Source organism: Mesorhizobium sp. P2_F7 (genome assembly GCF_056403695.1).
Genome location: NZ_JBFUFA010000001.1, coordinates 964,914 through 1,019,856, shown reverse-complemented (window position 1 = coordinate 1,019,856; position 54,943 = coordinate 964,914). Strand labels below are relative to the sequence as shown.

Below are 54,943 nucleotides of genomic sequence, written 5' to 3'. Positions count from 1 at the left end.
ACCTCGCCGAAGCGGGCGATGACGCGCGTGGCGCGCTCGATATCGCCCAGGACCGGGCGGCCGACGCGCAGCGCCTCGCCGCGCATCGTGCCGGCCACCGCCGAGGCGACGGTTTTGGCGAAATCGGCCATGAACTCACGATCGATATAGGGCAGGTCGATCTCCTCTACCGTGTGGCCGCCTTCGCGCGCCAGCGCTATCGCGATGTCGAGCGCAGCGAGCGTCTCGGCCGATATCGGCAGGCCGAGCGGCGATTTCCGGTAGACGGCGAGCTTGAGCTTGCCTGGATCGCGCGCCGCAGCGGCGGCAAAGGTTCCTTTCGGCGCCGGCGCGGCATATGGCGCCAGCGGGTCGGGCCCATGCGTCAGGTCGAGCAGCAGCGCGCAGTCGCGCACCGAGCGGGTGACGGCGTGGTCGACCACCATGCCGTACCAGGCTTCGCTGATCAGCGGTGTCTGCGGCACGCGGCCGCGCGAGGGTTTCAGGCCGACCAGTCCGGTGCAGGCCGAGGGCACCCGGATCGAGCCGCCGCCATCCGAGGCATGCGCCGCAGGCACCACGCCGGCCGCCACCAGTGCTGCCGAACCGCCCGACGAGCCGCCGCTGGTATGGCTCGTGTTCCACGGATTGCGGGTGATGCCGAAGGCGACCGATTCGGTCATCAGACGCAGCCCTTGTTCGGGCGAAGTGCTGGTGGCTATCGGGATGAGTCCGGCAGCGAGATAGCGCTCGGTCATCACCGAGTTGAAGTCGGCGGCGAAAGCCGGAATGCGGCTGCCGGTGTGCGTCGGCACGCCCTTGATGGCGATGCCGAGATCCTTCAGCGCAAACGGCACGCCGGCCAAAGGCAGCTTGCGATCTATCGCTTTCGCCCGCGCCCGCGCCGCATCGTAGAGCGGTTCGGCGATGGCGTTGATATCCGGGCGGGTGGCCTCGGCGCGCGCAATCGCCGCATCGACAAGATCCTGCGGCGAGATCTCGCCCTTGTGCACCAGCTCTGCCAGGCCGGTTGCATCGTTGTCCCACAGCATCCGTTCGACCGACATTGCTGTTCCCCTTTCCGCAGGAGGCTAACGACAGGTGATTTCCTTGGCAACCGACCGACGATTACTGGCGGTTCGGCGGGGACTTCGTTTGCGTGGACAACAACATTTCTGCCTTTGCAAATAAATCGCAATCGCCTAGCTTGTGGGCATGACGCCGCAGGACATCTCCACCCTGATTGTCCGGACCTCGATGAAGGATCGGGCTGCGTTCGATCTGCTCTACCGGCAGACCAGCGCGAAACTTTTCGGCGTGTGCCTTCGTGTATTGAGGGACCGGGGAGATGCGGAAGAAGCGCTGCAAGAGGTCTTCGTCAAAGTGTGGACGAAGGCGGATCGTTTCGCGGTTTCTGATCTCAGCCCAATCTCCTGGCTAGTAGCCATAGCGCGCAATCATGCGATTGATCGCATCCGATCGCGGCGCAAGCCTGCTGCCGATATCGACGCCGCGCTTGACGTGGCTGACCCGGGTCCGGGGCCTGAGGCTATGGTTGTTGCGGGCGGTGAATCCGAGCGCATCTACCAGTGCCTCGAAGAGTTGGAACAAGACCGGGCGCAGGCCGTCCGAGGTGCTTATTTGAACGGCGAAAGTTACGCCGACCTGGCGGAACGTCACAAGGTTCCGCTCAACACGATGCGGACATGGCTGCGGCGCAGCCTGTTGAAACTTAGAGAATGTCTGGAAAGATGACCCTGGCAGAAGAAAATGGACCGGAACGTGGAGGCGACGACCTGCTCGCAGCCGAATACGTTCTCGGCGTTCTGCCAGCGGACGAACGCCAGATAGCCTCCGGACGTATCGACGCGGAGACCGGCTTTGCCCGTCTCGTCGATTCCTGGGAGGTTCACCTTTCGCCGATGGCTGCCGCCTATGCGGAAGTCGAGCCGCCGGCCACCATCAAGCCGGCCATCGATCGCCGGCTGTTCTCCTCCACCGCAGCGTCGACCACTGCGGCTCCGAGCGGCAGCCTGTGGGCGAGCCTCGCCTTCTGGCGCGGCCTCACCGCAGCGGCGCTCGCCGCGCTGGTGCTCTACATCGCCGTGCCTTACGTCCGGACGCCGACCGTCGTGCCGCAGGAGCGCCTGGTCGCTTCGCTGGCTGCCGATGGCAGCGACGTCAAATACCTCGTCGTCTACGACGCCGGACGCCGCGATGTCGGCCTATCGCTGGTTTCGGGCGAACGCGCCGCCGGCAAGGACTTCGAACTGTGGATGATCGAGGGCAAGAATGCGCCGGTCTCGATGGGCGTCATTCCTGCCGGCCAGACCGCCCATATCCCGGTTGCCCCGGCCGTGCAGCAGAAGCTGGCGCAAGGCGCCGTGCTCGCGGTCAGCGTCGAGCCGACGGGCGGTTCGCCGACCGGACAGCCGACCGGACCGGTTGTTGCCGCGGGCGATCTGAAGGGCATCTGATAGACCTCAAGGCCATGACCTGACTACGAAGAACAGCGGAAGTATATCTTCCGCTGTTTTCGTCTTGGCTTTCGGTAGTGAAAATTGAAATTAGATCATCGAAAATTTAATTCGCCGACAAAATAAAGAATAATTTTTCCCGTTTCGCGGAAACTCAAGCAGTTATATCCCGTATCTCCTCATGTTCCCGAAAGAGGAACAATAACCCGAGGAGTCCGAACACTATGCGTAAACTCGCCACCCTTTTGCTCGCCGGCACCATTGCCGTCTCCGCCCTCGCCACCGCTGCCTATGCCGAAAATCCGATGGTTGGCGGCGCCGCCATGTTCGCCAACAAGAACATCGTCGAGAACGCCGTCAATTCGAAGGACCACACGACGCTGGTCGCTGCCGTCAAGGCTGCCGGCCTCGTCGAGACGCTGCAGGGCGCCGGCCCGTTCACCGTCTTTGCGCCGACCAATGAGGCCTTCGCGGCACTTCCGGCCGGCACGGTCGAGATGCTGCTCAAGCCCGAGAACAAGGATAAGCTGACCAAGATCCTGACCTGCCATGTCATCGGCGCCAAGGCGATGGGCGCGGATGTCGCCGCCATGGCCAAGGCCGACGGCGGCACCCACAAGGTCAAGACGGTCGGCGGCTGCGAGCTGTCGCTCAAGGCCGATGGCGGCAAGGTCACGGTCACCGACGAGAACGGCAATGTCGCCAATGTGACGATCGCCGATGTCGAGCAGTCCAACGGCGTCATCCACGTCATCGACAAGGTTCTGCTGCCGAAGATGTAACAAAGCGCCTGCCGCCGACGAACAGTTGGTCAAGGCTCCCTGCAGATTGCGCTGCTCGCGCCCCCGTGGGCCGCGCAAACGACCGAGCGCTCCATCCCGTCCGCAGCAAGCGCGGAGCCGGTGTGGAGCGTTCGTTTGCAGGGCCACCGTCACCGGCTTTTGATTTTCCAGTGGCGGCCAGATTTGGCAAAACAACCTGCAGGAGGATTTCTGTCATGAACCGTCGCGATTTACTTCTCAGCGGCGTCGCCTTTGCGGCCGTTGCCGGCGCGGTGGCAACGCTGCGCATGGGCGGGCCTCAACCCGCCAAGGCTGCCGAAACCTTCGAGGTCACCAAGACCGACGCTGAGTGGCACACCATCCTGTCTGACGAAGCCTTCAACGTGCTGCGCAAGGAAGGCACTGAGTATCCCGGCACCAGCCCGCTGCTCAACGAGCACCGCAAGGGGATTTTCGCCTGCGCCGGCTGCGACCTGCCGGTCTACCCCTCGGAAACGAAGTTCGATTCCGGCACCGGCTGGCCGAGCTTCTGGCAGGAAATCCCAAATGGCATCGGCAAGACCGAGGACCGTTCGCTCGGCATGACCCGCACCGAAGTCCACTGCCGCCGCTGCGGCGGCCATCTCGGCCATGTTTTCGACGACGGCCCGGCGCCGACCGGCCTGCGCCACTGCATCAACGGCGTCGCGCTGACCTTCAAGGCGTCCGCGGCCTGAGCGTCAGCGTCTCCTGGCGATGTCGGGAGTTTGGGGGGCGGCGTGACAACCGCCTCTTACCTATGAAATGGGGCCAAAACTCTTAAAATCAAGAATTGGCAGACGGCTTTTTATGCGTAGATTCCGCAGCCCTTAACGAGAGGGCCAGACTCTATGCAACCAACTGAAGAACGCACTCGCCAAGGCGAGCGCACATCGACCGGTCGTGCTGAGGCAGATCGGTCACAAATCTCCCATCCTGTGGTGATCGTCGGAGGCGGGCCGACCGGGCTGATGTTGGCCGGCGAGCTTTCCTTGGCCGGCATCGATGCCGCCATCGTCGAGCGGCGCGCTGGACAAGAGCTCGATGGGCTGCGCTCCGGCGGCCTGCACGCACGAACAATCGAAGTCTTCGACCAGCGCGGCATTGCCGACCGGTTTCTGGTGCAAGGGCGGACTGCCCAGGTCGCGGGCTTTGCCGGCGTTTCCCTCGATATCAGCGACTTTCCCACCCGCCACAATTACGGGCTCGCTTTGTGGCAGAAGCACATAGAGCGCATCCTGACCGACTGGGTCGAGGAGCTTGGCGTCACGATCTACCGTCGCTGCGAGGTGACGGCTTTCGGGCAGGACGACAGCGGCGTCGATGTCGCGCTCAGCGATGGCCGCTCGCTTCGTGCCGATTACCTCGTCGGCTGCGACGGCGGCAGAAGTCTCGTGCGCAAGGCATCGGGCATCGAATTCCCGGGTTCGGATCCGACGACCAGCAACCTGATTGGCGAGGTCGAGGTCACAGAGGAGCCGAACTGGGGCATCCACCGCGATGCGACAGGCATTCATGGTCTCAGCAAACTGGACGACGGGACCGTGCGGGTGATGGTGACCGAACGCGAGGTCGGGGCTGTCGCGCCGCCGACGTTGCGCGATCTGAGCGACGCGCTCATTTCCGTCTTCGGCACCGATTATGGCGTCCACAATCCGGCATCGCTGTCCCGCTTCACCGATATGACCCGGCAGGCAGCGTCATACCGCAAGGGACGGGTGCTGCTGGCGGGCGACGCCGCCCACGTGCATCCGCCGGACGGCGGACAGGGCATGCAGCTTGGCGTGCAGGACGCGGTCAATCTGGGCTGGAAGCTCGCGCAGGTGATCAGGAAAACAGCGCCGGAAAGCCTGCTCGATACCTACCAGGCAGAGCGTCATCCGGTTGCCGCGCGCGTGTTGAAAAACACCATGGCGGCGGTCGTGCTGCGCCGTGAAGACGAGCGCATAAAGGCGCTGCGAGACATGGTGTCCGGGCTCCTTGCCATGGAGGAACCGCGCAAGTGCTTTGCCGGCATGATGTCCGGTCTGGACATCCACTACGAGCTCGGCGAGGGGCACGAACTGCTGGGGCGTCGCATGCCGGATCTCGACCTCGTCACCGCCGATGGCCCGCAACGGGTCTTTGCGCTGCTGCACCAGGCGCGGCCGTTGTTGCTCAACTTTGGAAAACCCGGCGCTTTCGACATCGGCCCATGGGCGGACCGGGTTCGCTCGGTCGACGCCAGATATGATGGTGGATGGGAGCTTCCGGTGCTGGGCGCCATCGAAGCTCCCGATGCCGTGTTGGTTCGTCCCGATGGCTATGTGGCCTGGGTCGGTGGCCCGACATCGGCGGGCTTGACCGATGCGCTGACCAGATGGTTCGGACCGCGCCTGCGGCCGCACAACGGTCGTGAATCTCGGTAGCGGTTGATGCTTAAGCGTGACCCCGGAAATCGGGGGTTGATTTCCGGGGTCACACATGAGGGCGCCAGGCGGGGGAACCGGCGCGCTCAATGGCCTCCGCCGCCACCGCCCGCGGGCGGCGCCGGCTTGGAAATGACCATGGTGAAAACAGCCATGATCGCGAACAGGGCGGTCAGCATGGTGAACACGTCCATGAACGACAGCAGCGACGCCTGCTGGTGGGCCATGCCAGACAGTTTGGAGATCGCCGCCTTGGTGGCGTCGAGCCCGGGTGTCTGCTGGAAGTCGAGCGTCATGTTCTGCAGCTTCTGCTGGGCTGCGGCACTGCCCCATTCCACATGCTCGGCCAGCCTTGCGTAGTGGAAGGCGCTGCGATCGATCAGCACGGTGTTGATGACGGCAAGACCGACGGCGCCGCCGAGGTTGCGGGTCAGGTTGAACAGGCCCGACGCGTTCTTCAGCCGGTCCGGCGGCAGGGTGCCGAGCGCGATGTTGTTGATCGGCACCATGCACAGCATCATCGAACAGCCGCGCAGGATCTGCGGGATGAGCAGCTCATAGAAATCCCAGTCGGCCGTCAGATGCGTCATCCACCAGGTGCCGGCGGCAAAGCCGAGCAGCCCGATCATCATCATGACGCGCAAATCCATCTTGCTCGACAGGATGCCGGAAATCGGCGCGGTGACGAACATCGCCAGGCCGCTGACGAACAGCGCCTCGCCGATCATCAGCGAGTCGTAGCCGCGGATGCGCCCGAGGAACACTGGATAGAGATAGGTCAGGCCATAGAGGCCGATGCCGATGACGAAGGAGAACATCGAGCCGAAGGCGAAATTGATGTTGGTGAAGGCCGTGAGATCGACGATCGGCTCCTCGGCGGTAAAGGCGCGCCAGAAGAACAGCACTGCGCCGACAACCATGATAATGGCGCAGATGAACACCGCCTGTTCCTGCAGCCAGTCATGGTTCGGACCTTCCTCGAGCACATACTCCATACAGCCGAGGAAAGCCGCCATGCCGGCAAGGCCCCACCAGTCGAACTTGCTGAACAGGCCGAGATTGGGCTTGTCGAAGTCGATCAGCGTCCAGGTCGTGGCCGTCACCAGAATGCCGGGGATAACATTGATCAGGAACAGCCAGTGCCACGACAGGGCATGGCTGATATAGCCGCCCACGGTCGGGCCGATGGTCGGCGCCAGCGTCGCCACCAGGCCGATCATCGGCGACACCATGGCGCGGCGCGACGGCGGGAAGATGGTGAAGGCAGCGGCGAAGACGCTCGGGATCATGCCGCCGCCGATAAAGCCCTGGATGGCGCGGTAGACGATCATCTGGTCGATGTTGGTGGCGGTTGCGGCCAGCGCGCTCGCCGCCGTGAAACCGGCCGCCGCACCCGCAAACAGCACCCGCGTCGACAGCATCCGGCTAAGGAAGCCCGACAGCGGGATCATCACCACTTCGGCGATCAGATAGGCGGTCTGCACCCACGGGATTTCATCGGAACTGGCAGAGAGGCCCGCCTGGATCTCGGCCAGCGAGGCCGAGACGATCTGGATGTCGAGGATCGCCATGAACATGCCGAACACCATCGCCAGGAAGGCGATGAGGCGGCGCGTCGAGATCGTGGTCGGCACCGCCGGCATGGCAGGCGCCGGCGCCGCCCCTGCTGTTATGGTTGCGGTTGCCATGGCGTTATCCCCTTGCGCCCGCTCAGTTCGTCGCGGCCGGAGCCGTGCGGCTGTCGACGGCGACGACGACGGAGAGGCCCGCGCGCAGCCTGCCGGCCTTCAGCACATCTGCAGGCACTTCGATGCGAACCGGAACGCGCTGCACCACCTTGGTGAAGTTGCCGGTGGCGTTTTCCGGCGGCAGCAGCGAGAACACCGCACCCGAAGCCGGCGCCAGCGACGACACCGTGCCTTCGAAATCATGGCCGTCCGTGGCGTCGACCGAGACCCGGACCTTCTCGCCGGGCACCAGCTTGGCCAGCTGCGTCTCCTTGAAATTGGCAACGATGTAGAGCTTGTCCATCGGCACCACGACGGCGAGCTTCTGGCCGGGACTGACGAGGTCGCCCTGCTCGACCGAGCGGTTGCCGACGACGCCGTCATACGGCGCCTTGAGCACGGTGAAGGACAGATCGCGCGCGGCCTTGTCGCGGCTCAGCTGCAGCGAGGCCAGCGTGCTGGCGGATTCGGCGCGCTGCGCCTCGAACACGCCGATATTGGCCTGTGCGGCGGCGATCTGCGCATCGGCGCCGACAAGCGCTGCATTGGCCTGGTCGAGAGCGGTCTGGGCGTCGTCGAGCTGTGCCTGCGTGCCGACACGCGTCTTGACCAGTTGCGCGGCACGCTGCTGGGCACGCACCGCGTTATCGGCGGCTGCCTGGTCGGCGACCTTCTGCGCCTGCGCCTGTTGCAGCGAGGCCTGCGCCGCCTTGGTCTGCGCATCGATGCGGTCGAGCGTCTTGGACAGCGTGGCGATCTGCGCCTCGGCCTGGGCGACGGCAATCTTGTAGTCGCCGGCGTCGATGGTCACCAGCGGGTCGCCGGCCTTGACCTGCTGGTTCTCCGAGACATTGATCTGCTCGACATAGCCGGAAATCTTCGGCGAAACGAATGACATGTCGGCCTGGACATAGGCGTCGTCGGTCGAGATCAGGAACCGGCCGTCGGTCCAGTAGTTATAGCCATACCAGGCGCCGGCGCTGAGCAGTGCGAGCCCGATGATCGGCAGCATCAGCGAGCGCGCCGACCGCTTCTTCTTGGCCGGCGCTTCGGCCAGAACTTCGGCGGCAGGCTTGGGAGGCGCTTCCGGAGCTTCGATGACCGGCGACACCTTGGCGTTTGGAAAAGGCCGGACTTCCGCAGTCGTGGTTGGCGTGTTCGAGGACATGATATCTCGCTACTATCGCTATATGAGGAAATCGTGTTATACTGAACCGTTCGGTTCGATGCGGACGTTGACATAGCGTTAAAGTGGGCCCATATCAAGGGCAATCGAACCGAGCGGTTCGAATTATTTTGCGAGGTGTGACTTTTATGGCCGACACGTTAGCCGACGCCGAAAACGATTCGTGCGATGTGCTGGACAGCGCGCGTCGCGGCCGCCCGGCAGCGGGCCAGGATCCGATCAAGCGCAGCCAGATCATCGAGGGCGCGCGTCGCGTGTTCATCGACAAGGGCTTCGAAGCGGCGTCGATGAACGACATCACCCGCGAGGCCGGCGTCTCCAAGGGCACGATCTATGTCTACTTTGCCAACAAGGAAGAGCTGTTCGAGGCGCTGATCGAGGAAGAGCGCGGCACCATCTTCAAGAACATGTACGACATGCTCGACCGCGCCGACGACCTGCGCCAGACGCTGGTGAAGTTCGGCAAGGTGCTGTCGCTCAAGATCACCTCGGCCAAGGTCATCCAGGCGCAGCGCACGGTCATCGGCGCCTGCGACAGGATACCCGACATGGGCGCGCGGTTTTACGAGCGCGGCCCCAAACGCGGTCACGACAAGGTGGCGCAGTTCCTCTATGCCGCTGTCGATCGCGGCCTGCTCAAGATCGACGATGTCGATCTTGCCGCCTATCAGTTCACCGAACTGTGCCTGGCCGGTCTGTTTCGCCAGTGCATCTTCGCCTACCGCACTAAGGCGCCGAGCCAGGATGAAATCGAACACATCGTGCGGTCGGGCGTCGGCATGTTCCTGAAGTTCTACGGCACCGAAAAGCTTGCCGAGGAAGAAAGCCACCAGCTGATCGCCCTGGAGGCAAAGGCCAAGGCTTAGCTGGCTCGCTCAGCCGCCATTGGCGGCCAGCACGATCGCCGCCCGCAGCTCCTCGAGACCCTCGCCCTTTTCCGACGACGTGGCGAGAACGAACGGAAACGCCGCCGGCCGCTTCTTGATCTTCGCAAGCGTCTCTTCGATCAGCCGCGGCACGCCCGCCGCCTTGATCTTGTCGGTCTTGGTCAGCACGATCTGGTAGGACACCGCCGCCTTGTCGAGCAGCGACAGCACCTCATCGTCCTTGGCCTTGATGCCGTGGCGGGCATCGATCAGCACGTACACCCGCTTCAGCGTCACGCGGCCCTTGAGATAGTCGAAGACCAGCTTGGTCCAGTCGTCGACTTTTTCCTTCGGCGCGCTGGCATAGCCGTAGCCCGGCATGTCGACCAGCGCCATCGGCGGCAGGTCGGTGCCTTCGCCGGAAAACCCGCCCGGCACGAAATAATTGAGCTCCTGCGTGCGCCCCGGCGTGTTTGAGGTGCGCGCCAGCCCGTTATGGCCGACCAGCGCATTGATCAGCGATGACTTGCCGACATTGGAGCGGCCGGCGAAAGCAATTTCCGGCGGCCCTTCCGGCGGCAGGAATTTCATCGCCGGCACGCCGCGGATGAAGATCCACCCTTTGGTGAAAAGCTCGACGCCGATAACCGTATTGCCCAACGCGTTCAAACCGCTGCCTCCAGCCTGGAAATATCGGCGCCCCTGATGGCGTTGAGGTTGCGGCCGATCTTGTCCACCGGCCAGTTCCACCACGCCACCGAAAGCAGTCGCCGCACGGTCCTGTCATCGAAGCGCATCTTCACCACCTTTGCCGCATTGCCGGCGACGATCGCATAGGCCGGCACGTCATGTGTCACCACCGATTTCGCCGCCACGATGGCGCCATGGCCGATCGACACGCCGGGCATGATCACCGCATCCATGCCGATCCATACATCATTGCCGACCATCGTGTCGCCGCGCACTTCCTGCGACCACGTATTCGGATCGAAGCCCTGTTCCCAGCCATGGCCGAAAATGTTGAACGGATAGGTCGAGAAGCCGGACATCGCATGGTTGGCGCCGTTCATGATGAAGCGCGCGCCCTCGGCGATGGCGCAGAACTTGCCGATGATGAGCTTGTCGCCGATGAACGGGTAATGATGCAGCACGCACCGCTCGGCGAATTTGTCCGGTCCGTCCGGATCGTCATAATAGGTGAAGTCGCCGATCTCGATGTTGGGTGCGGTGACCAGCGGCTTCAGGAAGCCGACCCGGTTGTGCATCGGGATCGGGTGCTTGATGTCTGGGTTGGGTCCGTCCATGGCGAGGTCCGTCGAAGAGTGGTAGCCGGGCGCGGGCGCAATGCGCAGGCGCCGTTCAAAATAGCGTGATCCGCCCTATAGCACCAATCGCCCGATGAGCGAGCCCTGCGGGGCTGCGACGGTCACTTCGTGCCGCGGCAGATGACGATCGGATCGGACATCGACCGGTCGAAACCGGCACCCTGATAGACCTGGACGTTGGCGGCCCCGGGCGGCAGCAGGAAGCTGCCTTCGACGATCTTCTGGTCGCCGGTCGCCATGTGCAAGGCCCAGCTGAAGCTGCAGAATTGCGGCGGCGCCTTGGGTTCGACATGGCTGCAGTTCAATTGCGCGCCACCCAGCATGGCGGCGCCGCCGCAGCTGACAGCCTCCTTGGCGGCGGCCGGAAATGCGCATCCCGAAAGCACGGCCACAGCGGAGATCCGAAGCCAAGTCATCGTCATTTCCAAACCGACGCGTGCCGGTCCTCCTGTTGCGCCAGCGCAATGGGACATTTGCTCCAGGCGGCCTAAGCCATCTTGCACACGGCGTCCAGCAGGATTATGTGCATGATGATAATAAGCATGCTCACGAAAAGTTGCTCGCCGACTCCGATATCCTGCCATGTCCTCCTCAACCACCATCAGCTTCGTGCTGCACGATGTCGCGCGCCTGCCTCGCAGGCGGTTTGAGCAGCGTTCGCCCGCATCCACTGTGACCCTCATCAAACCCAATCTGTTCGAGGCTCGGCTCAAGTCAGCCGTCGACCGGGAGAAAATCCATGGCTGAATCGACATCACCCAAGAAGCCGGCGGAAGACATCGCGGATCGGCCGCGCGAGGTCATCCGGCTGGACAGCGAGCGCGAACAGCGTCGCGCCGGCACCGTCATCGACGATGGCGAGCTGGAAACGCCGGTCGCGCTCGAGCCGGCAGCACTCGAGGCGCCAACCAGGGAGCCGCAGCCGCAGCCTGCCCCGGTCATTGCCGCGCCGCCGGCGCCGGTCAAGCCGAAGCGCAGCCTGACGCGGCCGGTCCTGTTTGCCCTGCTGCCGATCGCGCTGATCGTCGGCGGCTACTACTACGTCATCGGCGGCCAGGTCATGACCACCGACAATGCCTACATCCAGGCGCAGTCGCTCGGCGTCTCCACCGACGTCTCCGGTACCGTTGATGAGATCGACGTGCATGAGAACCAGGCGGTGAAGAAGGGCGACGTGCTGTTCCGCCTGCGGCCCGCCTCGTTCGAGACTGCACTTGCCGCCGCCCAGGCGCAGCTCGGCACGGTGCGCAACCAAGTGCTGACCTTGCAGGCGAGCTACCAGCAGTCGCTGTCGCAGATCGACCAAGCCGAGGCCGACATTCCCTATTACGAGGCCGCCTTCCAGCGTCAGCAGGATCTGCTCAAGACCTCGACCGCCTCCAAGGCAAGTTTCGACAGCGCCCAGCACGACCTCGTCGCCGCCCGCCAGAAGGTGTCTGTCGCCAAGGCGACGGCGCAGGCGACGCTCGCCCAGCTCGGCGGCGACGCCGACCAGCCGGTGGAGAAGAACCCCTTCTACCTGCAGGCGCAGTCCGCGGTCGACGACGCCGAGCGCAACCTCGGCGATGCAACCGTCAAGGCGCCGTTCGACGGCATCGTCACCAATGTCGATGCGCTGCAGGTCGGCAAGTATCTGCCGGCATCGCAGCCGGCCTTCAGCCTGGTTTCGGCGACCGATCTTTGGATCGAGGCCGAGCCGAAGGAAACCGAATTGACCTATGTCAGGCCGGGACAGACGGCGACGATCAGCGTCGACACCTATCCGGGCGCTGTCTGGCACGGCACCCTCGCCTCGATCAGCCCGGCCTCGTCGTCGAGCTTCTCGCTGCTGCCGGCGCAGAACACCACCGGCAACTGGGTCAAGGTCGTGCAGCGCATCCCGATGCGGGTGACGGTCGACGATCTCGCCGGCAAGCCGCCGCTGCGCGGCGGCATGAGCGTCGTCGTCGATGTCGACACCGGCCACGCGCGCGGCCTGCCCGACTTCATCACCAACCTCACCCGCGGGTTCGGACAAAAATCATGACCCGCGCGGCCGCGACAGGTGCCGTGATCGCCAATCGCGGCGCCATCACCGCTTGCGTGATCCTGGCCGTCATCATGCAGGCGCTGGACACCACCATCGCCAATGTCGCGCTGCCCTACATACAGGGCAGCGTCTCGGCCAGCGCCGACCAGATCAACTGGGTGCTGACCTCCTACATCGTCGCCGCCGCCGTGATGACGCCGCCTTCCGGTTATCTCGCCAACCGCTTCGGCCGCAAGCGCATCCTTCTGACCTCGATCACCGGTTTCGTCGTCGCCTCCGTGCTGTGCGGCTTTGCCCAATCACTGCCGCAGATCGTCGGCTTCCGCCTGCTGCAAGGCTTGTTCGGAGCTGCCCTTGTGCCGCTGTCGCAGAGCATCCTGCTCGACATCTACAGCATCGAGGAGCGCGGCTCGGCGATGGCGCTGTTTGGCGTTTCCGTCATGGTCGGCCCGGTGCTAGGCCCCGTCATCGGCGGCTGGCTGACCGAAAATGTCAGCTGGCGCTGGGTGTTCTACATCAACGTGCCGATCGGTGCGCTCGCCTTCGCCGGCGTGTCGATGTTCGTCATGGAAACCAAAATGGACCTCAAGGCCAGGCTCGACTGGCTAGGCTTCGGCATGCTCAGCGTCACCATTGCGGCGCTGCAGATGTTTCTCGACCGCGGCGAGCAGCTCAACTGGTTCTCCTCATCCGAGATCATCGTCGAGGCGCTGATCTGCGCTTCGGCCTTCTACATCTTCCTCGTCCACACCTTCACCGCCCGCAACAGCTTCGTGAACCCGCGCCTGTTCCTCGATCGCAACTTTGCCGTCGGCATGGTTTTCATCTTCATCATCGGCATCACCTATCTCGCCTCGCTGGCGTTGATGACCCCCTATTTGCAGACGCTGATAGGCTATCCCGTGGTGACGGCGGGCATCGTCATGGGGCCGCGCGGCCTCGGCACCATGGCCTGCATGTTCCTGGTCGGCAGGCTGGTTGGCAAGGTCGACACGCGCTGGCTGTTGTTCATTGGTCTCGCGATCACCGCCTGGGCAATGTACGACATGACCGGCTGGACCCCCGATGTCTCGCAATGGACGATCATCAGCACCGGCTTCATCCAGGGTGCGGGCCTCGGCTTCCTGTTCGTGCCGCTGACCACCATCACCTTCGCCACGCTGGCGCCGGAGCGGCGCGCCGAGGGCACCGGGCTCTACAATCTGTCGCGCAACATCGGCTCCAGCGTCGGCATCTCGGTCGTCACTGCGTTATTGACGCAGAATGTGCAGATCAACCACGCCAACATCGCCACCTATGTGACACCCTTCAACCAGGCGTTCAGCGATCCCGCGATCTACCAGGCGATGAACCCTTACACCGCCGCCGGCCGTGCCGCGCTCGACGGCGTCGTCACGCTGCAGGCAACGATCATCAGCTACATGAACGACTTCAAGCTGATGATGATCCTGTCGCTGGCGGCCATCCCGCTGGTGCTCTTGCTGCGCAAGCCGGCGACACCTGCCAAGGTCGACCACAGCGCCGTCATGGAGTGAAACGAAGACAAACCGGGGCCCTGCGAAGGACAAGCAGGACCCCGGTCGTGTCGAAGGCGGCTTCCGCAACACATGGCGGGATGGCAAGCCGGGAAAAGCCGTAGCGACTTGCCGTGATCCCTTTGCCGGAAGCCGTTACTTCGGCAACAGCACCTTGTTGACGACGTGGATGACGCCGTTCGACTGGTTGACGTCGGCGATTGTCACCTTGGCGGCGCCGCCGGACTCGTCGACGATGTAGAGCGATCCACCCTTGACCTCGGCGGTCAGCGTGTCACCGGAAACGGTCTTCATTTCATATTTGCCGCCCATCGCCTTGGCCTTCGTCATCATATCCTTGGCCGAAATCTTGCCGGCAACGACATGCGCGGTCAGGATCTTGGTCAGCTTGTCCTTGTTCTCGGGCTTCACCAGCGTGGCGACGGTGCCGGCCGGCAGCTTCTTGAAGGCGGAATCCGTCGGTGCGAACACGGTGAACGGACCGGCGCTCTGCAGCGTGTCGACAAGACCGGCGGCCTTCACGGCTGCCACCAGCGTCTTGTGGATCGGCGAGTTGACGGCGTTTTCGACGATGTTCTTCGTGGTCGACATCGCGGCGCCGCCGACGGCGGGATTGGCGAATGTGTAGACGGTCGTGGCGGTAAGGCCGGAAGCCGCGAGGACGGCCGAGATGCAGAGAGCTTTGAGGATGGACTGTGCCATTGGAGAACCCTTCCATTGCGACAATTGTTGATTCGATTGTCGGGGAGAGTTACGCGGTGGTCGAGGGAAAGTTTCGAAAACAAGCGTAAAAAATATAATATAAACAAATACTTATTGGAAAATGGGACTACCCAGCACCGATGCCCCCGCGACCTAAGTCACGAGGATGCGGCTCCAGCGAAGCAATTTTCGAATGAAGGGTGATCCGTCCTGAACGTCCTGGGGGATACAGGATGAGACACGCCGTTCACGTGCTTCTAGTTTCGCCCTTCACGGGAACGTGATGAACGTATCACCCAACAAAAAAGCCCCGGTCAGACCGGGGCTTTTTGGATTTTAGGGGGCACGCCAGCTACTCAGCCGGTGATGGTTTCTTTCGAAACAGCGCCGCCAGATTGTCCCACAATTCGATCTTGGCGCCCTGGCGCTTCATGATCACGCCCTGCTGCAGGATAGACAGCGTGTTGTTCCAGGCCCAGTAGATGACGAGACCGGCCGGGAAGCTGCCCATCATGAATGTGAAGATGACCGGCATCCAGGTGAAGATCTGCGCCTGCGTCGGATCCGGCGGCGTCGGGTTCATGCGCATCTGCAGGAACATGGTGATGCCCATGACCACCGCCCAGGCGCCCATATGCGGCAGGAATGCCGGCGGCGCGAAAGGCAGCAGGCCGAACAGGTTGAAGATCGAGGTCGGATCGGGCGCGGCCAAATCCTGGATCCAGCCGAAGAACGGCGCGTGCCGCATCTCGATGGTGATGTAGAGCACCTTGTAGAGCGAGAAGAACACCGGAATCTGCAGCGCCACCGGCCAGCAGCCGGCGAGCGGATTGATCTTCTCGGTCTTGTACAGCTCCATCATCGCCTGTTGCTGCTTCATCTTGTCGTCCGCGTATTTCTCGCGGATCTCGAGCATCTTGGGCTGCACCTTCTTCATGTTCGCCATCGACGAATAGGATTTGTTGGCGAGCGGGAAAAAGATGGCCTTGACCACGACGGTGGTGGCGAGGATCGCCAGGCCGAAATTGCCGAAGAATTTGTAGAGCGTGTCGATCAGCCAGAACATCGGCTTGGTGATGAAATGGAACCATCCCCAGTCGATCAGGAGGTCGAACCGCTTGATATGGCGATCCTCGGCATAGGCGTTGATCTTGCCGACTTCCTTGGCGCCGGCGAAGATTTCCGACTCCACCGTCGTCGATTGTCCGGGTGCAACCGTGATCGCATCGGACAGGAAATCGGCCTGATAGCTGTGCGCGTGAGGCCCGGTAGGGAATTCGAAATAGGAGTAGTTGGGCTGGAATGGCTGCTTTTCGGTCGGCACCAGGGTCACAGCCCAGTATTTGTCGGTGATGCCGAGCCAGCCGTCGGTCGACTTGCCTGGCTTGACCTGCCTGTCCTTCTCGATCGCCGCGTATTTGTGTTCCTGCAGGCCCTCGGTGCCGGTGAAGCCGATAAGGCCCTCGTGCAGCACGTAGGTGCTGGCAACCGCCGGCTTGTCGAAGCGAGTGACGCGGCCGTAATTGTAGAGGGAAACGGTCGCCGCGCCGGAGTTCTTCACGGTGTCGGAGACGGTGAAAAGGTAGTCATTGTCGACCGAGAAGGTGCGCTCGAAGGTCAGGCCCTTGTCGTTGACATAAGTCAGCGTCACCGGGGTTGCCGGTGTCAGCGTCGGATTGCCAGCCACGGTCCAAACGGTGTCCGCTCCTGGCACGGAGCCGGTCTGCTCGACACTGGCGCTATAGCCGATTTCGGCAAAGTAGCCGTTGGGCAAGGCCGACGGATTGAGCAGGCTGATCTCAGGCGAGTCCTTGTCGACCGTCTCGGTGTAATGCTTGAGCTTGAGGTCATCGAGACGCGCGCCGGTCAGGTTGATCGAGCCCGACAGGCTCGGCGTGTCGATCTTGACGCGGGCTGTCGCCGCAAGGGCCTGTTCGCGGCTGGCCGCCGTTACCACGCCGCCGGGCGCGTTCGGAATGGCGCCGGGCGCCGCGGGCGCCGTCGTGCCGCCGGGATTAGCGGCCTCGGCCGCCTTCTTCTGCTCTGCCGCCCGCTGCTCTTCGATGCGCGTGGCCTCGGCTTGCCGCTCGCTGCGCGGCAGCACGTAGAAATATTGCCACAGCCCGAGGATCAGCACCGACAAGACGATGGTGATGTAGAAGTTCCGGTTGTTTTCCATCGAAAGCCCTTGGCCTATCGTGTTCCGCTGAGACGGCGGGAGAGCTCGGCCTTCAATTGGCCGAACGGAATGGTAAGCACGTCTTCACGCCCGACGATGACATAGTCATTGCCAGGCGCCATGTCACTTGCGGCATGGGTGCGCACGGCTTCTTTCAGTCGCCGCCTGATGCGGTTGCGCACGACTGCATTGCCGACTTTCTTGGTGACGGTGAAGCCGACGCGCGGCGACAGACCGTCATTGCGGTCTAGAACTTCAACGAGAAAAAGCCGCCCGCGCCGCTTTTCACCGCGGCGGACGGCCAGGAATTCCGCACGTTTCAGAAGCCGCTTGGGGTTTGGTCCCACTGGCTTGCCGGTTGCGGGCAACGATCTCGTCTTCCGTTCAGGCGCTGAGCCGCTTGCGGCCGCGGTTGCGGCGAGCTGCGACGACGCCGCGACCACCCTTGGTGGCCATGCGAGCACGGAAACCGTGCCGGCGCTTGCGGACGAGTTTGGACGGTTGGTAGGTACGCTTCATTTGTTTTAATACCGCGGGGTGCGGCCCTTCTTGATTCTGTCACTGTGTAACAGGAGCTTTGCCGGGCCGGTATTGGCGCGATCGAAACCGCGCCGGGACGAATGGCCCGAGCGTGAGCGGCTTATAGAAAGAAGGGTTTTGCGAGTCAATCCGGCGCGAACGAGCAGTTCGTCCTAGCGCGAACGACAGTTCGTCGCGGCGCGAACGAGCAGTTCGATGCGGTTTTATTGCTGGTACCATCGTCCAACCAAGGATGAAATTGGCAAAAAAGCCGCAATCGCCTAATCTCAACCGATCAAGCGTTTGTGAAGACAGGCCTTAATGAGCGAAGTTGCCTCAGCGGATGAAGGGACCGGCCCGGTGAAAGCCGACGCCAGCCCGGCGTCCGCTCGTCCGGCTCCAAGCCGTTCGGTGCCCTTGGCGCGCGGCCTGTCGACCAAGCTGCTGTTGCTCACCATCGTCTTCGTGCTCCTGGCCGAAGTGCTCATTTTCCTGCCCTGGATCGCCAGTTACCGTCTGGCCTGGCTGAAAGAACGGCTGAGCACCGCTGCCGCAGTGTCGATCGTGCTGGTGCAGGGCGAACCCAATTCGCTCTCCCGCGCCGCCCAGAACGACGTGCTGATGGCAATCGGCGCCAAGGCGATCGCGGTGCGCGACGGTGGTGTCTCGCGCCTGCTGGTGGTGGCCGAAATGCCGCCGCAGGTCGACGAGCATATCGACATCGCCAATGTCGGCATGATCAAGGGCATGACCGGGGCGCTCGACACGCTGTTCTTCGGCGGCAAGCGCATGCTCAGGGTTTTTGGCCCGGTCGGCGAAAGCGACAAGGAATTCGAGCTGATCATGCCCGATTATTCCCTGCGCAACGCCATGCTGCGCTATTCGCGCAATGTCGCCTTCGTCTCGCTGCTGATCTCGCTGTTCACCGCCATGCTGGTCTACGCCGCGATCGACCTGATCATGATCGGCCCGATCCGCACCATGACGCGCTCGATGCTGTCTTTTTCCGAGGCGCCGGACGATCCCGGGCGCATCATCCATCCGGCGGCCCGCGCCGACGAGATCGGCGTTGCCGAACGCGAACTGTCGCAGATGCAGGAACGGCTGCAAAAGATGCTGTCGGAGCAGAAGCATCTTGCCGATCTCGGCCTCGCCGTCTCCAAGATCAACCATGACATGCGCAACATCCTGGCCTCGGCGCAGCTGATTTCGGACCGCCTGCGCCTGGTCAAGGACCCGACCGTGCAGGCCTTCGCGCCAAAACTGCTGCGCGCGCTCGACCGCGCCGTGTCCTATTCCGAAGGCGTGCTGGCCTATGGCCGCACCCAGGAGCCGGCGCCCTCGCGCCGCCGGTTGCGGCTGCGCCAGCTGGTCGACGACGTCCACGGCCTGCTCGACATCGAGGACGGCATCGAATTCGTCAACGCCGTCGAACTCGCTTTCGAGGTCGATGCCGATTCCGACCAGTTGTTTCGCGTGCTTACCAATCTGTGCCGCAACGCCGTGCAGGCGATGGCGGCCGACGCCGAGAGCGCGCTGGTGCGCCGGCTCGCCGTGTCGGCCGAGCGCATGGGCAGCGTCAGCCGCATCATCGTCACCGACACCGGCCCCGGCCTGCCGCCCAAGGCGCGCGAAAACCTGTTTGCGGCGTTTCGTGGTTCGGCCCGCAGCGGCGGCACCGGCCTTGGCCTGGCGATTGCGCATGAACTGATCCGCGCCCATGGCGGCACGGTGGAGCTGGTCGAATCGATCGGCGGCCGCACCACCTTTGCCGTCACCATCCCCGACCAGCCGGTCCGCCTCGACCAGGCCCGCAACGGCCTGCGCCGCCCGGCCTGAGGTGTGTCGATATTCAGCTGAGGCCGGCCTGCAAATGGCCGATACCTGCGCTTCCAGTGCTCACGTACCAAAAGTACGCTCCGCTCCGGTTCTCGGTATCAGCCATTTTCGACTCGGCCTGATCTGAATCTCAACACACCTCTGCGCTGGCAAAAGCGCCTGCGACAAAACTTTTGCCGGATCGGCTTGCTTTTCGGAAATTCAGTCGTTAGGGAACACGTCTCGTCGCGGCCGGTCGCCAGGACCGGATCGCGGGGCTATGCAAGTCATGGCCTGTTGCGCGCCCGTAGCTCAGCTGGATAGAGCACCAGACTACGAATCTGGGGGTCAGGAGTTCGAATCTCTTCGGGCGCGCCAAATTTCATCGCCGATAGCTCGGAAGTCGTAGTTCCCCCAAGGCAACCAAGCCGCCGTCGCCTCCCGCAATGAGGCGCCGGCTCAGTAGCTTGACGGTCCGTCGGTTGCTCCGCCAAGCAGCCTGACGTTGAGCCGGCCGCCGGTGAACAGCATGTCGTCCAGAGCCTCGGCGAGATCCTTGGAGGTCACGACCTCTCCGTCGCCCCGCATGATGCTCGTTTGCGCGCAACGACGCATAAGCTCCTTGATGAAGGCCGCGCTGACGCCTTTCGTCCGCGCCACGGCCTCGGCCACGATCTTGTTGGACAGTTTCAGCCCGCCGCCATAAAGGCGCACCAGCTTTTCGCGGCAGTCGTCGTCCGGCAACGGCACCTCGATGGCCTGGTCGATACGGCCCGGCCGCCCTGTCAGCGCAACTTCGAGCTGTTCCGGTCGGTTGGTGGTCAGGACGAACAGGATGTCGGCATTGTCCTTAAGTCCGTCCATTTCGTTGAGCAGCGTGTTGAGGAGGGATTCTTCGCACGGACCACCCATGTTCTCGCGGTCGCGGGCAATCAGGTCCACGTCCTCGATCACCACGGTGGCCGGCTGCAGCAGGCGTGCCAAGGTCATGTATTGCGACAATATACCCATCTGACCGGCCGTTATGATGAGCGTGGTGTGGCCGGGGAGGTTGGCGGCGAGGTAGCGAATGGTGTGCGTCTTGCCGGTGCCCGGCGGGCCGTAGAGCAGGATGCCCTTGCGCGTCGATTGTCCGAGCCGCCTCAGCGCGTCCCGGCTCTCGATGAACCGGATCACGTTGCGGTCGAGAAGCTTCAGGGTCAGTTCCGGCAGAATGATCGCTTCGCGCGCCACGGGCGGCAAGCGATGAACCATCACGCCTTTGGACCGGCCCTGATAATCCCCTTCCGTTTCGAGGGAAAGAACCTTGCCGCGGTAGGATCGTGCGGCATTGATGGCCGCCTCCAATTGTGAGAAGCAACGGTCCACAAGGGCAACGCCATCCTCGCCGGCCGGCACGGCGATCTCCACGCAGGTTCCGGACTCGCGACCGTACTCGCGGTGGAAGGACAGCACGACCGCATAGTGCAGGCCGCTGTCCCGGTTGAGCCACAAACCGTTGTTGAGGCACTTTATCGGCTCGCTTTCGCCGATATCGACATCCTGATATTGCGCAGCCGAGATGGTAACGGCGAACTGTCCTTCCTTCGTCAGCGCGGCATAAGTCAGCGTCTCGTAGCGATGCTGCTCGTAGAGGCCGAAGAAGCGAATGGGTGCGGCTGAGAACAGCTTGTTGAGCGCCACTTGCACGTCGGCGCGCATGTGGCCGGGAAACTGGCGGGAGGTCGCGATTATCTCGTCATGTGCCAGTCCGCCAAAATGCCAGCCGATCGCCTCATGAGCATACTTGAACTTCTTGTCGCGCGGAGACTTCTTGTCGCGCGGAGCTTGTGTGGAATGGCCGGCTATGGCCGCGCTTTCTGTTTCACTGGGAGCGGCCGTGATGCGAAGCGGGTGGCCAGCCGCCTTGATGCGCTGCTGCGCCGTGTCCAGCATCGCCTTCGCCACCGCGAATGGGTAGCTGCCGCACACGGCCTTTCCCTCATGCGACACCGTTGCGGCGAAGGTCTCGGCCTCCGCAGCCGATCGATCGAAGACCGAACGGACGAGATCGACGACAAACTCCCACGGGGTCTGATCGTCATTGTGAACGACAAGCTGCAAGTTGATTGCTTCGGCGGGTGTATTGCGCAATGGAACGGCTCGCTTTCGGATTGCTGCACAGCCACTCTATCTACGCCACGTTGCATGAATTGTTAACGACCCGCTGCCCGTCCTGATGGGCTCGACACAGGTCTCTCCGCCGTTGCAAAGCCGGCTCCCGACGTGAAGGATCGTGATGCGGTAGATGGTCAGCTTCGGGCTCGCTGCCGTTCAGGGCTTGCCGCGAAGCTGGTTCGATATAGGCGCCGAGCTATTCTACCCGGGCCTTGGGCCTGCTGAACCCCACGCAAGATCTTTCAATCCATTGGAACAGATGCGGCCGACTGCCGTTTGACTTCTTTCGCCCATCTGAAAGGAAGTCCAAATGCCCACCCCTGCCGAGCTCGAAGCCAAGTTCTGGAAGTCGTTGAAGTCTGACATGACAATGATGATCGGCCTCGATGGATCGAAGGTCATCCCGCGTCCAATGACCGCCCAGATTGAGGATGGAAAAAGGCCGATCTGGTTTTTCACGGCGACAGACACCGAACTTGTTGAGGGCCTGAAGGATGGCGCGGGCGCAACGGCTACCTTCACATCAAAGGGGCACGACCTGTTCGCCACGGTCCAAGGGAAGCTCTCGCTGGACAACAACCGCGCGGTGATTGATCGGCTTTGGAATCGCTTTGTCGCGGCCTGGTTCGAAGGCGGAAAGGACGACCCGAAGCTGGCACTGCTTAAGTTCGACCCGCAGGAAGCTGAGATCTGGCTCGACAGCTCAAGCGTGACTGCAGGCATCAAAATGCTGCTCGGGTTCGATCCGAAAGAGGAATACAAGGACAAGGTCGCCAAAGTGTCCCTGTGAGGAACTGCAATTTTATGGCGATGCGGAGTGGGGCTGTTGAGCGATGGACACCAAGTCCTCGTTGATCGATAACGAAGCGGCCAATCGTGCGTTGGCCATGTCGGAAACCAGCAAGGCCGCCATAAGGGCAGAGGATGGGGGCCGTGGTCGCGATGCGGCCTGGCCATCACAAATTCCGGCGCTCGGCTGGAAGGATATCTTCTGGCGGCTCTGGGAAGAGTTCAACAAGGACCGGGTTTTGCTGGTCGCGGCCGGTGCTACCTTCTATCTGCTGCTGGCGCTGTTTCCGGCGCTGGCCGCGTTCATCTCGATCTACGGTTTTGTCGCCGATCCTGTGACAGTGGCGGACCATGTCGCGTACCTCGGCGGATTGTTGCCGTCAGGCGGACTGGATCTCATTCGCGGGCAGTTGCAGGCTTTGGCCAGTCAGAAGCCGGGAGCGCTCGGGACAGGTTTCTTCGTCGGCCTTGCGATCGCGCTGTGGAGCGCCAACAGCGGCATGAAGGCGCTCTTCGATGCGATGAACATCGCCTATGAGGAAAGCGAGAAGCGCAGTTTCATCACGCTCAATCTGATGTCGATCCTGTTCACGATGGGAGCCTTGGTGATCGGGATAGCCCTGTTGCTGACGGTTGGCGTTGTCCCGGCACTGTTGCGCTTTTTCTACCTCGACGCCTGGACCGAAACCCTTGTTGCCGTCTCTCGATGGCCGATCCTGGTAGGAATCATGCTGACAGGCATTTCCCTGCTCTACCGTTTCGGCCCCAGTCGCGAACGCGCAAAGTGGCGATGGCTGAGTTGGGGCGCCCTGATGGCGACCGCCGTCTGGATCGCCGCATCGTGGCTGTTCTCCTTCTACCTGCAGCATTTTGCCAACTACAACGCCACCTACGGATCGCTGGGCGCTGTCGTCGGCTTGATGATGTGGACATGGATTTCCGTCATCATCCTCATCGCCGGCGCCGCAATCAATGCCGAGATGGAACATCAGACGGCAATCGATTCGACCACGGGTCCCGCTCTGCCGATGGGAGAGCGCGGTGCGGTGGTTGCCGACACGCTGGGCAAAACAGCTGATTAGGTCCTGGATCGCTTATCCGGCAAAGAGCCGACTCGTCGCTTAAGAGCTCTAGGTGTCGGTCTGCCCAATCGGCCGCGCCCCAGCCAGATACCGGTCGTTGTCGAACGGCTCGGCCTGGTTGCTGTCCGGGCTCCACATATGGCGGTGGGTTTCCGTCAGATTGCCGAGATAGACATGCAGTGCGCCGGAGCGGGCGTTGCCGGTGTTGGCGACCGCATGCACCGTATCAGGCGTCATGTGCACCACGGCGGGGGCTGCGATGTCCTGCCGTTCCGGTGTATCGATCTCGCTGCCGTCGACGGGATAAATGAAGTTGGTCTCGCTGCCCTTGTAGATGCCGATCAGCGCATCCATCAAATGGTTGTGCGCGGGATACTGCAGGCCGGGCGAGAGCGTGATGTGGTAGATCGTCAAGTCAGGGCTGGCATGCAGCAGCACCTCATCGTCTTCCTCTTCATGGGCGAGCACGCCCGATGCATGAAAGCGGTCGGTGTGTTCGAGCAGCACCGCCTTGACCCGTTCGAAGGCATCAGGACCTTTGGCTGCGTTGACGATATCGGCGGTTACGGCGTAGAGAGGCGAGTCGGCGGCCAAAGACATTGTCAGTTATCCCTCTTAAGAAGCTTACTACTCATAACTGAGATGCTCAGGCTAGCGAACGCCGGAACCAGCGTCAACTGGATGGCCCGAACGGAAGACCCGACATGATCGCCCCGAAATCCGCGTCCCCGTCGACCGCAGACATTTTGCGCAGCGAGGAGGCTTACGAGCAGCTGAAGAGCGATATCGTCGCCTGCGTGCTGCGCCCCGGCGAAAGCCTGACCGAAAAGCAGATCGGCGACCGCTACCAGATCAGAAAGGCGACGATCCGCTCCGCGCTCGCCCGCCTGACGCAGGAAGGGTTGATCAAGAGCGAGCCGAGGCGCGGCTATGTCATCGCACCGCTCAGCCTGCGCGACGTCAACGAGATTTTCGACGTCCGCAGCCTGATCGAGCCGGAAGTGTTCAGGGTGGCGGCCGCCAACCTCACCGAGCGCGGGCTCGACGACATCAGGCTGGCGGCGGGAAAGGTGCTGAAGCCGGAGACGCTGCGCAGCCATGTCGCCTTCCTCGCCGCCGACCGCGCCTTTCGCCTGGCGCTGGCCGAGCTTTCGGGCAATCTGCGGCTGGCGCGCCTGCTCGACCAGATCCTCGACCAATCGGAGCGCGTTCTCCATCTCGGCTTCAAGTCACGCGACTTCACGCAAGTGATCATCGGCCAGCAGAAGGAGCTCGTCCTTGCCTGCGAAGTGGCCGAGGTCTCGGCCATCGCAAAGCTTGCCCGTTCGCAGTGCCTGTCGCTCAAGAAGCAGGTGCTCGAAGCTTTGCTCGCAGGTTCCAAACTGCAGGACGCCAATCTGCAAAGCTTCGCCTGAGGCGGCGAAGCCGTGCTCTCCGGCCGCCGCTCACCTGTCGATGAAGCGGATTTCCGCGTCGGCAAGGCAATAGGGCGCATAGCGGAAATCTCTGATATGGCTGACCTTTCCGTCCTGCCAGTCGACCAGCATGAAGCCGCGCACGGCGTCATCTGCCGCTCGCGGATCGCGGATCAGGATGGCCGGCCTGCCGTCGACGAAGCCAAGCGAAAGCGCCCAGTCGCTGACGCGGTCGTAATTGCCGAAATAGTTGGAAACCTGCGCCTTGCCGCGCATGCGGGTGCGGTTGACGACTTCGAGCTGGATGTCCTCGGCGATCAGCGCCCGCACGGCGTCGAAGTCGCGCGCGTTGAACAGGTCGACATAGCGGCGCAGGCGCCGTTCGTCATCGGCGTCGAGCTTTGGAACGGGCGCCTGTTCGTCTTGTAGAGCCAACAGCCGCAGCTGCGCCCGCCCGCGATGCAGCGCCGCCTTGGTCGCGGCCAGCGTCGCACCGGAGACCTCGCAGGTTTCGTGCAGGCTGAGGCCAAGCACGTCGACCAGGATCACGGCGCTACGCTGCGCCGTCGCAAGCTGCATGAAGCTGCGCAGGCTGGCGGCGGTGGCGAGCCTGGCATCGGCGCTTGCGGCGGGGTCTTCGATCGTCGTCATGTCGGCCTCGCTCATGCGCGCCTGCTCCCGCTGGCGCCGGCGCAGATGATCCTGCGCGGCATTGTGGGCGATGCGAAACAGCCATTGCTCGGGCCGCTCGACAGAGGCGTCGCCGTCAATGGCCTGCAGCGCCTTGATCAGTGTCTCCTGGACGATGTCCTCGCCATCGATCACCGAGCCGGCCATGCGGGCACAATAGCGGTGCAGCTTCGGCCGTAAGGAGCCGAGCATCGCCTCCAGGGCCACGCGGTCGAGTTTTGCTGTGCTCATCCTGTCCATTCCCAGTATGACGCTCTGGCACGGCGCCAACGCCGTGCCAGTCGTTGCAATCAGGCTGGCACGGCCGCATCGGCACCGGCCAGCATACGATAGTTGCCGACGATCTTAGCCGGCGATCTGGCCAGCGGCGTCGAGCGGCGCGCGGCATGATCGGTGCTGAACGCCTTGAAGGCGGCGAGTCCGGTCAGGCCGTCGCCGTCCTGGCTGACAAGATGGACGAACTCGCCATTCTCCAGTTCCAGCACGAGGTAGCGCACGGATTGCGGCTTGGTTTCGTCGAGCGCCTCGAACACCTTTGCAACCAGCATACGGTTCTCGTCGATGCTTTCATCCTTCACGCCGTAGCGGATGAGATTGTAGCCCATTGTCGTCTCCTGTTTTTCAAGTCTGCACGGAGAAGACGTTTCGCGGTGTCGAAAAGATTCTCCGCCGCCGCGAATCTTTTTGACCGCGCAGATCGTCTTTCCCCCGTGGACGGCTGCGCGGCAGCCAGCAGGAGCAGGAGAGACCCATCATGCACATCCAGTTTGCCGAATTGCCTGTCATCGACCAGGATCGCGCCAAGGCCTTTTATACGGAACACCTTGCCTGCCAGGTCATAGCCGACCAGCCGATGGGCGACAGTGGCTGGCGCTGGGTCGAACTGGCCTTCCCCTTTGCGGTCACCAATTTGCATTTCGTCAGGCGCGCCGATGAGGCGCCGAGCGCCGACCCGGTGATGGTTCTGGTCGACGACAATGTCGAGGCAACGATCGCCGCATTGAAGGCGCGCGGCGTCGAAATCATCACCGAGCCGCAGGAGGCGCCCTGGCAGCCGGGCCGCACGGTCGCCGAGTTCCGCGACAGCGAAGGCAACCGCATGGTTGTCGCCAGCAAATGAGCGGGATCAGCGCACAGCCGAACCTTGACACGAGAGCAACAGGAGAGATGGACATGACCCCTCAATCGTCGACGCTGAAAGTACCGGGCGCCAGCCTCTACTACGAGACACGCGGCTCCGGTCCCGTGCTGCTGATCATCCCTGGCGGGCCGCAGGACGCCGGCGTCTTCGCCGATGTCGCCGACCACGTCGCCGACCGCTACACGGTGGTCGCCTACGACCCGCGCGGCAATTCGCGCAGCACGTTCGATGGCGAACCGCAGGAACAGGACCTCGATGTCCATGGCGACGATGCCGCTCGGCTGATCGACGCGCTCGGCGCCGGGCCGGCCTATGTGTTCGGCACCAGCGGCGGCGCCCAGATCGGGCTCAACCTCGCCGCTCGCCATCCCGGCCGGGTGCGGGCGCTGGTGGCGCATGAGCCGCCCAGCATGATGCTGCTCGAAGACCCGGCGCCGGCGCTGGCCGGCATGCGCGACCTGCACGACACCTATCGCAGCCACGGCGTCGAGGCGGCGATGCAGAAATTCTTCAGCGAGAACGGCCTGTCCGAGGGGCCGGATCATGACGAAGCCGGTCTGCACGACATCGAGGATGCGCCGCCGCAGTTCGAACCATCGCCAGAAGACGCCGAGACCCTTGCACGGGTTAGCGGCAATTTCGAATACTGGCTGGCGCATGGCGTCATGCCGCTGTCGCTCTACCGCCCCGATGTCGAGGCGTTGCGTGGCCGCCCTGTCGTGGTCGGAATCGGCGAAGAGTCCATCGGCCAACCGATCGACGGCATGGGCAAGGCGCTGGCCGACAGGCTCGGCACCAACCGCGCCGCCTTCCCCGGCGACCATATGGGCTTTGCCCATTATCCCGACCGCTTCGCCGAGACCTTGCACCTGGCGCTTAGCGGCGCGTGAGATCGTCAGTTCAATAGGAAAGGGCGTCCGCATGCATGATGCGGACGCCCTTCTGCCATGAAATTAACCGGCTAACATTGCTGTATCAGACAGCCTCCCAGCCGTCCTTGCCGCCGGCGCGGAAGATGGCGTCGATGACCTTCTGGTTGAGCACGGACTCCTCCAGTGTGAAGACACGCTCCTTGCCGCCCGCGGCCGCCTTGGCAAAGGTCTCGACCTCGCGCCGGTATTGCTGCGTGCCGGGAAAGCGGAACACCTGCGCCTCGGTGTGGTTCTGGTTGTGCAGTTCGATGCGGTGATGGTCGTAGAGCCCGGCATTGAACGGCGAGAACACTTCGATGAAACCCTTGTCGCCATGGAACACCATCACCTGCCGCGCCGCCATCTGCGTCGACAGATAGAATGACAGTTCGAAATCGCCGAAATCGGCGCGGATCGAGGAGTAGATGTCGGTGCCGAATGTCTTGTCGCGCTCGATCGTCGCCTGCACCCGCAACGGTTCCTTGTCGGTGCAAAAGCGTGTCGACACGGTCGGGTAGACGCCGATATCGGGCAGCGCGCCGCCGCCGAGATCGAGCTGGTTGCGCATATTGGTGGGGTCGACATTGTAATAGGAGAACGCGCCCTGCACATGGCGCAGCCGGCCGATGGCGCCGTCTGCGATGAGGTCGCGCACCTTGATCCATTGCGGGTGGTAGATGACCATGAAGGCTTCGCAGACCAGCACCTTCTTCTGGTCGCGCAGCTTGATCAGCGGTGCGATATCCTTGGCATCGAGCGCCAGCGGCTTTTCCACCAGCACGTGTTTTCCCGCTTCGATGGCTTTGGCCGCCCATTCGACATGCTGCGAGGTCGGCAGCGGGATGTAGACGCCGTCGACCTCTTTCGACGCCAGCAGTTCCTCATAGGAGCCAAAGGCATGCTTGGCGCCGAACCGCTCGCCCAAGGCCTTGGCCTTCGACAGGTCGCGGCTGGCAATGGCCGACAAAACGCCATTCTCGGCCTCGACGATTGCCGGCAGCAACTGCTCGCGGCCGATCTTGGCCGTCGACAAAACACCCCATCGGAACATCAGGCTTCTCCTATAGATTTACAGGCGAGGAGGTTTGCCCGAATTTGGGCGAAAAGCCAATGCGGCGGTAGCCAGTTCCTCGCCCCACGCAGTGGGGAGAGGTGGCCCGGCGTAGCCGGGACGGAGAGGGGCCTTCGTAGAGAGCCGGAGCTCGCTAACAGGTGCACGTGGCTTCGCTCCCAAGCCTCGCCCTGAGAGGGCTCTGGCTTCGCGACCGTCGTCCCCCTCTCCGTCTCGGGCTTCGCCCGAGCCACCTCTCCCCCGCTTTGCGGGGGCGAGGAAAGAGGCTCAGCCCTTCTTCCCCGTCAGCGTCATGTCGAAATCGACGATGTTGGAATAGATCGGCGTGCCGACATCCATGCCGTAGCGGGAGCGCAGCACCTTGCCGGTGACGTGGAATTTGATCGTGCCGCTTTTCAGCCCGCCGAGCTCGGCGGTGAACTTTTCCGCAAAGGTCTTGCCGCGCGCCGTCAACCGGCCGCTGACCAGCGCGGTGGTGTCGCTGGTGCGGGTGACGCTGGTCGAGCGGAACTGGATTTCCGGATTGTTGGCGGCATCGAACACCGCGTCGGAGCGCAGGAAGGCGTCGATGCGGCCCTGGCCGGTGCCGACGCTGTCGGGATAGATGGTGAAATTGACCTGTGAACGCCCGACATCGCTGTTGTCGATGCGGATCGATCCCTTGAAGCGGCCGAAGGCGCCGTTGAGCCCGCCGCCGCCGACCTTGCCGATGGAGAAGCGGATGCTGGAGCTGGCCGGGTTGACCGTGTAGCTGCCGGCGGCGTCGTTAAGATCCACCGCCGCCAACACAGGCATGGCAAGGCAAGCGGCGACAGCCGCCAATCCTAGGATACGCGCATACATGGGTTTTGTCCTTCTGGGGCAGGCAAAGTCCTGCGTCTTTCCTCCATGAACGAGTACGCGGTGCGCCCTATTCCATGTCGGGCGCTGACGAAGGCGTGATCATGCGTGTGAGCACCGTGTCCTTCAGCTGGAAATGATGGCGCAGCGCCGCCAGCGCATGCAGCGCCACCAGCGCAATGCCGGCATAAGCGAGATACCAGTGGACTGCTGCCCAGAAGTTCTCCGCCGTGTCGGACAGGCCGAGCGGCAGGTTCGGCATCACGAACAGGTTGAACGGCATCGAGGGGATCTCCAGCATCGACACCGAAACCAGCGCCCAGCCGGACAGCGGCAGCGCGAGCTGGAAGGCATAGAGCGCCAGATGCGCCAGCGGCGCTGTGCGACGCTCCAGGCCTCCGACCGAGGCCGGCAAAGCCGGCGCCGCATTGCCGAGCCGCCAGGCGATGCGCAGGACGATGAGGCCGAGCAGTAGGAAGCCGAAGGATTTGTGCAGCTGGATGAGCTCGAAGGCGGTGCGCTGGCTGGTCAATCGCACCATGACGAAGCCGAGAATAAACTGGCCAATGAAGATTATGCCGATCAGCCAGTGCAGGATGATTGCCACCCAGCCGTAGCGGGTTGTGGTGTTGGTGATGGGCTGCATGGCAAGAAAACGCTTCCGAATGGCGCTTTCTTCCCGACGTCAGCGCTGCCCCTCATTGCCCTGCCGGGCATTTCTCCCCGTAAACGGGGAGAAAGAAGCAGCGGCCCCGCAGCGCCCTTTCTGCGACGCTGGTAATTGGCGAAATCATCGAGGAGAGCATCCTCGCCCCGTTTACGGGGAGAGGATGCCGGCAGGCAGGTGAGGGGCGGCGCCAACCTTGGCCAAATGAATTCAATCGAAGCGACGGCGTTCTTCCACCCTCCCCACAACGGGAAGGGTAACTAGCTGCCCACCTTGAAGAAATCCACAAACGCCCTGAGCGCCGGGCGCATCTGGCGGCGGCTGGGATAGTAGACGAAGAAGCCCTCGAAGGGCGGGCACCAGTCCTCCAGCACGCGGATCAGCCTTCCGTCGGCGAGCGGGCCCCGCACATAAGGCTCGAAGACGAAAGCGAGGCCGGCGCCGTCGATGGCCGCCTGGGCGATCAGATGGTCTTCGTCGAGGATCAGCGGTCCTTGTGCGGCGATCTCGATCTCCTCGCCGTCCTTCTCGAACTCCCAGCGGTAGAGGATGCCGCTGGAGAAGCGGAAGCGGATGCAGCGGTGGTCGGCCAGCTCGCGCGGGTGACGCGGCTTCGGCATTCTTTCGAAATAGGACGGTGCACCGACGACGGCGCCGCGAATGTCCGGCCCGATGCGCACCGCGATCATATCGCGTTGCAGGCTCTCGCCGAGCCGCACGCCGGCGTCGAAGCCGCCCTCCACGACATCGGTGAAGCGGTCCTCGATGATGATCTCCAGCACGATGTCGGGATAGGCCGCGGCAAAGCCGCCGAGCCGCGGCGTCAGCGTCAGATGCGCGGCCGTGCGCGGCACGGTCAGCCGAAGGTTGCCGGCCGGCCGGTCGCGCGCCTCGACCGCCGTTTCCAGCGCCAGATCGATCTCCGACAGCGCCGGTCGCAGCCGCTCGAGAAGCTGGGCGCCTTCCTCCGTCGGGGCGACACTGCGGGTACTGCGCGCCAGCAGCCGCACGCCAAGCCTCGCCTCCAGGCTCGACACGGCGTGGCTGACCGCCGAAGGCGCGATGCCGAGCTCGCGGGCCGCACCGCGGAAGCTGGCGCATTGGGCGACGGTGGCGAGCACGGCGAGCTGGGAGAGGTTCGTTCGGTTCATTGATCTATTTTATAGCACAAGCTGTGCAAAAGACGGATGATTATCGAACGCAAGGCAAGACGCTATCTCCTGTCCATCGCAACAAGGAGATGCGCCATGAAAATCCGCAAACTAGGCACCGAACTCGAAGTCTTCCCCGTCGGTCTCGGCTGCATGGGCATGAGCTTCGGCTATGGCGGCCAGCCGGAAGCCGAAGCGATCGCCACCTTGCGCCGCGCCGTCGAGATCGGAGTGACCTTCTTCGACACGGCGGAAGTCTACGGCCCCTTTGAGAACGAAATCCTGCTCGGCAAGGCTTTGAAGCCGGTGCGTGACAAGGTGACCATCGCCACCAAATTCGGCTTCAAGATTTCCGAGGAAGGTTCAGGCATGGCGCGCATGGTCGGCGTCGACAGCCGCCCCGAACACGTCAAGGCGGTGGCGGAAGCCTCGCTGAAGCGGCTCGATACCGATGTCATCGATCTCTACTACCAACACCGTGTCGACCCCAACGTGCCGATCGAGGACACGGTCGGCGCCATGGCCGAACTGGTGCGCGAAGGCAAGGTGCGGGCGCTGGGACTGTCGGAAGTCAGCGGCGCGACCCTACGCCGGGCGCATGCCGTGCATCCGATCGCTGCCGTGCAGAGCGAATATTCACTGTGGACCCGCGATCCCGAAGACGAGGTGTTGGCCGTCTGCCGCGAACTCGGCATCGGCTTCGTCCCCTACAGCCCGCTCGGCCGCGGGCTGCTCACCGGCACCATCGCCAAGCCGGATGCCCTGGGCGACGACGACTGGCGCCGCACCTTGCCGCGCTTCCAGGCAGACGCCATGGCGGCCAACGCCAAGGTCATTGCCACGCTGGAGAAACTGGCGGCGCAAAAGGGCGTGACCTCGGCCCAGCTGGCGCTCGCCTGGGTGCTGCATCAGGGCGACTTCATCGTGCCGATCCCGGGTGCGCGCAAGATACGCCATCTCGAGCAGAACACGGCGGCGGCCGGGATTGAGCTCAGTGCGGCCGAAGTGGCGGCGATTGGCGATGCGTTGTCACCGGACAAGGTGATGGGCAAGCGCTATACGGAGGAATTGCTGGCGCTGGTGAATGGGTAACCGGTCATCGCGGGGTAAATCGAAAGAGGCGCTTCGGCGCCTCTTTGCGTTGGCGCGTGGCGATGAAGGTTGCGGAGGTTGGCGCGAGGCACCCCCCTCTGGCCTGCCGGCCATCTCCCCCTTAAGGGGGGAGATTAGATGTCATCGGCGCTTTCGCTTTATCGCCAACATTTGCAAGGAAGAGCGCTGACGCTCCAGCTGCCAATCTCCCCCCTTGAGGGGGAGATGCCCGGCAGGGCAGAGGGGGGTGCCTCGCGCCGACGCCCCTACCACGGCACCACCATAATCTCCGGCCAGCACGCCTTCGCCCGCGCCCCCTTGGCCCCATGCGTGCGCTGGTTATCCGTCACCCGGTTCGGCGTAATCCGAAACGAAAACATGTCATCCAGCCCAAACGGCGCTACCAGCTCCAGCTGCCCGTCAGCATCGTATCGAACCCCGACCGCATGCGTCTTCGAAGCAAAGTGGCTGACGGACTCGCTGGAACTCGTATAGCGCGGGCACGGCTGCCCGAACTTCTGCGGATACCAAAGATGCACCCGCGCCTGGTTGCGGACCTCGACCGGCAGCGCAAGCCCTTCGAAATGCTGCGCCGCCCGGCGGATGACCGCATCCTCGGCCTCGTACGACAGGTCGCTGTCATCGAAGTAGAAGAGATCGACATCCTTGATGCCGTAGCCCGACGGCTTGCCGGTCAGATGGTTCCAGACGCTGTTGTAGAGCACCCCTGAAACCACCAGCCAGTCCGGCAGGTTGAGCGCGCGTGCGCGCGCCAGAGCGTCGCTAACCAGCGGGTCGGCCGACACGATGGCGAAAAACGCAGTGCGTTGTGCCTCGAACGGCAGCCCGGAATAGCGCAGATGGTCCATCACCCTTTGGAGGGCGATTCGCCACCTGTCGGCAATCCTCAACGTTTGTACATCACATCCGTGCGGATGACATATTTGCGCCCTGACAACACCTCGTCGCCGCGGTGTTCAATCGGGTGGTAGAAGGCCAACGCCATGCCTTTTCGCGGATTCACAGTTAGGCTGCCGCCCTTGTAGCCCGGGATCGCGCCGCGAAACGATGTGCCGCCGCCCTCAAAGTCATCCGAAAGGTAGATCATGAAGGTGAATTGGCTGTGTTCGTCGGCGGTGCGTACGAACGTGCCGTCATGGTGCCAGTCAAATTTTTGACCGGGGCCGTAGCGATAGAAGCGGAAGCGCTCGTTGAGACCCTTGAGCCGCCATTCGCCGAGGCCGCCATAGAGCACCGGCCGCGCCCGCGCGAAAAGCAGGTCAGCAAGATCCTCGTCGTCGAAAATGACACGGTCATTGTTGCGCAGTTCTTTCATCAACAGCGCATTGCCGCCGCTATTGATGCGCGCCTCCTCAAAACCGCGCCTTTCGCTGTCGGCGATCAGATCGGCGCATTCCTGGTCGTCCAGAAAACCGTCGATCGTGCCGATATGCGTCGCCAGCCAGTTGATGGAAAGCTTGTGGCCCATCGTCGTGTCCATTTGGGAGCATTTGCAACGAGCCCATCCCGACTGTTGTCGGGATGCGGTCCGCCTCACGTCCTCAGCTCGCCGCCCGTCTGCTTGCCGACATTGTCGACGATGCGCTTGGCCAGCGCCTCGAAATCTTCGTCGGTCAGCGTCTTTTCGACCGGCTGGATCGAGACTTCGATGGCGATCGACTTCTTTGCGGCGCCCAGCGACGCCCCTTCGAAGACGTCGAACACCGAGACGCCGGTGACCAGCTTCTTGTCGGCGGCGAGTGCCGCGCGCACCAGGGTGCCAGCCTCGACTCCTCTGTCGACGACGAAGGCAAAGTCGCGCTTCACCGCCTGGAAGGCGGAGAGCTCCAGCTTCGGCTTGGTTTTCGTCGGCTTGACCTTCGGCTCCGGCACGGCATCGATATAGACCTCGAAGCCGCAGATCGGCCCCGAAACGTCGAGCGCCTCCAGCGTCTTCGGGTGGAACTCGCCGAATGTGCCGAGCACCGTCTTCGGGCCGAGCTTGATCGTGCCGGAGCGGCCGGGATGATACCAGGATGGGCCGCCCGGTTCGATCTGCAGCCGGTCGACCGGCGCGCCGCAGGCTTCGAGCGCCGCGATCGCATCGGCCTTGGCGTCGAACACGCCGACCGGACCGGAATTGCCGGCCCAACTGCGGCCGGAGCCGTCGAGCTTGGCGGTGCCACGGCGCACGCCGGCGGCAACGCGCCGCTGCTGGTCGGGGCCGTCGCCCTCATAGGTGCCGGAGACCTCGAACAACGCCACGTCGCCAATGCCCTTGTCGGCATTGCGCTGCGCGGCGGACATCAGCCCCGGCAGCAGCGAGGGCCGCATGTCGGACATGTCGGCGGCGATCGGGTTGGCGAGCTTCAGCGCCGTCTGGCCGCCGCCGAACAGTTCGGCGTGCCTGGCCGGGATGAACGACCAGGTGACGGCCTCCATCATGCCGCGCACGGCGAGCGAGCGCTTGGCGGTGCGGGTGCGCACCTGCAGCGTGGTCAGGATCTTGGAATTGACCGCATCATGCGCACCCAGCGGCTGCGGCGCGATGTTGTCGACGCCGTGGATGCGCATGACTTCCTCGACGAGGTCGGCCTTGCCATCGACATCCGGGCGCCACGACGGCACCGCGACGTCGACGACGTCGCCCGAGCCCTGCGGCTTGAAGCCAAGCCGGCTCAGTATGTCGAGGCTTTCCGCCTTGGGTACTTCGATGCCGGTCAGCCGCTTCACTTCCGACAGCGGGAAGGCAACGATCTTCGGTTTGTGGCCGGCATAGCCGACGACCTCGGTTTCCGTCGGCTCGCCGCCGCAAAACTCCAGCACCAGCTTCGTCGCCAGCTCGACGCCGGGCACCATGAATTCAGGGTCGACGCCGCGCTCGAAGCGGTAGCGCGCATCGGTGATGATGCCGAGCGTGCGGCCGGTGCGCGCCGTGGTGATCGGGTCCCAAAGCGCCGATTCGATCAGCACGTCGGTGGTGTTTTCATCGCAGCCGGAATGCTCGCCGCCCATGACGCCGGCGATCGATTCGACGCCATTGTCATCGGCGATGGCGCACATGTCAGGCGTCAGCGTGTATTCGCGTCCGTCCAGCGCCATGACCTTTTCGCCATCCTTGGCGCGGCGCACGACGAGATTGCCGGCGACCTTCCTGGCGTCGAACACATGCAGCGGACGGCCGCGGTCGAAGGTGACGTAGTTGGTGATGTCGACCAGCGCGCTGATGGGCCTGAGGCCAATGGCGATAAGCCGCTGCTGCAGCCATTTCGGCGACGGGCCGTTCTTGACGCCGCGCACCAGGCGCAGCGCGAAGCCGGGGCAGAGCTCCGGCGCCTCGATCGTCACCTTGACCGGCGTCTCGCCTTTGCCCTTGATTGCCTCGACCGGCGCGGTTTTGAGCCGGCCGAGCCCGCTTGCCGCCAGATCCCGGGCAACGCCGTAAATGCTGGTCGCGTCCGGCCGGTTTGGCGTCAGATTGATCTCGATGACCGGATCGTCGAGATGCGCGTAAGCCGCGAAGCTGGTGCCGACAGGCGCATCCTCAGGCAGGTCGATGATGCCGTTATGCTCGTCCGACAGTTCCAGCTCGCGCTCCGAGCACATCATGCCGTGGCTTTCGACGCCGCGGATCTTGCCAACCGTCAGCGTCACGTCGATGCCGGGCACATAGGTGCCGGGCGCGGCGAAGGCGCCGATCAGGCCGGCCCGCGCATTCGGCGCGCCGCACACAACTTGGACAGGCGCTTTGCCGTCGCCGGTATCGACGGTCAGCACCCGCAACCGGTCGGCATCGGGATGCTGCACCGCCGTCAGCACCTTGGCGATGACGAAAGGCTTCAGGCTGGCGTTGTCGTCGACATGCTCGACTTCGAGGCCGATCGAGGTCAGCCGCTCGACGATTTCGGCGAGCGTGGCGTCGGTCTCCAGATGATCCTTGAGCCAGGAGAGGGTGAGTTTCATCACTGTGTTCCGTTTTGTCTGTGTCCGTCCGGTCGAGGCACGCTTGTCTTCAAATGGCGCGGCAGGTCGTCGGGCATATGCAGGAAAGGCAACTGCTCGCGCACATGGGCATGGTGCGTCGGCCGGAAATAGGCCGGCATGTCCATGGCGCCGAGCATGAAATAGATGTGGTCTTCCAGCCGCTCATCGACATAGGCGATCGGCGAACCGCAAATGCCGCAGAACGAACGCGTCACCGGCCCATTCTCGTACATTTTCAGCGCCTTGCCGGTGAAAGCCACCTGCTCGGTCAGAAAGCCGACAAAGGCCGACACCGGCGCGCCGCTGGCCCGCCGGCAATCGCCGCAATGGCAATAGCTGACATGGTGCGGTTCGGCCGAGGCCTCGAACCGCACCGCGCCGCAGCGGCAACCGCCAGTGTGCGGCGCCGTCATGCGGAGAGACCTCCGAACAGCGTCGGCATGTCGAGCGGCCTGAAGCCGTAATGCGACAGCCAGCGCACATCGGCGTCGAAGAAGGCGCGCAAATCCGGCATGCCGTATTTCAGCATGGCGATGCGGTCGATGCCCATGCCCCAGGCAAAGCCCTGATACTCGTCGGGATCGAGCCCGCCGGCACGCAGCACATTGGGGTGCACCATGCCGCAGCCGAGGATCTCCATCCAGTCGGAGCCTTCGCCGAAGCGCACTTCGCCGGGCCGCGAGCGGTCGCACTGGATATCGACCTCGAGGCTCGGTTCGGTGAACGGGAAGAAGGACGGCCGGAAGCGCATCTTCACCTGCGGCACCTCGAAGAACGCCTTGCAGAACTCTTCCAGCACCCACTTCATGTTGGCGACATTGGCGGACTTGTCGATCACCAGACCCTCGACCTGATGGAACATCGGCGAATGGGTGGCGTCCGAATCCTGCCGGTAGGTCTTGCCCGGGATGACGATGCGGATCGGCGGCTTCTGCTTCTCCATGGTGCGGATCTGCACGGGCGAGGTGTGCGTGCGCAACAGCTTGCGCTCGCCCTTCTCGTCCGGCTGGAAGAAGAAGGTGTCGTGCATCTCGCGTGCCGGATGCCCTTCGGGGAAATTCAGCGCGGTGAAATTGTAATAGTCGCTCTCGACGTCGGGGCCTTCGGCAATGGCGAAGCCGAGATCGCCGAAGATCGCCGCGATCTCGTCGATGACCTGGCTGATCGGATGGATGCGGCCGCGCTCGGCCGGCGACTGCCGCACCGGCAGCGTCACGTCGACTGTCTCCGCGGCGAGCCTTGCAGTGACCGCCACGTCCTTCAGCTCGGCCTTGCGGGCTGTCAGCGCCTCGGTGACGCGGTTCTTCAGGCCGTTGATCGCCGGCCCCTTGACCTGCCGCTCCTCGGCGCTCATCGCGCCCAGCGTCTTCAGCATTTCGGACACCGAGCCCTTCTTGCCGAGGGCTGCAACGCGCACCGCTTCGATCGACGCCTCGTCGCCGGCCGAGGCGATATCGGCCATCAGGGAGTTTTCGAGAGTATCCATGTCACTCATGTTCCGGATCCGATCAGGGCAATTCCAGGAAAAGTGCGAAGCGGTTTTCCGTCCGGAATTGCGTAAAACAAAGACGCTCTAGGCATAAGAAAAACCCGCGCCAGCCGTGCCAGCGCGGGTTCCCCAAATCAAGTGTTGAATAGCTTGGGAAGCGCTGGTCTTAGGCGACAGCGCTTTCAAAAGCATTCGGCGTGGTGTTCTTCAGATATTCGAGCGCGACCTTGGCCTTGGCCACCAGCGCGGCGAATGCCTGCGGCTCATGGATGGCCATGTCGGACAGGATCTTGCGATCGATCTCGATGCCGGCCTTGTTGAGGCCGTCGATGAAGCGGCCATAGGTCAGGCCATGCTCGTGGGTCGCGGCGTTGATGCGCTGGATCCACAGCGCGCGGAACGAGCGCTTGCGGTTCTTGCGGTCGCGGTAAGCGTACTGCAGCGACTTTTCGACCGCCTGCTTGGCGATGCGGATGGTGTTCTTGCGACGGCCGTAGAAGCCTTTCGCGGCTTTCAGGACCTTCTTGTGCTTGGCGTGCGAGGTGACGCCTCTTTTTACGCGTGCCATGTCATGATCTCCTTAAAAACGCTGTTCCGACCGAGTGCTCAGAGGCCGTTCGGCAGAAAATTCTTGATGACCTTCTTGCCGTCCGGTTCAGCCAGAACCATCGTGCCGCGGGCATTTCGAATGAACTTGTTGGAACGCTTGATCATGCCGTGACGCTTGCCGGCCGCAGCCGACAGGACTTTACCCGTACCTGTGATCTTGAACCGCTTCTTGGCGGCCGATTTGGTCTTCATCTTGGGCATTTTGCTACTCCGTATTGGTGGCGCACAATCGCGCTTCTTGTTCGCTTCGGGCGGACCAAAAGCCCGAAAAGCAAATGAAACCGCCACGGCATGCCCTGCCGGGCGGTTTTTTGGAACGCGGTCCTATACGTCAAAGCAGGCGCGCGCGCAACACCCGAAGGGCTGCGACGCTCTGTCCGCGATCAAGGGAGTCTGAACAAGACCGGCAGAATACCCGACTGCTGGGCGCCGTCGATGGTCTCGAACACCGGCAGCGCCACCAGGAACACCAGCCCGTCGAGCAAGGTGGTCAGCAAAAGCCGTGGCTTGAAGCTGCCGGTATCGCCTTCCTGGTAGAGCGACAGTTTGGGAAAGAAGCGCGGCACCCGCGCCAGATAGGCTTGGTAAGGGTCGCCGAGCAGTTCCTTGAGGTACTTCTCTTCGCGCAGGATGACGATGTGGAAGGCGCCTGCGCACAAAAGCGCAAACAGGATGATGCCGGAGAACGAGCCGATCTGGGCGCCGACGCCGGCGGCGGCAATGGTCGAGAACACGTAGAGCGGGTTGCGGGTGATCGAATAGGGCCCGCCGGTGACCACTTCGGAGGATTTTCGGCCGCCAATATAAAGCGTCGACCACAAGCGGCCGACAATGCCGAGGAAGATCAACAGCACGCCGAACATCTCGATCGTCTCGTGGACCGGGGTCTCCGGCGGAAAAGTCGACTGGCCAAACAGCAGTGCGGCAAACAGCACCACCACCAGCACGGCAAGCACCATCCTGCGCATGTGCTGGTAGCCGCCCAACTCCTTGATGGGCGCAGGATTGATTTCATTGGCCATGTCGGGAATCCGATCGTGGAAAGGCTTTGCCGGCGATCGCAGCGTCTGGACAACAAACCAGGCGTCCCGCCGATCGCCGGGACGCCATGTAGCAGGATTCAGGCGGATTTAGAGCGCCATTGCCACGCCTGAACAGAACGTGATCCAAAGCAATTCCAGGAAAAGTGTGAAACGGTTTTCCGTCCGGAATTGCTTCAAAACAAAGACATAGAGCGTTTCGCCCGTTTCCATGAAACGGTGAAACCGGTCTAGCGCGGCGCCAGCACCATCATCATCTGGCGGCCTTCAAGCTTCGGCTCGGCTTCGACCTTGGCGATGGTCGACACTTCCTCGCGCACCTTGTTGAGGAGCTGCATGCCGAGTTCCATATGCGCCATTTCACGGCCGCGGAAGCGCAGCGTCAGCTTGACCTTGTCGCCTTCCTCGAAGAAGCGCCGCACGGCCTTCATCTTGGTCTCGTAGTCATGGCTGTCGATGTTCGGGCGCATCTTGATCTCCTTGATCTCGATGACCTTCTGGTTCTTGCGCGCCTCGGCCGCCTTCTTCTGGTTGGCGTATTTCAATTTGCCGAGATCGAGGATTTTTACGACGGGTGGCACCGCGTTGGGCGATATCTCGACCAGATCGAGCCCGGCCTCTTCGGCGAGCAGCAATGCGTCGTTGATGGAGACATCGCCTCGGTTCTGGCCTTCGGCGTCGATGAGCTGGACCCGGGGAACCCGGATATCACGGTTGGAGCGCGGGCCATCCTTGGTGGGCGCCGCTGCTTTGAAAGGTCTGCGAATGGTCGTGGTCTCCTTGGCCGTTTCGTTCAGGGTTTCAAATCTAGAAATATTCAGGACGCGCCAATGTGGTGAGCGCGCGGGCGGAGTCAATAGCATAGCGCTGACAGAAAATCACCCTGAACGCTGGTCTGCACCAAACAAAGGATCAGGCGGGCACTTTCCGCCTCGCCTTTGCCTGTGCCAAAAGACCGGCGAGGAAAATCAGGCCCCACAACCAGGATTGGCCGACAGCCATGACCGCGACCATCCCAACCCTTCTGGATGTCCAGGGAATCAGCATCGCGGTGCGCCATGAGGCGGGCAAGACGCCGGGCATCGTCTGGCTCGGCGGCTATAAATCCGACATGCTGGGCACGAAGGCGCAGACGCTGTCGGATTGGGCAGCCCGCGAAGGCCGCGCTTTCCTGCGTCATGACTATTCCGGCCATGGCGAATCCGGCGGCGCCTTTGCCGACGGCACCATCTCGAAATGGCTCGCCGAGAGCCTCGCCGTCTTCCAGCGCTTCACCACGGGCAAGCAGATCCTGGTCGGCTCCTCGATGGGTGCCTGGATTGCGTTGCGCATGGTGCAGGAACTGCGCAAGGCTGGCGACAGCAGTGTCGTCGGCCTGGTGCTGCTCGCGCCGGCGCCGGACTTCACCACCGAACTGGTCGAGCCGGCGCTGACCAAGGCGCAGAAGCGCGACCTCCAGAAGAAGGGCTTCTTCGAGGAGCCATCGGACTACTCCGCCGAGCCTTACATCTACACGCACGCGCTGATCGAGGACGGCCGCAGCAATCGGGTGATGACCGGGCCGATCGATACCCATTGCCCGGTCCACATCCTGCAGGGCCTGGCCGATGCCGACGTGCCGGCAAGCCATGCGCTGAAGCTGGTGTCCCTGCTGCCGGCCGACGATGTCACTTTGTCGCTTATTCCTGACGGCGATCACCGCCTGTCGCGGCCGCAGGACCTCGACATGCTGCTGAGGGCCGTGGGCGACATGGTCCAGCGGGCGGGTTAGGCAAGAATGCGCATTTCCATCCCGATATCCGCCTTTGTCGCGGCCATCGTCGGCTTCGGCGGCACGCTGGCCGTCGTCATTGCCGCCGCCAAGGCGGTTGGCGCCACCCAAGCCGAGACAGCGAGCTGGGTAACGGCTTTGTGCCTGGCGATGGCGATCGAGTGCCTGTGGCTATCCTGGCGCACGAAAATGCCGATCATCACCGCCTGGTCGACACCGGGCCTGGCGCTGATGGCAGCATCGAGCGGGTTTACCATGGCCGATGCCGTCGGCGCCTTCATCGTCACCGGCATCCTGTTGATCGCCACCGGCATGTTCAAGCCGCTGACCCAGCTAATCGCCAAATTACCGGCCTCGGTGGCGTCCGGCATGCTGGCCGGCATCGTCGTCACCTTCGCGCTCAATGCCGTCAAGACCATTCCCGTCGACCCCTGGCTTATCCTGCCGCTGATCGCGGCCTTCTTCGTCATTCGCCTGTTCAACCCGGCGCTATCGGTGCTGGCGGTGCTGATCGGTGGCGGCACTGCCGCCTTTCTCACCGGCCGTGTCGGCGGCCTGCCGGCGCCGGAACTGTCGACGCTGACGCTGATTGCGCCGCATTTCAGCGCCGCCGCCATTATCGGCCTGGCGCTGCCGCTCTACCTCGTCACCATGGCCTCGCAAAACCTGTCGGGACTGGCCGTGCTGCGCGCCGCCGGCTATCACCCCGAACCCGGCCCGCTGATCGGCGTCACCGGCCTGTTCTCATTGCTGTCGGCGCCGTTTGGCGGTTCGACCACAAATCTGGCGGCGATTTCGGCGGCGATCTGCACCGGCCCCGATGTCCATCCCGACCCTGCCGAGCGCTGGAAGACCGGCCCGTTCTATGCGCTCGCCTACCTCGTCTTCGCGATTTTCGGCGCCTCGCTGGTGGCGATCTTCGCCGTCCTGCCGCAGAGTCTGATCGTGCTGGTGGCTGGTCTGGCGCTGATGGGGTCGCTCGCCAACGCGCTATCGATCGCGCTCAAGGACGAGGACCAGCGCATGGCCGCCACGGTCACCTTCGTCGTCACCGCGTCAGGGCTGACCTTGTTCGGCGTCGGCGCCGCCTTTTGGGGTCTGGTCGCCGGGCTGGTCGTGCTTTTCCTCGAAGCGCTCAAAAAGCGATAATCATTTCAGCCCCTTGTCCGGTTTTGGCCGGCATTGTCTTGAATCGCCGTTTTTCTCATCCCATTTCGAATCCACGCAGCCGTTCGTGGCTGTCTCCAACCGAAGGAATGGGAGAAAATGAACACATCCGCATTGATCCGCCCGGCCTGGACGCCGGCGACCATCGCGTTGATGGTGATCGGCTTCATGGTGTTCTGGCCGCTTGGCTTGGCCATGCTCGCCTACATCATCTGGGGCGACCGGCTTGACGGCTTCAAGCGCGACGTCAACCGCGCCACCGACGGCATATTCGCCGGCTGCCGCCGCGGTTCCGACAAGGCCGCACGCTGGGGCCATGGTTCGGCTCGCACCGGCAACGTCGCTTTCGACGACTGGCGCGAGAAGGAACTCGAGCGCCTCGCCGAAGAGCGCCGCAAGCTCGACGAGATGCTGAGCGAGTTCGACGACTATGCCCGCGAATTGCGCCGCGCCAAGGACCAGGACGAGTTCGACCGCTTCATGGCCAACCGCAACAAGTCGACGGCACCGACGACCTCGGGCTCGACCGAAGCGGGCAAGCCCGCGACCCCCAAGCGCAAGGGTCCGAACCTGCTTGACGACTGAGATCCTGCGACAGGTCTCGGCATGAAAGACGGCGTCGCGCGAGCGGCGCCGTTTCTTTTTTGTTCTCTTTTCGCGTTCGCTCTACTGGTCGTTTTCCTCGAATCGCGTATCGTTCAGCCATGTCCTTCGGCTTCTTTCGCAACCTGACCAAACCCAAGCCCTCGCCTGTCGAAGAGCGAGAGCATGTCGTTGCCGGCCGCACGCTGCCGCTCAAAATCGTTGAGAGCGGGCGGGCGCGGCGGCTGACGCTGCGCATCGATTCCGGCGGCCAGGGCCTGCGCATCACCGTGCCGCCGGGCCTGCGCCGCGGCGAGGTGGAAAAGTTCCTGCACCGCCATCAGGACTGGCTGGAGCAGCGGCTGGCCAAGGTGCCGACACGGCCGCAAGTGCGGCCCGGCATCAAGATCCCGATCCGCGGCGTTGCGCATCGTATCGTCCATGAACCGGCGAAACGCGGCACCGTCACCGTCTCGCGCGACGAGCGCGGACCGCTGCTGATCGTGCATGGCGAGCGCATACATTTGCCGCGCCGGATCGCCGATTTCCTCAAGCGCGAAGCCAAGAAGGAGATCGAGAAGCTGGTGGTCAAGCACACCGAGGCGCTCGGCAAGCGCGCCAAGGCGATCCGCTTCAAGGACACGTCGAGCCGCTGGGGCTCCTGCACCTCCGACGGCAACCTGTCCTTCTCCTGGCGCATCATGATGGCGCCGACGCCGGTCATAAACTACCTCGTCGCGCATGAGGTGGCGCATCTCAAGGAGATGAACCACGGCCCGAAATTCTGGAAACTGTGCGAGCAACTTTGTCCGGACACCGACCGTTGCAAGGACTGGCTGAAGAGGAATGGCGGCGCGTTGCAGGCGATCGTATTTGACTAGGGATAGGCGAAGGGCCGTGCAGCGCCGAGATTAAGGCATCTGTAGCGATCCTTCACACCCCCCTCTGCCCTGCCGGGCATCTCCCCCGCAAGGAGGGAGATTGGCAGCTTCGGTGACCTCGCTAATCCCTGCTTTGTTGAAAATTGGCGAAAGCGGTTGAGCGCCTAATCTCCCTCCTTGCGGGGGAGATGGCCGGCAGGCCAGAGGGGGGTGCTGTCCCTCCAGCCTTCGCAATTGTCTCACTCAATCATCGTTCGCCGCGTTAAGCTCATCCGGCCGCAGCCCTTCGTCGCCATGGCGCGGCCATGGCAGAAAATTCTGCTCGAACGCATCGCTGCCGAAGTACTCCAGCGCCCGGTGCGCTTCAGCCCCATCGAAGGCTGCCTTTTGCATCAGATGCTTGATGACGTCGCGCGCTTGCGCGATCTTCTGCTTGAGTTCGGCAATGCTCTGGTCGGCCATTCGTCTGCTCCGCCTTGCTTCTGCTATCCATAGGTAGCGCCTTTGGCGTTGCCGGCAAACAGCATGCTTTTTCTCGACTCTCGCCGCTTTTCGTGCCAATCCCCGCGCCATGGCGCTCGACATCAAGATCTGCGGGTTGAAGACCGATGAGGCAATGGCTGCGGCATTAGCCGGCGGCGCCAGCCATGTCGGCTTCATCTTCTTCGCCAAAAGCCCGCGCTATGTCGAGCCCGCGGAAGCCGGCCGCCTGCGCCAGGCGGCGATTGGCAAGGCCAAGGCGGTTGCCGTGACGGTCGATGCCGATGACGCGTTCCTGGACGAGATTGTCGAAAAGATGCGCCCCGACATGCTGCAGCTGCACGGCGCCGAAACGCCCGAGCGGGTGGCTGCCGTGAAAGCCCGCTACGGCCTGCCGGTGATGAAGGTGTTCTCCGTCAGCGAGGCCGCCGATCTCGAACGGATAAAGCCTTTTGTCGGCATTGCCGATCGGGTCATGTTCGATGCCAAGCCGCCGAAAGGCTCGCAACTGCCGGGCGGCAATGGCGTCGCCTTCGACTGGCGCATTCTGGCCGGCCTTGACGCCGGGCTCGATTACATGCTTTCCGGTGGGCTCAACGCCGCCAATATCGGCGACGCCCTGAGATCGGCCAATCCGCCCGCAATAGACATTTCGTCGGGCGTGGAAAGCGCTCCGGGTGTCAAGGATCCGGCGCTGATCGAGCAGTTTTTCCGGGCCGTCAGGGCCGCGCGCGACGACCGCGCCGCCTGAACAATTCTTTCGAACCAGGAGATCGGCGATGGACCAGCCGGCGACACCCAATTCCTTCCGCACCGGACCCGACGAGCAGGGCATGTTCGGCATTTTTGGCGGCCGCTTCGTCGCCGAGACGCTGATGCCGCTGATCCTCGACCTCGAACGGCACTGGAACGAGGTCAAGAACGATCCGGACTTCAAGGCCGAACTCACGGATCTGTCGACCCACTATGCCGGCCGACCCTCAAAACTCTATTTCGCCGAGGGGCTGACCAAGCATCTTCGTGAGGTTTCCTCGGCGAAGGGCCTCGGGGGCGGCGCGAAAGTCTATTTCAAGCGCGAGGATCTGAACCACACCGGTTCGCACAAGATCAACAATTGCCTCGGCCAGATCCTGCTGGCCAAGCGCATGGGCAAGAAGCGCATTATCGCCGAGACCGGCGCCGGCCAGCATGGCGTGGCCGCCGCCACCGTCGCGGCGCGCTTCGGGTTCCCTTGTGTCGTCTATATGGGCGCCACCGACGTCGCTCGCCAAAGCCCCAACGTGTTTCGCATGAAGCTGCTCGGCGCCGAAGTGAGGCCGGTCACCGCCGGCCACGGCACGCTGAAGGACGCCATGAACGAGGCGTTGCGCGACTGGGTCACCAATGTCGAGGACACCTATTACCTGATCGGCACCGCCGCCGGCCCGCATCCCTATCCGGAACTCGTGCGCGACTTCCAGTCGGTGATCGGCACCGAGGCACGCGCCCAGATCCTCGAGCAGGAAGGCCGGCTGCCTGACACCATCATCGCCGCCGTCGGCGGCGGCTCGAACGCCATCGGCCTGTTCCATCCCTTCCTTGACGACAAGGAAGTCCGCATCATCGGCATCGAAGCCGGCGGCCGTGGCCTCGACGGCATCGAGCATTGTGCCTCGATGAATGCCGGCGCGCCCGGCGTGCTGCATGGCAACCGCACCTATCTCTTGCAGAATGCCGACGGCCAGATCATGGACGGCCATTCGATCTCGGCCGGCCTCGATTATCCCGGCGTCGGCCCCGAACATTCCTGGCTGCGTGATTCCGGCCGCGTCGAATACGTGCCGATCCTCGATGACGAGGCGCTGGAAGCCTTCAAGCTGACGACGCGTGTCGAAGGCATCATCCCGGCGCTGGAATCGGCGCACGCCATTGCGCACGCAGTGAAGATCGTGCCCGCGATGGACAAGGACCAGATCGTCATCGTCAACCTGTCGGGACGTGGCGACAAGGACGTGCACACGGTGGCCTCGATGCTGGGCATGGAGATCTGATCATGACGACCCGCATCGACCGCCGCATGGCAAAACTGAAAGCCGAGGGCCGCCCGGCGCTGGTCACCTATTTCATGAGCGGCGACCCGGACTATGACACCGCTTTGTCGATCATGAAGGCGCTGCCCAAGGCGGGCGCCGACATCATCGAAATGGGCATGCCGTTTTCCGATCCGATGGCCGACGGCCCGGCGATCCAGGCAGCCGGCCTGCGCGCCCTGAAGGGCGGCCAGACGCTGGTCAAGACGCTGCAGATGGCGGCGGACTTCCGCGGTGGCGACAACGAGACGCCGATCGTGCTGATGGGCTATTACAACCCGATCTACATCTACGGCGTCGACCGTTTCCTCAAGGACGCGATCGCCAGCGGCATTGACGGGCTGATCGTCGTCGACCTGCCGCCTGAGATGGACGAGGAACTCTGCATTCCGGCGCTGAAGGCCGGCATCAACTTCATCCGCCTGGCGACGCCGACCACCGACGACAAGCGCCTGCCCAAGGTGCTGCAGAACACCTCGGGCTTCGTCTATTACGTCTCGATGACCGGCATCACCGGCTCGGCTTTGGCCGACACCGGCAAGGTTGCGGCGGCGGTCAAGCGCATCAAGGGCCATACCGACCTGCCGGTCTGTGTCGGTTTCGGCGTCAAGACCGCCGAGCAGGCGCGCATCATCGGCGCCAATGCCGACGGCGTCGTCGTCGGTACCGCCATCGTCAATGCGGTGGCCAACGTGCTGGGGCCGAAGGGCGAAAAGACCGCCGACCCGGCCGAGGCCGTCGCCACTTTGGTCAGCGGCCTGTCGCAAGGCGTGCGTTCGGCCCGCCTTGCTGCTGCCGAATAGTCGTCTTACCTCTGTAGCCAACTCTTCGTCAGGACAGGAGCCGAAGCGATGAACTGGATTACCAATTACGTTCGCCCGCGGATCAATTCGATGCTCGGCCGGCGCACCGACATGCCGGAGAATCTCTGGATCAAGGATCCTGAGACCGGCGAGATGGTGTTCCACAAGGACCTGGAATCCAACCAGTTCGTCATCCCGTCATCGGGCCATCACATGAAGATTTCGGCCAAGGAGCGGCTGAAATTCTTCTTCGACGACGGCAAATACGAGCAGCTTGAGAACCCCAAGGTCATGCAGGACCCGCTCAAGTTCCGCGACGAGAAGCGCTACACCGACCGGCTGAAGGACGCCAAGGCCAAGACCGGTCTGGAAGACGCCATCGTCAACGCGCTGGGCACGGTCGAAGGCCTGCCAGTGGTGGTGACGGTGCAGGATTTCGCCTTCATGGGCGGCTCGCTCGGCATGGCTGCCGGTGACGCCATCGTGCATGCTTTCGAGGTCGCCTTGCAGCGCAAGCGGCCGCTGATCCTGTTCGCCGCCTCCGGTGGCGCCCGCATGCAGGAAGGCATCCTGTCCCTCATGCAATTGCCGCGCACCACGGTCGGCCTCGACCGGTTGAAGGAAGCCGTCCTGCCCTACATCGTCGTCCTGACCAATCCGACCACCGGCGGCGTCACCGCCTCCTACGCCATGCTGGGCGATGTCCACATCGCCGAGCCCGGCGCGCTGATCGGTTTTGCCGGCCCGCGCGTCATCGAGCAGACCATTCGGGAAAAACTGCCGGACGGGTTCCAGCGCTCCGAATATCTGATGGAGCACGGCATGGTCGACATGGTGGTGTCGCGGCTGGAACTACGCGGGACGATTGCGCGGCTGTTGAAGATGCTGCTCAAGGTTCCCGATCAGAAGCCGCTGGAGCCGGAAATCCTGCCGCCGGCGGTCATCCCGACGGAAGCCCGGCCGCAGGTCTGACGCGACATTCCTGGCCGCCTATCAGCGATTGCGCGCGATGTTTCGCGCAGTATTTTATTGCGCATGATCCTTTCCGAAAACCGATTCGTGTTTTCGGGGTCATGCGCTAGGATTCCCCTATGACCACACTTGCCGCCGACCGCGAAATCGAAGCCCTGATGGCGCTGCATCCGAAAGGCTTCGACCTTTCGCTCGACCGCATCACCAGGCTGCTCGAACGCCTCGGCAATCCGCAGGACCGGCTACCGCCGGTCATCCACATCGCCGGCACCAACGGCAAGGGCTCGTGCGCTGCCTTTTCGCGCGCGCTGCTCGAAGCCGGCGGCCATCTTGTCCATGTCCATACCTCGCCGCATCTGGTCAACTGGGCCGAGCGCTACCGGCTGGCGGCCGAGGGCGGCGGCAGGCTGGTCGACGACGAGACCTTCGCCGAGGCCATTGCTCGCGTCGCCCGGGCCAATGCCGGCCAGAAGATCACCGTGTTCGAAATCCTCACCGCCGTCACCTTCATCCTGTTTTCCGAGCATCCGGCCGCTGCGGCCATCATCGAGGTCGGCCTTGGCGGCCGCTTCGACGCCACCAATGTCGTCGCCCGGCCGGCCGTGTCTGTGATCATGCCGGTGTCGATGGACCACGAAGCCTATCTCGGCGACCGGGTCGAACTGATCGCCGCCGAAAAGGCCGGGATCATGAAGCGCGGCTGCCCGGTGGTCATCGGCGCGCAGGAGAGCGAGACGGCGCTGCAGGTGCTGATCGAAACCGCCGAGCGGCTGGATTGCCCGACCTTCGTCTACGGCCAGGATTTCCTCGCTTTCGAGGAAAACGGCCGCATGGTCTACCAGGACGAGGACGGCCTGATGGACCTGCCACCGCCGCGGCTGCCCGGGCGCCACCAGTTCGCCAATGCGGCGGCAGCGATTGCTGCGGTCAAGGCCGCCGGCTTCGAGATCAGCCACCGCGCCACGGAGAAGGCTATGGCCAAAGTCGCCTGGCCGGGCCGCATGCAGAAGCTGGCGCAGGGCAGACTGGCGGAGTTGGCGCCCCAGGGCGCCGACATCTGGCTCGACGGCGGCCACAATCCGGGCGCCGGCATGGTCATTGCAGAGGCGCTGGCCGAGCAGGAGGAAAAGAACCCGCGGCCGCTGTTCCTGATTGCCGGCATGATCAACACCAAGGACCAGAGCGGCTATTTTCACGCCTTCAAGGGTCTGGTCCGTCACGTCTACACCGTGCCGGTTAGCCTCAGCGACGCCGGCGTGCCGAATGACGAGCTGGCGGTCCGCGCGACGGAAGCCGGTCTCACCGCCGAGCCGGTCAGCTCCGTCGCCAGCGCGCTGATGCTGCTGCGCGACACCTGGGACGGGCCGGCGCCACGCATCCTGATCGGCGGTTCACTGTATCTCGCCGGCGCGGTTCTGGCCGAGAACGGCACGCCGCCAACCTGAACCCATACTTTCGCGAGGAGCCAGTGATGATCAAGGTGAAGCAGCTCGCCCATGTCTGCATCTTCGCGCACGACCTGGAAGCGACGCGGGCCTTCTACCGCGACGTGCTCGGCCTCGACACGCAGTTCAACTTCCTGCGCGACGGCAAGGTGTTCGGCTTCTACCTCAATTGCGGCGGCCGCAGCCATGTCGAGGTGTTCCAGAAGGGCGGCACGGCATACAGCGAGCAGAACCAGATCAACCACTTTTGCCTTGAGGTGGAAAACATCGACGCGGCGATCGCCCACATCAAATCGAAGGGCGTCGACGTTACGGCCAAGAAACACGCTTGCGACGACACGTTTCAGGCCTGGATCCGCGACCCCAACGGCGTGAAGATCGAGCTGTTCGAATACACCGCAAAAAGCGCGCAATTCACCGGCGGCGACCGCATCGCCGACTGGTAGTTGGCGGAGGTCTACTTCAGCTCGATTTCGATGAAGGCGTATTCGCCCTCATTGGCGCTGATGACGTCGTGCTCGACGCCCTCCTTGCGGAAATAGGGCGCACCCTTCTTCATCTCGGCGAAGGACTCGCCGTCCTTGGTCACCAACTTCACCTTGCCGTCCATCAGCGGGACCACGACATAGTCGTGGCCATGCCGGTGCCAGCCGGTGTTGTCGCCGGGCTGGAAGCGATATTCGGTGACGATGACGCGCTCATTGTCGATGAAGACGGTGGCCTTGGCGGATCCGGTCATTTGTCTCTCCTGTCCTGCAACAAGCAGATGACATGGAGTGCGTCGATGCGAGGGCCAGAGGCGGTCGGGCGATGACGCCAAAGAAAGAGCCCGGCGCGAGGGCCGGGCTTCGGATCTCGGAAATCAGTCAGATCAGGCGAGGCTGCCATTGATCCAGTGCGACAGCGCGGTCTTCGGCGCAGCGCCAACCTTCATGTCGGCCACTTCGCCGCCCTTGAAGATCATCAGCGTCGGGATCGAGCGCACGCCGAACTGCGCGGCAAGCTCGGGGTTCTCGTCGATGTTCAGCTTGGCGATCTTGATCTTGTCACCGAGCTCGTTGGCGATCTCTTCCAGCGACGGACCGATCATCTTGCACGGGCCGCACCATTCCGCCCAGAAATCCACCACGACAGGCTGCGAGGCGTTGAGCACATCGGCCTGGAAATTGCTCTTGTCGACCTTGACGGTGGCCATGCGAAAATCCTTTCGAAATTTATCTCGCACCAAATGTGGTGGTTGAGCAGCCCTTCTTCAAGCAGAACTTGTGTCACGCTCCCGTGAGTCGGGCAAGGGCATCGTCCATCGCCTCAGCCGGCAGTTCGATCAGCCTCGGCGCCTCGGTAAACAGCAGCGCCGCAGTCACCGAGCGGCCGGGATAAAGCGGCTTGAGCAATGCCCGGTAGAGCGCCAGCTGCAGGATATAGGCCGGCTGCACCTGAGCCAGCGTGGTCGGCGCCGGCCGGTTGGTCTTGTAGTCGACGATCGACACTTTTTGCGGCGTCACCGCTAGCCGGTCGATCTTGCCGGAGATCGAGCGCAGTTTGCCCTTCACCTGGAGGCTGCCCATAACCGCGACCTCCGCGCGAGAACTGGACGAAAACAGATCGGCAAAACGCGCATCCCCGAGGATCGCCATCACAGAGGCCAGCGCCTTGTCGCGCTCGGCTTCGGTCCAGTCGGCGCCGGTGCGGCTGAGATATTGCCTGGCCGCGCCTTGCCGTTCGTCCTCGGCAAAGCCGGGCAGCATTTGCAGCAATTTGTGCAGCGCCAGCCCGCGCATCACGGCAAAACCGGGCTCAGCTTCGCTGTCCAGAACCGGCGAGCGCGTATCGACGACCGCCTCCTTGCCCTCATCGATCAGCGCCGAGGCGCCAGAAGGTGACAGCGGGCGCGGCAGCTCTTCGTAAGGCGGCAAAGGGCGAAAAAGGTTTGCCGGCAAGAACGGCAGAAGCTGTTGCGGCTGCCGCGTCTCGTCGGCGGCGGCCAGCGCCACCGGCGGCAGCTTGGTCATGATAAAGCGATGCACCGGCTCACCGCTGGCGGGGTGGGGGCGTTCCGTGCTTTCGGGCGCACCTGTCAGCGCGCGGCTGACGATCGAATGCCAGGTGCCGGTGCTGGGCGAACGCTTGCCGTGATAGCCGCAGACAATCAGCCGGTCCTCGGCGCGCGTCATACCGACATAGAGCAGGCGGCGGTATTCGTCGTCGGCGAGTTCCCGCGCCCGCGCCGAGGCCGCCCGGGAGAAACCGTTGGCGACATCGCTTGCCGAGCGCCAGAGATAACCTTTGCCGTCAAAGCTGCGCCCCGAACCGTCGAACGGCATCAGCCGCGGAAGATGCTGGTCGCTGAACGGCGCCGAGCCGCCATCGACCAGGAAGACGACAGGCGCTTCCAGGCCCTTGGCGGCGTGGACGGTCATGACGCGGACCTCGTCGCGCGTCTGGTCCATCTCGCGCTTGATTTCGGGACCGGTGTTTTCCAGCGTCGCCAGGAAGGCCTCCAGCCCCGGCAGTCCGGTGCGTTCCTCGGCCAGGCAAAAACTCAGGAATTCGTCAAGGATATCGCCGGCCTCCGGCCCGAGCCGGGCAATCATCTTCTTGCGCAGGCCGTCGCGCGCCAACACCCCGGCGTAGAATTCGAAGACAGGACGGAACGCCGCCTCGTTGGCCCAGCCATCGAGGCGGGCGACGACATTGGTCAGCGCTTCGCTCTCGCCGGCACGAAGGCGCAGTGACGCTATCAGCGAGGCCGGCCTTCCCGCACCAAGCGCAAAAAGCGTCTCTTCCGACACGTCGAAGATGGGGCTGCGCAGCACGGCGGCGAGCGACAGATCGTCCTGCGGCTGGATGAGGAAATGGCCGAGCGCGATCAGATCCTTCACCGCGATGTGGCCGGGCAGGCTCAGCCGGTCGGCGCCGGCGACCGGGATATCGCGGTCCTTCAGCGCGCGCGACAGCGCATGGACGAAGCGGTCGCGCTTGCGCACCAGCACAAGGATGTCGCCGGCTTTCAGCCTGCGCCCCTTGCCCTCGATGACCTCGCGGTTCTTGAGCCAGGCCTGGATCGTCGCCGCGACATGCTCGGCGACCCGCACTGCCGGCGCGCTGGCATGGTTGACCGGCAGCGTCCAGTCGTCGGGCTCCTCGACCGTATCGGCGCCGAGCGACGGCCAGACCTCGACATAGCCCGGGGCATCGTTGCGGATCGCCTTGTGGTCGAGCGGATCCGGATCATGGCTGATGCCACGCCGCACGCCCGGCTCGGCAAAAACGCGATCGACGGCGGCCAGCACGTCGTCGGTCGAGCGGAACGACCAGGTCAGTTTTAGGTCGGCGAACGAAGCCTCGGCGTCACGGACGCGCCCGGCAAACAAAAGCCGGCTGTCGGCAAAGGAATCGGGCGCTGCTCCCTGGAAGGAGTAGATCGACTGCTTCTCGTCGCCGACGGCAAACATGGTGCGATTGGCGCTGCCGCGCTGGCCGTGGCCGGCGAAGAACTCTTCCGACAGGCGCTTCACCACCTCCCACTGGTCGGGGCTCGTGTCCTGCGCCTCGTCAAGCAGGATGTGGTCGATGCCCTGGTCGAGCTTGTACTGCACCCATGGGCCGGCATCGGGCCGCGCCAGAAGATTGACGGTGCGGGTGATGAGATCGTTGAAGTCGAGGAAGCTGCGACCACGCTTCAGGCGTTCGTAGCGCACAATCAGCCAGTCGGCGATGGTCAGCGCCGCGACCGTGCCTTCCAGCATCCGGAACAGCGCCAGCCGGTCGGACACCTCGACGATCGCCTTGACCGCTGAGAGATAGCGTTCGGGAAGGTCGGGCAGCCGGTCGAGCAGCGCCTTCTTGAACGTCTTGGCGGGATCGTAGGGGTCGCCGTCAGCCTTGAGGAAAGCCTTGCTCAGCATCTGCAGCCGGCGGATTGGATCTTCGTCGGCGAAGGCCGCGCGGGCATAGGGCAGGAGATTGTTGAGCACGGTGCGGGCATCGGCGGCTTCCGCCGCGCTGGCGAAGACCGCAAAGAAATCCGGCGGGAAACCGGGCAGCGGCCAGACCGATGCGGCTATATCATCGGCACTCTGACCCGGGCGGAAATGGAACTCGTCGAACAGGGCTTGAAAGCCGTTGCCGTCGCGCCTGACGGCATCGATGAAGCCGCGTAAGCCGTCGCGCTTGCGCACGATCTCAGTCAGCAGCGCGTCGAGCCCATGTTCGCCGCCGCGTTCCAGCACGGTGGCAAAGGCCTCGGCCAGTCCGGCGTCTCCGGCAGACGTGCCAGAAATCATGTCGCGGCGCGCGGCAGCGAACAGCGAGGCCTCCATCTGCGGGTCGAGCAATTCGAAATGCGCTGGGATGTTTGCTTCCAGCGGGAACTGGTGCAGCACCGATTCGCAAAAGGCGTGGATGGTCTGGATCTTCAGCCCCCCCGGGGTCTCCAGCGCTTCGGCAAACAACCGGCGGGCCCGGCGCATCGTGTCGCGGTCGGGCCGGCGATCGTCGAGCGCGGTGATCTTGGCGGCAAGGTCGGCATCACCAAGCGCCGTCCATTCCGACAGCGTCGAGAAGACGCGGTTCGACATGTTGGCGGCGGCGGCCCGCGTGTAGGTCAGGCACAGGATCTTCGACGGATCGGTGCCGTTGAGCAGCAGCCGGATCACGCGCTGGGCCAGCACATGCGTCTTGCCCGAGCCGGCATTTGCCGACACCCAGGCCGAGTTCTTCGGGTCGGAGGCGCGCGCCTGGCTGGCAGCGGTTTCTGAGGGGATGGGGTAGGCTTTCTTCATGCCTCCCCCGCCTCATCGTCGCTATCGCCGCCGGCCGACCATTCGAGCACGCGCGCCAGATGGTCGTAATCGCCATCGCTCTCGCCTTCGCGGAACGGCAGCGCCCGCGACAGATAGCCGGTCGTCGGATCGGCATAGTGGACGAGCAGCTTTTCCAGCCGCGCCCAGGCCTCTTCGGCAAGGTCTTCGGCGGTCCTCGGCTGGCGGTTGTAGTCGAGGATGGATTCCTCGAACACCTCGCCATTGGGCTTCAGCCGCACGAAGGCAAGCTGCGAGGGTTCGCGCGCGCCAAGCCCCTTGAAGGCGCCGC

The 54,943-nt window shown here is 63.4% G+C and carries 57 protein-coding genes and 1 tRNA gene (2 of these 58 only partly in view); 26 read left to right on the top strand and 32 right to left on the bottom strand.

Translation table 11 applies throughout. The annotated features are described in order from the left end of the window. Positions 1–1,046, bottom strand: the 5' portion of a protein-coding gene (locus AC1DZ8_RS04715) for an amidase (protein WP_477304956.1). It extends 451 nt beyond the left edge of the window; only the first 1,046 of its 1,497 coding nucleotides appear in the window; its start codon is at positions 1,044–1,046; its stop codon lies off the left edge, out of view. Positions 1,047–1,194: 148 nt separating this feature from the next. On the opposite strand from AC1DZ8_RS04715, the gene AC1DZ8_RS04710 reads away from it, so the two are divergent. From AC1DZ8_RS04710 to AC1DZ8_RS04690, 5 genes are all read left to right on the top strand, one after another. After that, positions 1,195–1,734: a sigma-70 family RNA polymerase sigma factor gene (locus AC1DZ8_RS04710; RefSeq protein ID WP_477304954.1), complete on the top strand. Its 540-nt coding sequence runs from the start codon at positions 1,195–1,197 to the stop codon at positions 1,732–1,734. After that, positions 1,731–2,456: an anti-sigma factor gene (locus tag AC1DZ8_RS04705; RefSeq protein ID WP_477304952.1), complete on the top strand. Its 726-nt coding sequence runs from the start codon at positions 1,731–1,733 to the stop codon at positions 2,454–2,456. The genes AC1DZ8_RS04710 and AC1DZ8_RS04705 overlap by 4 nt, the downstream gene beginning before the upstream one ends. A 224-nt stretch (positions 2,457–2,680) precedes the next feature. Then, positions 2,681–3,238 (top strand): fasciclin domain-containing protein, encoded by a 558-nt coding sequence (locus tag AC1DZ8_RS04700; protein WP_477304950.1) that lies wholly within the window; start codon positions 2,681–2,683, stop codon positions 3,236–3,238. 215 nt (positions 3,239–3,453) lie between these two features. Beyond that, positions 3,454–3,954 (top strand): peptide-methionine (R)-S-oxide reductase MsrB, encoded by a 501-nt coding sequence (gene msrB, locus AC1DZ8_RS04695; protein WP_477304948.1) that lies wholly within the window; start codon positions 3,454–3,456, stop codon positions 3,952–3,954. A gap of 153 nt (positions 3,955–4,107) precedes the next feature. Further along, the gene (locus tag AC1DZ8_RS04690) at positions 4,108–5,664 is read left to right on the top strand and encodes an FAD-dependent monooxygenase (RefSeq protein ID WP_477400358.1); all 1,557 of its coding nucleotides are present in this window, start codon (positions 4,108–4,110) and stop codon (positions 5,662–5,664) included. Positions 5,665–5,750: 86 nt separating this feature from the next. Here the strand turns inward: AC1DZ8_RS04690 and AC1DZ8_RS04685 are convergent, their stop codons facing one another. Both AC1DZ8_RS04685 and AC1DZ8_RS04680 read right to left on the bottom strand, forming a co-directional pair. Then, positions 5,751–7,352, bottom strand: coding sequence for a DHA2 family efflux MFS transporter permease subunit (locus tag AC1DZ8_RS04685; RefSeq protein WP_477304944.1), 1,602 nt, complete (start codon positions 7,350–7,352; stop codon positions 5,751–5,753). A gap of 22 nt (positions 7,353–7,374) precedes the next feature. Then, complete coding sequence (locus AC1DZ8_RS04680) at positions 7,375–8,559, bottom strand: HlyD family secretion protein (protein ID WP_477304942.1); 1,185 nt, start codon at positions 8,557–8,559, stop codon at positions 7,375–7,377. Positions 8,560–8,705: 146 nt separating this feature from the next. Between AC1DZ8_RS04680 and AC1DZ8_RS04675 the strand changes: the two genes are divergently transcribed. After that, entirely contained in the window at positions 8,706–9,443 is a 738-nt protein-coding gene (locus tag AC1DZ8_RS04675; protein WP_477304940.1) for a TetR/AcrR family transcriptional regulator, read from the top strand. A gap of 9 nt (positions 9,444–9,452) precedes the next feature. Here the strand turns inward: AC1DZ8_RS04675 and yihA are convergent, their stop codons facing one another. The 3 genes from yihA to AC1DZ8_RS04660 all read right to left on the bottom strand — a co-directional run bounded on the left by yihA (position 9,453) and on the right by AC1DZ8_RS04660 (position 11,184). Next, a complete protein-coding gene (yihA, locus tag AC1DZ8_RS04670; RefSeq protein ID WP_477400355.1) occupies positions 9,453–10,112 on the bottom strand; it encodes a ribosome biogenesis GTP-binding protein YihA/YsxC in 660 nt (219 codons plus the stop codon). After that, positions 10,109–10,747 carry a CatB-related O-acetyltransferase gene (locus AC1DZ8_RS04665; protein ID WP_477304936.1) on the bottom strand — a complete coding sequence of 213 codons (639 nt, stop codon included), beginning with the start codon at positions 10,745–10,747 and terminating at the stop codon, positions 10,109–10,111. Before AC1DZ8_RS04665 ends, yihA begins: the two co-directional genes overlap by 4 nt. A gap of 122 nt (positions 10,748–10,869) precedes the next feature. Further along, entirely contained in the window at positions 10,870–11,184 is a 315-nt protein-coding gene (locus AC1DZ8_RS04660) for a hypothetical protein (protein ID WP_477400352.1), read from the bottom strand. A gap of 323 nt (positions 11,185–11,507) precedes the next feature. Between AC1DZ8_RS04660 and AC1DZ8_RS04655 the strand changes: the two genes are divergently transcribed. Both AC1DZ8_RS04655 and AC1DZ8_RS04650 read left to right on the top strand, forming a co-directional pair. Beyond that, the gene (locus AC1DZ8_RS04655) at positions 11,508–12,794 is read left to right on the top strand and encodes an HlyD family secretion protein (RefSeq protein WP_477304932.1); all 1,287 of its coding nucleotides are present in this window, start codon (positions 11,508–11,510) and stop codon (positions 12,792–12,794) included. After that, on the top strand, positions 12,791–14,332 hold the full coding sequence (locus AC1DZ8_RS04650) for a DHA2 family efflux MFS transporter permease subunit (RefSeq protein WP_477304930.1): 1,542 nt from the start codon (positions 12,791–12,793) through the stop codon (positions 14,330–14,332). The genes AC1DZ8_RS04655 and AC1DZ8_RS04650 overlap by 4 nt, the downstream gene beginning before the upstream one ends. 135 nt (positions 14,333–14,467) lie before the next feature. On the opposite strand, the gene AC1DZ8_RS04645 is transcribed toward AC1DZ8_RS04650, so the two are convergent. The 4 genes from AC1DZ8_RS04645 to rpmH form a co-directional block, all read right to left on the bottom strand. Beyond that, positions 14,468–15,034, bottom strand: coding sequence for a fasciclin domain-containing protein (locus AC1DZ8_RS04645; protein ID WP_477304928.1), 567 nt, complete (start codon positions 15,032–15,034; stop codon positions 14,468–14,470). Positions 15,035–15,386: 352 nt separating this feature from the next. Beyond that, positions 15,387–17,213, bottom strand: a complete 1,827-nt coding sequence (gene yidC, locus AC1DZ8_RS04640) for a membrane protein insertase YidC (protein WP_477304926.1) — start codon at positions 17,211–17,213, stop codon at positions 15,387–15,389. A gap of 14 nt (positions 17,214–17,227) precedes the next feature. Next, the gene (rnpA, locus tag AC1DZ8_RS04635) at positions 17,228–17,581 is read right to left on the bottom strand and encodes a ribonuclease P protein component (RefSeq protein ID WP_112559842.1); all 354 of its coding nucleotides are present in this window, start codon (positions 17,579–17,581) and stop codon (positions 17,228–17,230) included. A 16-nt stretch (positions 17,582–17,597) separates the two neighbouring features. Continuing rightward, complete coding sequence (gene rpmH / locus AC1DZ8_RS04630; RefSeq protein WP_008833937.1) at positions 17,598–17,732, bottom strand: 50S ribosomal protein L34; 135 nt, start codon at positions 17,730–17,732, stop codon at positions 17,598–17,600. A 321-nt stretch (positions 17,733–18,053) separates the two neighbouring features. Between rpmH and AC1DZ8_RS04625 the strand changes: the two genes are divergently transcribed. Further along, entirely contained in the window at positions 18,054–19,571 is a 1,518-nt protein-coding gene (locus tag AC1DZ8_RS04625; RefSeq protein WP_477304923.1) for an ATP-binding protein, read from the top strand. Between the two features lie 280 nt (positions 19,572–19,851). Next, positions 19,852–19,928 (top strand) — tRNA-Arg (locus AC1DZ8_RS04620). Positions 19,929–20,009: 81 nt separating this feature from the next. Here AC1DZ8_RS04620 and AC1DZ8_RS04615 read toward each other — a convergent pair. Further along, positions 20,010–21,653 (bottom strand): ATP-dependent Clp protease adaptor ClpS, encoded by a 1,644-nt coding sequence (locus AC1DZ8_RS04615; protein ID WP_477400348.1) that lies wholly within the window; start codon positions 21,651–21,653, stop codon positions 20,010–20,012. Positions 21,654–22,017: 364 nt separating this feature from the next. Between AC1DZ8_RS04615 and AC1DZ8_RS04610 the strand changes: the two genes are divergently transcribed. Together AC1DZ8_RS04610 and AC1DZ8_RS04605 are read left to right on the top strand one after the other, a co-directional pair. Next, the gene (locus tag AC1DZ8_RS04610) at positions 22,018–22,497 is read left to right on the top strand and encodes a pyridoxamine 5'-phosphate oxidase family protein (RefSeq protein WP_477304919.1); all 480 of its coding nucleotides are present in this window, start codon (positions 22,018–22,020) and stop codon (positions 22,495–22,497) included. Between the two features lie 43 nt (positions 22,498–22,540). Further along, the gene (locus AC1DZ8_RS04605) at positions 22,541–23,578 is read left to right on the top strand and encodes a YihY/virulence factor BrkB family protein (protein WP_477304917.1); all 1,038 of its coding nucleotides are present in this window, start codon (positions 22,541–22,543) and stop codon (positions 23,576–23,578) included. Positions 23,579–23,626: 48 nt separating this feature from the next. Here AC1DZ8_RS04605 and AC1DZ8_RS04600 read toward each other — a convergent pair whose 3' ends face one another. Beyond that, complete coding sequence (locus AC1DZ8_RS04600) at positions 23,627–24,178, bottom strand: autotransporter (protein ID WP_477304915.1); 552 nt, start codon at positions 24,176–24,178, stop codon at positions 23,627–23,629. A gap of 104 nt (positions 24,179–24,282) precedes the next feature. On the opposite strand from AC1DZ8_RS04600, the gene AC1DZ8_RS04595 reads away from it, so the two are divergent. Continuing rightward, positions 24,283–24,993 carry a GntR family transcriptional regulator gene (locus AC1DZ8_RS04595; RefSeq protein WP_477304913.1) on the top strand — a complete coding sequence of 237 codons (711 nt, stop codon included), beginning with the start codon at positions 24,283–24,285 and terminating at the stop codon, positions 24,991–24,993. A 30-nt stretch (positions 24,994–25,023) separates the two neighbouring features. Here AC1DZ8_RS04595 and AC1DZ8_RS04590 read toward each other — a convergent pair whose 3' ends face one another. Both AC1DZ8_RS04590 and AC1DZ8_RS04585 read right to left on the bottom strand, forming a co-directional pair. Continuing rightward, positions 25,024–25,914 (bottom strand): sigma-70 family RNA polymerase sigma factor, encoded by an 891-nt coding sequence (locus tag AC1DZ8_RS04590; RefSeq protein ID WP_477304911.1) that lies wholly within the window; start codon positions 25,912–25,914, stop codon positions 25,024–25,026. A 59-nt stretch (positions 25,915–25,973) separates the two neighbouring features. Next, complete coding sequence (locus AC1DZ8_RS04585) at positions 25,974–26,288, bottom strand: hypothetical protein (RefSeq protein WP_477304909.1); 315 nt, start codon at positions 26,286–26,288, stop codon at positions 25,974–25,976. Positions 26,289–26,437: 149 nt separating this feature from the next. Between AC1DZ8_RS04585 and AC1DZ8_RS04580 the strand changes: the two genes are divergently transcribed. Together AC1DZ8_RS04580 and AC1DZ8_RS04575 are read left to right on the top strand one after the other, a co-directional pair. Continuing rightward, a complete protein-coding gene (locus AC1DZ8_RS04580) occupies positions 26,438–26,803 on the top strand; it encodes a VOC family protein (RefSeq protein ID WP_477304907.1) in 366 nt (121 codons plus the stop codon). 53 nt (positions 26,804–26,856) lie between these two features. Next, entirely contained in the window at positions 26,857–27,714 is an 858-nt protein-coding gene (locus AC1DZ8_RS04575) for an alpha/beta fold hydrolase (RefSeq protein ID WP_477400344.1), read from the top strand. 85 nt (positions 27,715–27,799) lie between these two features. Here the strand turns inward: AC1DZ8_RS04575 and AC1DZ8_RS04570 are convergent, their stop codons facing one another. From AC1DZ8_RS04570 to AC1DZ8_RS04555, 4 genes are all read right to left on the bottom strand, one after another. Further along, positions 27,800–28,786: a Gfo/Idh/MocA family protein gene (locus AC1DZ8_RS04570; RefSeq protein WP_477400343.1), complete on the bottom strand. Its 987-nt coding sequence runs from the start codon at positions 28,784–28,786 to the stop codon at positions 27,800–27,802. Positions 28,787–29,074: 288 nt separating this feature from the next. Beyond that, positions 29,075–29,650, bottom strand: coding sequence for a YceI family protein (locus tag AC1DZ8_RS04565; RefSeq protein ID WP_477304901.1), 576 nt, complete (start codon positions 29,648–29,650; stop codon positions 29,075–29,077). A gap of 67 nt (positions 29,651–29,717) precedes the next feature. Next, positions 29,718–30,293, bottom strand: a complete 576-nt coding sequence (locus AC1DZ8_RS04560) for a cytochrome b (RefSeq protein WP_477304899.1) — start codon at positions 30,291–30,293, stop codon at positions 29,718–29,720. 281 nt (positions 30,294–30,574) lie between these two features. Beyond that, entirely contained in the window at positions 30,575–31,465 is an 891-nt protein-coding gene (locus tag AC1DZ8_RS04555) for a LysR family transcriptional regulator (protein WP_477400342.1), read from the bottom strand. 96 nt (positions 31,466–31,561) lie between these two features. Here AC1DZ8_RS04555 and AC1DZ8_RS04550 point away from each other — a divergent pair, with 96 nt between their 5' ends. Further along, complete coding sequence (locus AC1DZ8_RS04550) at positions 31,562–32,557, top strand: aldo/keto reductase (RefSeq protein ID WP_477304895.1); 996 nt, start codon at positions 31,562–31,564, stop codon at positions 32,555–32,557. A 266-nt stretch (positions 32,558–32,823) separates the two neighbouring features. Here AC1DZ8_RS04550 and AC1DZ8_RS04545 read toward each other — a convergent pair whose 3' ends face one another. The 9 genes from AC1DZ8_RS04545 to infC form a co-directional block, all read right to left on the bottom strand. Beyond that, a complete protein-coding gene (locus AC1DZ8_RS04545; protein ID WP_477304893.1) occupies positions 32,824–33,426 on the bottom strand; it encodes a nucleotidyltransferase family protein in 603 nt (200 codons plus the stop codon). A 38-nt stretch (positions 33,427–33,464) separates the two neighbouring features. Next, entirely contained in the window at positions 33,465–34,046 is a 582-nt protein-coding gene (locus AC1DZ8_RS04540) for a prolyl hydroxylase family protein (RefSeq protein ID WP_477304891.1), read from the bottom strand. A gap of 65 nt (positions 34,047–34,111) precedes the next feature. Then, positions 34,112–36,520 carry a phenylalanine--tRNA ligase subunit beta gene (gene pheT, locus AC1DZ8_RS04535; protein ID WP_477400341.1) on the bottom strand — a complete coding sequence of 803 codons (2,409 nt, stop codon included), beginning with the start codon at positions 36,518–36,520 and terminating at the stop codon, positions 34,112–34,114. Beyond that, positions 36,520–36,954 (bottom strand): GFA family protein, encoded by a 435-nt coding sequence (locus AC1DZ8_RS04530; protein ID WP_477304887.1) that lies wholly within the window; start codon positions 36,952–36,954, stop codon positions 36,520–36,522. Before AC1DZ8_RS04530 ends, pheT begins: the two co-directional genes overlap by 1 nt. Then, entirely contained in the window at positions 36,951–38,036 is a 1,086-nt protein-coding gene (gene pheS / locus AC1DZ8_RS04525; protein ID WP_477304885.1) for a phenylalanine--tRNA ligase subunit alpha, read from the bottom strand. Before pheS ends, AC1DZ8_RS04530 begins: the two co-directional genes overlap by 4 nt. Positions 38,037–38,196: 160 nt before the next feature. Next, entirely contained in the window at positions 38,197–38,598 is a 402-nt protein-coding gene (gene rplT / locus AC1DZ8_RS04520) for a 50S ribosomal protein L20 (RefSeq protein WP_006201247.1), read from the bottom strand. A 38-nt stretch (positions 38,599–38,636) separates the two neighbouring features. Beyond that, on the bottom strand, positions 38,637–38,840 hold the full coding sequence (rpmI, locus tag AC1DZ8_RS04515) for a 50S ribosomal protein L35 (protein ID WP_006201248.1): 204 nt from the start codon (positions 38,838–38,840) through the stop codon (positions 38,637–38,639). A 182-nt stretch (positions 38,841–39,022) separates the two neighbouring features. Continuing rightward, on the bottom strand, positions 39,023–39,661 hold the full coding sequence (locus AC1DZ8_RS04510) for a methyltransferase family protein (RefSeq protein WP_477400340.1): 639 nt from the start codon (positions 39,659–39,661) through the stop codon (positions 39,023–39,025). 248 nt (positions 39,662–39,909) lie between these two features. After that, positions 39,910–40,446, bottom strand: a complete 537-nt coding sequence (gene infC / locus AC1DZ8_RS04505; RefSeq protein WP_112559872.1) for a translation initiation factor IF-3 — start codon at positions 40,444–40,446, stop codon at positions 39,910–39,912. 233 nt (positions 40,447–40,679) lie between these two features. Between infC and AC1DZ8_RS04500 the strand changes: the two genes are divergently transcribed. From AC1DZ8_RS04500 to AC1DZ8_RS04485, 4 genes are all read left to right on the top strand, one after another. Next, entirely contained in the window at positions 40,680–41,450 is a 771-nt protein-coding gene (locus AC1DZ8_RS04500; protein WP_477304881.1) for an alpha/beta hydrolase, read from the top strand. Between the two features lie 6 nt (positions 41,451–41,456). Beyond that, positions 41,457–42,599, top strand: a complete 1,143-nt coding sequence (locus tag AC1DZ8_RS04495; RefSeq protein WP_477304879.1) for a benzoate/H(+) symporter BenE family transporter — start codon at positions 41,457–41,459, stop codon at positions 42,597–42,599. A 117-nt stretch (positions 42,600–42,716) separates the two neighbouring features. Continuing rightward, entirely contained in the window at positions 42,717–43,202 is a 486-nt protein-coding gene (locus AC1DZ8_RS04490) for a DUF2852 domain-containing protein (RefSeq protein ID WP_477304877.1), read from the top strand. Positions 43,203–43,321: 119 nt separating this feature from the next. After that, entirely contained in the window at positions 43,322–44,080 is a 759-nt protein-coding gene (locus AC1DZ8_RS04485; RefSeq protein ID WP_477304875.1) for a M48 family metallopeptidase, read from the top strand. A 243-nt stretch (positions 44,081–44,323) separates the two neighbouring features. Here AC1DZ8_RS04485 and AC1DZ8_RS04480 read toward each other — a convergent pair whose 3' ends face one another. Beyond that, positions 44,324–44,542, bottom strand: a complete 219-nt coding sequence (locus AC1DZ8_RS04480; RefSeq protein WP_477304873.1) for a hypothetical protein — start codon at positions 44,540–44,542, stop codon at positions 44,324–44,326. Between the two features lie 109 nt (positions 44,543–44,651). On the opposite strand from AC1DZ8_RS04480, the gene AC1DZ8_RS04475 reads away from it, so the two are divergent. The 6 genes from AC1DZ8_RS04475 to AC1DZ8_RS04450 all read left to right on the top strand — a co-directional run bounded on the left by AC1DZ8_RS04475 (position 44,652) and on the right by AC1DZ8_RS04450 (position 50,295). Beyond that, positions 44,652–45,311: a phosphoribosylanthranilate isomerase gene (locus AC1DZ8_RS04475; RefSeq protein ID WP_477400339.1), complete on the top strand. Its 660-nt coding sequence runs from the start codon at positions 44,652–44,654 to the stop codon at positions 45,309–45,311. Between the two features lie 28 nt (positions 45,312–45,339). After that, complete coding sequence (gene trpB, locus AC1DZ8_RS04470; RefSeq protein ID WP_352582786.1) at positions 45,340–46,590, top strand: tryptophan synthase subunit beta; 1,251 nt, start codon at positions 45,340–45,342, stop codon at positions 46,588–46,590. A 2-nt stretch (positions 46,591–46,592) separates the two neighbouring features. Next, positions 46,593–47,432 (top strand): tryptophan synthase subunit alpha, encoded by an 840-nt coding sequence (gene trpA, locus AC1DZ8_RS04465; protein WP_477304868.1) that lies wholly within the window; start codon positions 46,593–46,595, stop codon positions 47,430–47,432. 48 nt (positions 47,433–47,480) lie between these two features. After that, the gene (gene accD, locus AC1DZ8_RS04460; protein WP_477304866.1) at positions 47,481–48,404 is read left to right on the top strand and encodes an acetyl-CoA carboxylase, carboxyltransferase subunit beta; all 924 of its coding nucleotides are present in this window, start codon (positions 47,481–47,483) and stop codon (positions 48,402–48,404) included. 119 nt (positions 48,405–48,523) lie between these two features. Next, positions 48,524–49,849 (top strand): bifunctional folylpolyglutamate synthase/dihydrofolate synthase, encoded by a 1,326-nt coding sequence (locus tag AC1DZ8_RS04455; protein WP_477304864.1) that lies wholly within the window; start codon positions 48,524–48,526, stop codon positions 49,847–49,849. Between the two features lie 26 nt (positions 49,850–49,875). Further along, positions 49,876–50,295 (top strand): VOC family protein, encoded by a 420-nt coding sequence (locus AC1DZ8_RS04450; RefSeq protein WP_477304862.1) that lies wholly within the window; start codon positions 49,876–49,878, stop codon positions 50,293–50,295. Between the two features lie 11 nt (positions 50,296–50,306). On the opposite strand, the gene AC1DZ8_RS04445 is transcribed toward AC1DZ8_RS04450, so the two are convergent. The 4 genes from AC1DZ8_RS04445 to addB all read right to left on the bottom strand — a co-directional run. Further along, positions 50,307–50,588 (bottom strand): cupin domain-containing protein, encoded by a 282-nt coding sequence (locus AC1DZ8_RS04445; RefSeq protein ID WP_127289572.1) that lies wholly within the window; start codon positions 50,586–50,588, stop codon positions 50,307–50,309. A gap of 132 nt (positions 50,589–50,720) precedes the next feature. Further along, the gene (trxA, locus tag AC1DZ8_RS04440; RefSeq protein ID WP_023672297.1) at positions 50,721–51,044 is read right to left on the bottom strand and encodes a thioredoxin; all 324 of its coding nucleotides are present in this window, start codon (positions 51,042–51,044) and stop codon (positions 50,721–50,723) included. 73 nt (positions 51,045–51,117) lie between these two features. Next, a complete protein-coding gene (gene addA / locus AC1DZ8_RS04435; protein ID WP_477400338.1) occupies positions 51,118–54,633 on the bottom strand; it encodes a double-strand break repair helicase AddA in 3,516 nt (1,171 codons plus the stop codon). Next, a protein-coding gene (gene addB, locus AC1DZ8_RS04430; protein ID WP_477308400.1) for a double-strand break repair protein AddB crosses the window boundary here: on the bottom strand, positions 54,630–54,943 show its final stretch. The gene runs 2,824 nt beyond the window's last position; 314 of the gene's 3,138 nt are visible here — the last part of the coding sequence; its start codon lies off the right edge, out of view; the stop codon is at positions 54,630–54,632. The genes addA and addB overlap by 4 nt, the downstream gene beginning before the upstream one ends.

Bases quoted from the DNA above. Each gene is read 5' to 3' on its own strand.
- AC1DZ8_RS04580 (WP_477304907.1), top strand. From the start codon at position 26,438: ATGCACATCCAGTTTGCCGAATTGCCTGTCATCGACCAGGATCGCGCC.
- pheT (WP_477400341.1), bottom strand. From the start codon at position 36,520: ATGAAACTCACCCTCTCCTGGCTCAAGGATCATCTGGAGACCGACGCC.
- AC1DZ8_RS04455 (WP_477304864.1), top strand. From the start codon at position 48,524: ATGACCACACTTGCCGCCGACCGCGAAATCGAAGCCCTGATGGCGCTG.
- trxA (WP_023672297.1), bottom strand. From the start codon at position 51,044: ATGGCCACCGTCAAGGTCGACAAGAGCAATTTCCAGGCCGATGTGCTC.
- AC1DZ8_RS04510 (WP_477400340.1), bottom strand. From the start codon at position 39,661: ATGGCCAATGAAATCAATCCTGCGCCCATCAAGGAGTTGGGCGGCTAC.
- rpmH (WP_008833937.1), bottom strand. From the start codon at position 17,732: ATGAAGCGTACCTACCAACCGTCCAAACTCGTCCGCAAGCGCCGGCAC.
- AC1DZ8_RS04655 (WP_477304932.1), top strand. From the start codon at position 11,508: ATGGCTGAATCGACATCACCCAAGAAGCCGGCGGAAGACATCGCGGAT.
- AC1DZ8_RS04660 (WP_477400352.1), bottom strand. From the start codon at position 11,184: ATGACTTGGCTTCGGATCTCCGCTGTGGCCGTGCTTTCGGGATGCGCA.
- AC1DZ8_RS04565 (WP_477304901.1), bottom strand. From the start codon at position 29,650: ATGTATGCGCGTATCCTAGGATTGGCGGCTGTCGCCGCTTGCCTTGCC.
- AC1DZ8_RS04625 (WP_477304923.1), top strand. From the start codon at position 18,054: ATGAGCGAAGTTGCCTCAGCGGATGAAGGGACCGGCCCGGTGAAAGCC.
- AC1DZ8_RS04445 (WP_127289572.1), bottom strand. From the start codon at position 50,588: ATGACCGGATCCGCCAAGGCCACCGTCTTCATCGACAATGAGCGCGTC.
- AC1DZ8_RS04530 (WP_477304887.1), bottom strand. From the start codon at position 36,954: ATGACGGCGCCGCACACTGGCGGTTGCCGCTGCGGCGCGGTGCGGTTC.
- AC1DZ8_RS04605 (WP_477304917.1), top strand. From the start codon at position 22,541: ATGGACACCAAGTCCTCGTTGATCGATAACGAAGCGGCCAATCGTGCG.
- addA (WP_477400338.1), bottom strand. From the start codon at position 54,633: ATGAAGAAAGCCTACCCCATCCCCTCAGAAACCGCTGCCAGCCAGGCG.
- AC1DZ8_RS04480 (WP_477304873.1), bottom strand. From the start codon at position 44,542: ATGGCCGACCAGAGCATTGCCGAACTCAAGCAGAAGATCGCGCAAGCG.
- AC1DZ8_RS04590 (WP_477304911.1), bottom strand. From the start codon at position 25,914: ATGAGCACAGCAAAACTCGACCGCGTGGCCCTGGAGGCGATGCTCGGC.
- accD (WP_477304866.1), top strand. From the start codon at position 47,481: ATGAACTGGATTACCAATTACGTTCGCCCGCGGATCAATTCGATGCTC.
- AC1DZ8_RS04650 (WP_477304930.1), top strand. From the start codon at position 12,791: ATGACCCGCGCGGCCGCGACAGGTGCCGTGATCGCCAATCGCGGCGCC.
- AC1DZ8_RS04600 (WP_477304915.1), bottom strand. From the start codon at position 24,178: ATGTCTTTGGCCGCCGACTCGCCTCTCTACGCCGTAACCGCCGATATC.
- AC1DZ8_RS04585 (WP_477304909.1), bottom strand. From the start codon at position 26,288: ATGGGCTACAATCTCATCCGCTACGGCGTGAAGGATGAAAGCATCGAC.
- msrB (WP_477304948.1), top strand. From the start codon at position 3,454: ATGAACCGTCGCGATTTACTTCTCAGCGGCGTCGCCTTTGCGGCCGTT.
- AC1DZ8_RS04475 (WP_477400339.1), top strand. From the start codon at position 44,652: ATGGCGCTCGACATCAAGATCTGCGGGTTGAAGACCGATGAGGCAATG.
- AC1DZ8_RS04705 (WP_477304952.1), top strand. From the start codon at position 1,731: ATGACCCTGGCAGAAGAAAATGGACCGGAACGTGGAGGCGACGACCTG.
- AC1DZ8_RS04495 (WP_477304879.1), top strand. From the start codon at position 41,457: ATGCGCATTTCCATCCCGATATCCGCCTTTGTCGCGGCCATCGTCGGC.
- AC1DZ8_RS04685 (WP_477304944.1), bottom strand. From the start codon at position 7,352: ATGGCAACCGCAACCATAACAGCAGGGGCGGCGCCGGCGCCTGCCATG.
- AC1DZ8_RS04540 (WP_477304891.1), bottom strand. From the start codon at position 34,046: ATGGGCCACAAGCTTTCCATCAACTGGCTGGCGACGCATATCGGCACG.
- AC1DZ8_RS04545 (WP_477304893.1), bottom strand. From the start codon at position 33,426: ATGGACCATCTGCGCTATTCCGGGCTGCCGTTCGAGGCACAACGCACT.
- AC1DZ8_RS04555 (WP_477400342.1), bottom strand. From the start codon at position 31,465: ATGAACCGAACGAACCTCTCCCAGCTCGCCGTGCTCGCCACCGTCGCC.
- AC1DZ8_RS04675 (WP_477304940.1), top strand. From the start codon at position 8,706: ATGGCCGACACGTTAGCCGACGCCGAAAACGATTCGTGCGATGTGCTG.
- AC1DZ8_RS04575 (WP_477400344.1), top strand. From the start codon at position 26,857: ATGACCCCTCAATCGTCGACGCTGAAAGTACCGGGCGCCAGCCTCTAC.
- AC1DZ8_RS04570 (WP_477400343.1), bottom strand. From the start codon at position 28,786: ATGTTCCGATGGGGTGTTTTGTCGACGGCCAAGATCGGCCGCGAGCAG.
- AC1DZ8_RS04485 (WP_477304875.1), top strand. From the start codon at position 43,322: ATGTCCTTCGGCTTCTTTCGCAACCTGACCAAACCCAAGCCCTCGCCT.
- AC1DZ8_RS04680 (WP_477304942.1), bottom strand. From the start codon at position 8,559: ATGTCCTCGAACACGCCAACCACGACTGCGGAAGTCCGGCCTTTTCCA.
- AC1DZ8_RS04490 (WP_477304877.1), top strand. From the start codon at position 42,717: ATGAACACATCCGCATTGATCCGCCCGGCCTGGACGCCGGCGACCATC.
- AC1DZ8_RS04550 (WP_477304895.1), top strand. From the start codon at position 31,562: ATGAAAATCCGCAAACTAGGCACCGAACTCGAAGTCTTCCCCGTCGGT.
- AC1DZ8_RS04560 (WP_477304899.1), bottom strand. From the start codon at position 30,293: ATGCAGCCCATCACCAACACCACAACCCGCTACGGCTGGGTGGCAATC.
- yidC (WP_477304926.1), bottom strand. From the start codon at position 17,213: ATGGAAAACAACCGGAACTTCTACATCACCATCGTCTTGTCGGTGCTG.
- trpB (WP_352582786.1), top strand. From the start codon at position 45,340: ATGGACCAGCCGGCGACACCCAATTCCTTCCGCACCGGACCCGACGAG.
- AC1DZ8_RS04595 (WP_477304913.1), top strand. From the start codon at position 24,283: ATGATCGCCCCGAAATCCGCGTCCCCGTCGACCGCAGACATTTTGCGC.
- AC1DZ8_RS04690 (WP_477400358.1), top strand. From the start codon at position 4,108: ATGCAACCAACTGAAGAACGCACTCGCCAAGGCGAGCGCACATCGACC.
- AC1DZ8_RS04645 (WP_477304928.1), bottom strand. From the start codon at position 15,034: ATGGCACAGTCCATCCTCAAAGCTCTCTGCATCTCGGCCGTCCTCGCG.
- AC1DZ8_RS04610 (WP_477304919.1), top strand. From the start codon at position 22,018: ATGCCCACCCCTGCCGAGCTCGAAGCCAAGTTCTGGAAGTCGTTGAAG.
- AC1DZ8_RS04450 (WP_477304862.1), top strand. From the start codon at position 49,876: ATGATCAAGGTGAAGCAGCTCGCCCATGTCTGCATCTTCGCGCACGAC.
- pheS (WP_477304885.1), bottom strand. From the start codon at position 38,036: ATGAGTGACATGGATACTCTCGAAAACTCCCTGATGGCCGATATCGCC.
- AC1DZ8_RS04700 (WP_477304950.1), top strand. From the start codon at position 2,681: ATGCGTAAACTCGCCACCCTTTTGCTCGCCGGCACCATTGCCGTCTCC.
- rplT (WP_006201247.1), bottom strand. From the start codon at position 38,598: ATGGCACGCGTAAAAAGAGGCGTCACCTCGCACGCCAAGCACAAGAAG.
- AC1DZ8_RS04500 (WP_477304881.1), top strand. From the start codon at position 40,680: ATGACCGCGACCATCCCAACCCTTCTGGATGTCCAGGGAATCAGCATC.
- rpmI (WP_006201248.1), bottom strand. From the start codon at position 38,840: ATGCCCAAGATGAAGACCAAATCGGCCGCCAAGAAGCGGTTCAAGATC.
- AC1DZ8_RS04710 (WP_477304954.1), top strand. From the start codon at position 1,195: ATGACGCCGCAGGACATCTCCACCCTGATTGTCCGGACCTCGATGAAG.
- AC1DZ8_RS04665 (WP_477304936.1), bottom strand. From the start codon at position 10,747: ATGGACGGACCCAACCCAGACATCAAGCACCCGATCCCGATGCACAAC.
- trpA (WP_477304868.1), top strand. From the start codon at position 46,593: ATGACGACCCGCATCGACCGCCGCATGGCAAAACTGAAAGCCGAGGGC.